This is a genomic window from Pseudomonas sp. GM78 (assembly GCF_000282475.1).
Lineage (GTDB): Bacteria > Pseudomonadota > Gammaproteobacteria > Pseudomonadales > Pseudomonadaceae > Aquipseudomonas.
Window position 1 is genome coordinate 1 of the sequence record NZ_AKJF01000142.1, and the last position, 43,804, is coordinate 43,804.

At 60.9% G+C, this 43,804-nt stretch carries 38 protein-coding genes and 1 pseudogene; 20 read left to right on the forward strand and 19 right to left on the reverse strand.

Annotated features, from left to right (window positions below; genetic code table 11):
* Positions 1-131, forward strand: a pseudogene (locus tag PMI35_RS34740) (DUF72 domain-containing protein); the annotation flags it as partial.
* Here the strand turns inward: PMI35_RS34740 and PMI35_RS08810 are convergent.
* On the reverse strand, positions 115-1,332 hold the full coding sequence (locus PMI35_RS08810; protein WP_008062933.1) for an MFS transporter: 1,218 nt from the start codon (positions 1,330-1,332) through the stop codon (positions 115-117). The pseudogene PMI35_RS34740 and the gene PMI35_RS08810 overlap by 17 nt on opposite strands.
* Positions 1,333-1,429: 97 nt before the next feature.
* Here PMI35_RS08810 and PMI35_RS08805 point away from each other — a divergent pair, with 97 nt between their 5' ends.
* Positions 1,430-2,251, forward strand: coding sequence for an AraC family transcriptional regulator (locus tag PMI35_RS08805; RefSeq protein ID WP_032831867.1), 822 nt, complete (start codon positions 1,430-1,432; stop codon positions 2,249-2,251).
* 90 nt (positions 2,252-2,341) lie between these two features.
* On the opposite strand, the gene PMI35_RS08800 is transcribed toward PMI35_RS08805, so the two are convergent.
* From PMI35_RS08800 to purU, 6 genes are read right to left on the reverse strand one after another with little or no spacing between them, the layout of a single operon-like run.
* The gene (locus PMI35_RS08800; protein WP_008062935.1) at positions 2,342-2,899 is read right to left on the reverse strand and encodes a sarcosine oxidase subunit gamma; all 558 of its coding nucleotides are present in this window, start codon (positions 2,897-2,899) and stop codon (positions 2,342-2,344) included.
* A 3-nt stretch (positions 2,900-2,902) separates the two neighbouring features.
* Positions 2,903-5,800 (reverse strand): 2Fe-2S iron-sulfur cluster-binding protein, encoded by a 2,898-nt coding sequence (locus PMI35_RS08795; RefSeq protein ID WP_008062936.1) that lies wholly within the window; start codon positions 5,798-5,800, stop codon positions 2,903-2,905.
* Positions 5,797-6,096, reverse strand: a complete 300-nt coding sequence (locus PMI35_RS08790) for a sarcosine oxidase subunit delta (RefSeq protein ID WP_008062937.1) — start codon at positions 6,094-6,096, stop codon at positions 5,797-5,799. Before PMI35_RS08790 ends, PMI35_RS08795 begins: the two co-directional genes overlap by 4 nt.
* Positions 6,097-6,110: 14 nt before the next feature.
* Positions 6,111-7,352 (reverse strand): FAD-dependent oxidoreductase, encoded by a 1,242-nt coding sequence (locus PMI35_RS08785; protein WP_008062938.1) that lies wholly within the window; start codon positions 7,350-7,352, stop codon positions 6,111-6,113.
* Positions 7,334-8,230, reverse strand: a complete 897-nt coding sequence (gene folD / locus PMI35_RS08780) for a bifunctional methylenetetrahydrofolate dehydrogenase/methenyltetrahydrofolate cyclohydrolase FolD (RefSeq protein ID WP_008062939.1) — start codon at positions 8,228-8,230, stop codon at positions 7,334-7,336. Before folD ends, PMI35_RS08785 begins: the two co-directional genes overlap by 19 nt.
* Positions 8,227-9,093 (reverse strand): formyltetrahydrofolate deformylase, encoded by an 867-nt coding sequence (purU, locus tag PMI35_RS08775; protein WP_008062940.1) that lies wholly within the window; start codon positions 9,091-9,093, stop codon positions 8,227-8,229. The genes folD and purU overlap by 4 nt, the downstream gene beginning before the upstream one ends.
* A 432-nt stretch (positions 9,094-9,525) precedes the next feature.
* On the opposite strand from purU, the gene PMI35_RS08770 reads away from it, so the two are divergent.
* The 4 genes from PMI35_RS08770 to PMI35_RS34175 all read left to right on the forward strand — a co-directional run bounded on the left by PMI35_RS08770 (position 9,526) and on the right by PMI35_RS34175 (position 13,739).
* On the forward strand, positions 9,526-10,815 hold the full coding sequence (locus PMI35_RS08770; RefSeq protein ID WP_008062941.1) for an NAD(P)/FAD-dependent oxidoreductase: 1,290 nt from the start codon (positions 9,526-9,528) through the stop codon (positions 10,813-10,815).
* Positions 10,816-10,840: 25 nt separating this feature from the next.
* Entirely contained in the window at positions 10,841-11,395 is a 555-nt protein-coding gene (locus PMI35_RS08765) for a helix-turn-helix domain-containing protein (protein ID WP_008062942.1), read from the forward strand.
* A 21-nt stretch (positions 11,396-11,416) separates the two neighbouring features.
* Positions 11,417-12,763, forward strand: a complete 1,347-nt coding sequence (locus tag PMI35_RS08760) for a glutamine synthetase family protein (protein WP_008062943.1) — start codon at positions 11,417-11,419, stop codon at positions 12,761-12,763.
* A 472-nt stretch (positions 12,764-13,235) separates the two neighbouring features.
* The gene (locus PMI35_RS34175) at positions 13,236-13,739 is read left to right on the forward strand and encodes a hypothetical protein (RefSeq protein WP_008062944.1); all 504 of its coding nucleotides are present in this window, start codon (positions 13,236-13,238) and stop codon (positions 13,737-13,739) included.
* A 204-nt stretch (positions 13,740-13,943) separates the two neighbouring features.
* On the opposite strand, the gene PMI35_RS08755 is transcribed toward PMI35_RS34175, so the two are convergent.
* Together PMI35_RS08755 and PMI35_RS35000 are read right to left on the reverse strand one after the other, a co-directional pair.
* Positions 13,944-14,591: a helix-turn-helix domain-containing protein gene (locus PMI35_RS08755; protein ID WP_032831865.1), complete on the reverse strand. Its 648-nt coding sequence runs from the start codon at positions 14,589-14,591 to the stop codon at positions 13,944-13,946.
* On the reverse strand, positions 14,588-14,749 hold the full coding sequence (locus PMI35_RS35000) for a hypothetical protein (RefSeq protein ID WP_162831852.1): 162 nt from the start codon (positions 14,747-14,749) through the stop codon (positions 14,588-14,590). The genes PMI35_RS08755 and PMI35_RS35000 overlap by 4 nt, the downstream gene beginning before the upstream one ends.
* Before the next feature lie 260 nt (positions 14,750-15,009).
* On the opposite strand from PMI35_RS35000, the gene PMI35_RS08750 reads away from it, so the two are divergent.
* On the forward strand, positions 15,010-15,225 hold the full coding sequence (locus PMI35_RS08750) for a TOBE domain-containing protein (protein ID WP_007904463.1): 216 nt from the start codon (positions 15,010-15,012) through the stop codon (positions 15,223-15,225).
* A 58-nt stretch (positions 15,226-15,283) separates the two neighbouring features.
* On the opposite strand, the gene PMI35_RS08745 is transcribed toward PMI35_RS08750, so the two are convergent.
* The 4 genes from PMI35_RS08745 to PMI35_RS08730 form a co-directional block, all read right to left on the reverse strand.
* Positions 15,284-16,675 carry a delta-60 repeat domain-containing protein gene (locus PMI35_RS08745; protein ID WP_008062946.1) on the reverse strand — a complete coding sequence of 464 codons (1,392 nt, stop codon included), beginning with the start codon at positions 16,673-16,675 and terminating at the stop codon, positions 15,284-15,286.
* A 265-nt stretch (positions 16,676-16,940) separates the two neighbouring features.
* Positions 16,941-17,381 (reverse strand): hypothetical protein, encoded by a 441-nt coding sequence (locus PMI35_RS08740; RefSeq protein WP_008062952.1) that lies wholly within the window; start codon positions 17,379-17,381, stop codon positions 16,941-16,943.
* A 124-nt stretch (positions 17,382-17,505) separates the two neighbouring features.
* On the reverse strand, positions 17,506-18,138 hold the full coding sequence (locus tag PMI35_RS08735) for a response regulator (RefSeq protein ID WP_008062955.1): 633 nt from the start codon (positions 18,136-18,138) through the stop codon (positions 17,506-17,508).
* Positions 18,139-18,166: 28 nt separating this feature from the next.
* A complete protein-coding gene (locus tag PMI35_RS08730) occupies positions 18,167-19,534 on the reverse strand; it encodes a cache domain-containing protein (RefSeq protein ID WP_008062957.1) in 1,368 nt (455 codons plus the stop codon).
* Between the two features lie 299 nt (positions 19,535-19,833).
* Between PMI35_RS08730 and PMI35_RS08725 the strand changes: the two genes are divergently transcribed.
* On the forward strand, positions 19,834-21,903 hold the full coding sequence (locus PMI35_RS08725) for a carbon starvation CstA family protein (protein WP_008062959.1): 2,070 nt from the start codon (positions 19,834-19,836) through the stop codon (positions 21,901-21,903).
* A complete protein-coding gene (locus PMI35_RS08720; RefSeq protein ID WP_008051268.1) occupies positions 21,893-22,090 on the forward strand; it encodes a YbdD/YjiX family protein in 198 nt (65 codons plus the stop codon). Before PMI35_RS08725 ends, PMI35_RS08720 begins: the two co-directional genes overlap by 11 nt.
* A gap of 87 nt (positions 22,091-22,177) precedes the next feature.
* Here PMI35_RS08720 and PMI35_RS08715 read toward each other — a convergent pair whose 3' ends face one another.
* Complete coding sequence (locus PMI35_RS08715) at positions 22,178-22,636, reverse strand: REP-associated tyrosine transposase (RefSeq protein ID WP_008062960.1); 459 nt, start codon at positions 22,634-22,636, stop codon at positions 22,178-22,180.
* 271 nt (positions 22,637-22,907) lie between these two features.
* Between PMI35_RS08715 and PMI35_RS08710 the strand changes: the two genes are divergently transcribed.
* Together PMI35_RS08710 and PMI35_RS08705 are read left to right on the forward strand one after the other, a co-directional pair.
* Positions 22,908-23,978 (forward strand): GGDEF domain-containing protein, encoded by a 1,071-nt coding sequence (locus PMI35_RS08710; RefSeq protein ID WP_032831870.1) that lies wholly within the window; start codon positions 22,908-22,910, stop codon positions 23,976-23,978.
* A gap of 158 nt (positions 23,979-24,136) precedes the next feature.
* Entirely contained in the window at positions 24,137-24,634 is a 498-nt protein-coding gene (locus PMI35_RS08705; protein ID WP_008062963.1) for a hypothetical protein, read from the forward strand.
* 93 nt (positions 24,635-24,727) lie between these two features.
* Here PMI35_RS08705 and PMI35_RS08700 read toward each other — a convergent pair whose 3' ends face one another.
* Together PMI35_RS08700 and PMI35_RS08695 are read right to left on the reverse strand one after the other, a co-directional pair.
* Positions 24,728-26,293 carry an aldehyde dehydrogenase (NADP(+)) gene (locus PMI35_RS08700; RefSeq protein WP_008062964.1) on the reverse strand — a complete coding sequence of 522 codons (1,566 nt, stop codon included), beginning with the start codon at positions 26,291-26,293 and terminating at the stop codon, positions 24,728-24,730.
* 8 nt (positions 26,294-26,301) lie between these two features.
* Positions 26,302-26,925 (reverse strand): isochorismatase family cysteine hydrolase, encoded by a 624-nt coding sequence (locus PMI35_RS08695; protein WP_008062966.1) that lies wholly within the window; start codon positions 26,923-26,925, stop codon positions 26,302-26,304.
* Between the two features lie 99 nt (positions 26,926-27,024).
* On the opposite strand from PMI35_RS08695, the gene PMI35_RS08690 reads away from it, so the two are divergent.
* The 3 genes from PMI35_RS08690 to PMI35_RS08680 all read left to right on the forward strand — a co-directional run bounded on the left by PMI35_RS08690 (position 27,025) and on the right by PMI35_RS08680 (position 30,217).
* Positions 27,025-27,543 (forward strand): winged helix-turn-helix transcriptional regulator, encoded by a 519-nt coding sequence (locus PMI35_RS08690; RefSeq protein ID WP_008062969.1) that lies wholly within the window; start codon positions 27,025-27,027, stop codon positions 27,541-27,543.
* 117 nt (positions 27,544-27,660) lie between these two features.
* Entirely contained in the window at positions 27,661-27,999 is a 339-nt protein-coding gene (locus tag PMI35_RS08685) for a hypothetical protein (RefSeq protein WP_008062971.1), read from the forward strand.
* Positions 28,000-28,234: 235 nt separating this feature from the next.
* Entirely contained in the window at positions 28,235-30,217 is a 1,983-nt protein-coding gene (locus tag PMI35_RS08680) for a methyl-accepting chemotaxis protein (RefSeq protein WP_008062974.1), read from the forward strand.
* A 214-nt stretch (positions 30,218-30,431) separates the two neighbouring features.
* Here the strand turns inward: PMI35_RS08680 and PMI35_RS08675 are convergent, their stop codons facing one another.
* Positions 30,432-31,436, reverse strand: coding sequence for a LacI family DNA-binding transcriptional regulator (locus PMI35_RS08675; protein ID WP_008062976.1), 1,005 nt, complete (start codon positions 31,434-31,436; stop codon positions 30,432-30,434).
* 190 nt (positions 31,437-31,626) lie between these two features.
* On the opposite strand from PMI35_RS08675, the gene PMI35_RS08670 reads away from it, so the two are divergent.
* The 3 genes from PMI35_RS08670 to PMI35_RS08660 are packed head-to-tail and all read left to right on the forward strand — an operon-like array spanning position 31,627 to position 35,161.
* Entirely contained in the window at positions 31,627-32,793 is a 1,167-nt protein-coding gene (locus PMI35_RS08670; protein ID WP_008062978.1) for a Gfo/Idh/MocA family protein, read from the forward strand.
* A gap of 38 nt (positions 32,794-32,831) precedes the next feature.
* A complete protein-coding gene (locus PMI35_RS08665) occupies positions 32,832-33,884 on the forward strand; it encodes a sugar phosphate isomerase/epimerase family protein (RefSeq protein ID WP_050562642.1) in 1,053 nt (350 codons plus the stop codon).
* Between the two features lie 44 nt (positions 33,885-33,928).
* Positions 33,929-35,161 carry a nucleoside permease gene (locus PMI35_RS08660; RefSeq protein ID WP_008062982.1) on the forward strand — a complete coding sequence of 411 codons (1,233 nt, stop codon included), beginning with the start codon at positions 33,929-33,931 and terminating at the stop codon, positions 35,159-35,161.
* A gap of 85 nt (positions 35,162-35,246) precedes the next feature.
* Here PMI35_RS08660 and PMI35_RS08655 read toward each other — a convergent pair whose 3' ends face one another.
* Positions 35,247-35,804, reverse strand: coding sequence for a TetR/AcrR family transcriptional regulator (locus PMI35_RS08655; RefSeq protein WP_008062983.1), 558 nt, complete (start codon positions 35,802-35,804; stop codon positions 35,247-35,249).
* A gap of 240 nt (positions 35,805-36,044) precedes the next feature.
* On the opposite strand from PMI35_RS08655, the gene mexE reads away from it, so the two are divergent.
* From mexE to PMI35_RS08640, 3 genes are read left to right on the forward strand one after another with little or no spacing between them, the layout of a single operon-like run.
* Positions 36,045-37,304: a multidrug efflux RND transporter periplasmic adaptor subunit MexE gene (gene mexE / locus PMI35_RS08650; RefSeq protein WP_008062985.1), complete on the forward strand. Its 1,260-nt coding sequence runs from the start codon at positions 36,045-36,047 to the stop codon at positions 37,302-37,304.
* Positions 37,305-37,316: 12 nt separating this feature from the next.
* The gene (locus PMI35_RS08645) at positions 37,317-40,496 is read left to right on the forward strand and encodes an efflux RND transporter permease subunit (RefSeq protein ID WP_008062988.1); all 3,180 of its coding nucleotides are present in this window, start codon (positions 37,317-37,319) and stop codon (positions 40,494-40,496) included.
* The gene (locus tag PMI35_RS08640) at positions 40,493-41,911 is read left to right on the forward strand and encodes an efflux transporter outer membrane subunit (protein WP_008062989.1); all 1,419 of its coding nucleotides are present in this window, start codon (positions 40,493-40,495) and stop codon (positions 41,909-41,911) included. The genes PMI35_RS08645 and PMI35_RS08640 overlap by 4 nt, the downstream gene beginning before the upstream one ends.
* 49 nt (positions 41,912-41,960) lie before the next feature.
* Here PMI35_RS08640 and PMI35_RS08635 read toward each other — a convergent pair whose 3' ends face one another.
* Positions 41,961-43,541: an arylsulfatase gene (locus tag PMI35_RS08635; protein ID WP_008062991.1), complete on the reverse strand. Its 1,581-nt coding sequence runs from the start codon at positions 43,539-43,541 to the stop codon at positions 41,961-41,963.
* Positions 43,542-43,804: the final 263 nt, after the last annotated feature.

Here is a 43,804-nt window from a genome sequence, read left to right on the forward strand (position 1 = left end):
CGGCCGAGTTGCAGGCCGCCACTGTCGACGGGGCGGTTAGCTGGTGCATCTTCGACAACACCGCCAGCGGCGCGGCATTGGGCAATGCCTTGACGCTGGCGCAATGCCTGGCCGCTAAACCCCTTTGGTAGACGGCAACAGGATCGTCAGGATGCCCAACAGTGGCAGGAACGAGCACAGCGTATACACGTACTCGATGCCGTGGATGTCCGCCAGGTGTCCGAGCAGCGCGGCGCCGATGCCGCCGAAGCCGAACATCAGGCCGAAAAACACCCCGGCGATCATGCCGACGTTGCCGGGCACCAGTTCCTGGGCGAAGACCACGATGGCAGAGAAGGCCGAGGCGAGGATAAAGCCGATGATCATGCTCAACACGCCCGTCCAGAACAGGTCGACATAGGGCAGGGCGAGGGTGAAGGGTGCGGCGCCGAGGATCGAGAACCAGATCACCTGCTTGCGCCCGATCCGGTCACCGATCGGCCCGCCGAAGAAGGTGCCGGCCGCCACGGCGCCGAGAAACAGGAACAGGTACAGCTGCGAGCTGGCCACCGACAGGTCGAATTTTTCGATCAGGTAGAAGGTGAAGTAGCTGGTGAAGCTGGCCATGTAGAAATACTTGGAGAACACCAGCAATGCGAGGACCATCAGGGCAAAACTCACGCGTTTTTTCGACAGACCGTGGGTCGCCTGGGTGCCTTGCTTGAGCTTGAACAGGTTCAGGTGGTTGCGGTACCAGCGGCTCAGGCCGTATTGCACGAGGATGGCGAACACCGCGAACAGGCCGAACCAGGCGACGTTACCCTGGCCGTAGGGAATGACGATGGCCGCGGCCAGCAGCGGACCGAAGGCACTGCCGGCATTCCCCCCTACCTGAAAGGTCGACTGGGCCAGGCCGTAGCGACCGCCCGAGGCCAGGCGCGCGACGCGGGAAGTCTCCGGGTGGAAGGTCGACGAGCCAATGCCCACCAGGGCCGAGGCCACGAGAATCGCCCCGAAGCTGCCGACCATTGCCAGCATCAGGATGCCGACCAGGGTGCAGACCATACCGGCCGGCAACAGCCACGGCTTGGGGTGGCGATCGGTGTAGTAACCGACCCAGGGTTGCAGCAGCGAAGCGGTCAGTTGAAAGGTCAGGGTGATCAGGCCGACCTGGGTGAAGGTCAGGCCGTACGTGGCCTTGAGCATCGGGTAGATCGACGGCAGCACGGCCTGGATCAGGTCGTTGATCAGGTGTGCCAGGGCGCAGGCACCGATGACGCGCATCACCAGCGGGCTGGCCTGTCTGGCCGCCGAAGGGGAGGTTGAGAGGGGAGCAGTGGTACTGATGGACATGGGATCCTTCCAGAGAAAAATGTACGTCGAGGCGCTCGGTGGCAGGCACAAAGCGCTGGCCATTTCAGGGTTCAGCGCTATCCTAAGTGCCGTCCGATTGCCTGTCTCGCGCAATTCGGGAATCGACTATCGCAAAAAGGGCATCATGATCAAGTCGCTGGATGAATTCCTTCGGGAGATCGACGGACGAGCCTGCGCCGTGAGCAGCAGCGCCACCGACTACCCGGAAAACTGGGTGATCGAAGCGCATTCCCATCAAGCCCACCAACTGATCTACGCCATCGAAGGCGTGATGGTGGTGCACTCGGGATTGAGCCAATGGACGGTACCGCCGAGTCGCGGGATATGGATGCCGAGCCGGCACATTCACTCGATTCGCTGCGTCGGTCCGTTGAAGATGCGCAGCCTGTTCGTGCGCCCCGACGCGTTTGCGGACATGCCGAGCGAACCCAGGGCGGTGAGTATTTCGGCGTTGCTCAGTGAGTTGATCAAGGTCTCGGTGGATATCACCGCACCTTATGACGCGGATTCTCGCGAAGGCCGGGTCATGCGCCTGATCCTCGATGAACTGAGGATTTTGCCCACCTTGCCATTGCACCTGCCCCAGCCCTCGGACCCACGGATCAAGGCGGTATGTTCAGCGTTGCAACGCGATCCCGGCGATGGCTCGACCCTGGCGCACTGGAGCGCACGCCTGGACCTCGACGAGAAAACCATCCAGCGCCTGTTCCGCAAGGAAACCGGAATGACCTTCGGCCAGTGGCGTCAGCAGGCGCGTTTGCTGCTGGCCCTGGAGCGCATCGCCGTCGGCGAGAAGATCATCGACATCGCCGGGGAGTTGGGATACGACAGCCCCAGTGCGTTTACCAGTATGTTCAAGAAGCAGTTCGGCAAGACACCCAGTCATTTTTTCCGGTAGGAGCGAGCATGCTCGCGATGGAGGCCAACGATAACGCGGGATACCTGACACCCCGTGGCGCGCTCTGGTTTTTCGCGAGCAGGCTCGCTCCTACAGGGCATCCATCAGCGCCTCATGAAAATAGGCCTTCGATGCCCGGTCGCAGAGGATGAACAGCCTCGGCTGTTGCGCGGTTGTGGCGTTGATCACGATCACGTTGATGCGCGCCGCCGAGGTTTGCGCCACGGCGCCGGGGCTGAAGGCCTGGGGGCTCAAGTCGACGCCGCAGAGTTTGGCCATGACCTCGGGAAAGTGCTGGCCACTGAGCTCGAACCAGGCATGGCTGTCCTGGCGCGGCAGCAGGTAATTGGCCTGCGGGTCCAACGCCCAGCGGGCCTCCTCTTCGGCAATACGTTGGCCCTGGTCCAGCGCACTGCCCAACAGCAGGTATTCGGTCTGGGACAGGCGCACGGCGCAGCTGCCGTCAACCTGGGTGACGGCGCGGTTGGGTGCGTCCGGCAGCACGAAGTCCCGGCTCTGCAAATAGCGCGCACTGTCGGCGCCGCGAAACCCGACCCGGGGCAGATCGGTCAGGTCGGTCAGCGCACAGGTGGGCAGGAGGGCGAGGGCCGGCTGCCCGGCGCTGTGTTGTTGTCTCAGGCTGGTCATGGCTCAAAGCTCCTGGCGCAGGTTGGAGGGGTCGAAAAAGGGTAAGGGCACCACATCGGCGTGCACCACGCGGCCACCTTCGACGCGGATCGCAATCCGTTGCCCGGGTGTGCTCTGGTCGATGCCGGCGTAGGCCAGGCCAATGATCTTGCCCAAAGTCGCCGAGTACTCGCAGGACGTGACGTTGCCGCTGATGTCCGGGCCATTGAGCACCAGATGACCTTCCAGCGGTTGCGCGCTGTCCTTGGGCAAGGTGAAGCCCACCAGCTTGCGTGTTTGCGGCTGGGCTTCGAGGATGTCCACCGAGCGCCGTCCGACGAAGAACGGCTTGTTGCGACTGACGGCCCAGCCCATGTCGATTTCCTGGGGATGGGTCATGCCATCAGTGTCCTGGCTGATGATCACATGGCCTTTTTCCAGGCGCAGCAAACGCTGGGTTTCCACGCCGAACGGGCGGATGTCATGGGCCTTGCCGGCCTCCATCAGCGCGTCCCAGAGCTTGAGGCCATGGCGCGCCGGCACGTGGATTTCATAACCCAGTTCGCCGACAAAACCGACTCGCAACAGCCGGGCCTTGATCCCGGCCACGGTGCCTTGGCGCACGCCCAGGTAGGGGAACGCTGCAGCGCTCAGGTCGAGGTCGCTACAGACCTGCTCCAGCACTTTGCGCGAGTCGGGCCCGGCGACATTGACCGCGCAGATCGCCGCCGTGACGTTGGCGACGTCCACGTCCAGGCGCCATTGCGCGTTCCACTTGAGCATCTGCTGGTAGATGCGATCCACGCCGCTGGTGGTGGCGGTGACGTAGAAGTGGTTGTCGGCGAAACGCGCGCACACGCCGTCGTCGATCACCACCCCGTGCTCATTGGTCATCAGCGCATAACGGGAGCGACCGATCGGCTGCTTGAGGAAGGCGAAGGTGTACATCCGGTTGAGCAGTTCGGCGGCGTCCGGGCCGCGCACATCCAGGCCGCCCAAGGTCGAAACGTCGATGATCCCGACCTTGTTGCGCACATGCAGGGCTTCGGCTTGCATGCACGCGTCGCGGTTGCTGGCGTCGCCGTAGTAGGCCGGACGCTGCCAGATGCCCGCCGGCATCATCTTCGCGCCGGCTTGCAGGTGCCGGGCGTGCATGGGTGTTTGCCGATAGGGATCGAACGCTCTACCTGCGACGTGGGCCAGTTTTTCCGCGACAAAAGGCGGGCGCGCGGTGGTCACGCCGGTTTCGCTGATGTTGCGTTGGGTCGCCCAGGCCACCAGGCGCGCGGTCGGCAGCGCCGAGTGACGACCTTGCGAAGGGCCCATGCCCACCGTGGAATAGCGCTTGACCAGTTGCACGTCGCGATAGCCGATGCGCGTGGCATTGACGATGTCCGCCACTTGCAGGTCCTCGTCGAAATCGACGAAATCCTTGCCCTTGGGATGGGGGAAGATCGGCCAGTTGAAGTTGACCCGCACCTCGCTGCCCAGCGGCGCCCGGTGCACACCGACCTCCAGCCCCAGTGCAGAGGCGGCATCGGCACCGGCATTGACGCCGTCGGCGATCACGTTGTCGAGGCGGTGACGGCCATTGACCGAACCTGCGACCGTGAGGTTCCGGGGCAGCCCGCTGAGGGTGAATTCGGCGCGCTGATCATCGTAGGCCAGCTTGCCGCCGGCCTGGCACAGCAGTTGATAGACCGGCATGTAGCCGGCGGACATGCACAGCAGGTCGCAGTCCAGGCGTTGCCCGCTCTCGGCGACCTGGCCCTGGGCGGTGATTTTGCGCACGTCGACACCGTTGACATGGCGCATACCTTTTTCGTGCAGGGCTTCATATACGGTGCTGTTGCGCTGGCAGGGAATCTTGCGTTGCGCCAGCGCGCCCAGCAGGGCCTCATCGCCAGGACCATGGCGCAGGTCCACCACCGCAGCGACTTCCACGCCCTGATCAAACAAGTCCAGGGCGGCGAGGTAACCGTCATCGTTGCCCGTCAGCACCACCGCGCGCTTGCCCGGCTTGACCGCGTACAGCTTCATCAGGCGCTGCGCGGCGCTGGTCAGCATCACGCCGGGCAGGTCGTTGTTGCGAAACACCACCGGCTGGTCGAACGCACCGCTGCACACCAGGCACTGTCGCGCGCGTACCTTGTACATGCGTTTACCCTGGATCACCGGCAGGTAATTGTCGGTGAACCAGGCGTTGCAGGTCGCCTCGGTGAGGATGCGGATGTTGGCGTGCTGCTGCACTGCCGCGAGCAGTTCGCTGCGCAAGGCGTCGGCGCGTTTGCCCGGGATATCAAAGCGGGCATAGGTCAGTGAACCACCGAGGACCGGCTGTTGTTCGATGAGCAACACCTTGGCCCCGGCATTGGCCGCAGTCAGTGCCGCGTGCAGCCCGGCGGGACCGGCGCCGATCACGGCCAGGTCGGTGAACAGGTAGGCCTTGTCGTAATACTCGGGCTTGAACGTCAGGTCGAGTACGCCCAGGCCGGCCTTCTTGCGAATGATCGGTTCCCAGACTTTCCACATGCCCTTGGGTTTGTAGAACGAGCGGTAGTAGAAACCCACCGGCATGAATTTGGAAAACTTGCCCAGATAAGCGTCGCGGTCGTTGTCCAGCGAGCCGTTGACGTTCTGCGCCGTCACCTGCAAACCGGCCGCCAGCGCGTGTGCATCGGCCAGTACGTTGGGCTCCTGGGGCAATTGCACCAGGCTGTTGGCATCCTGCCCGGCCATGGTCAACGGGCCACGGGGACGGTGGTATTTGAACGAGCGGGAAATCAGGAAACGTCCGTTGGCGAGCAGGGCACTGGCGATGCTGTCGCCTTGCAGGCCCTGGTAGGGAAGGCCTTCGAAACTGAAATCGAGCGGCTGGTCACGGTCGATCAGCAGGCCCATGGGGGCGGGTAGGCGATTCATCCGGCGATCTCCTGTGCGGCGTTGAAGTCGACGCGGGCAGTGAAAAGTTCTTTGGGGTCGAAGGTGCGCAGGATCTCATCGGTCACGGTGTGACGTTCGGCGAGAAACCAGTAGCTCGATGGCGTGTGCATCCACCATTCGCGCACTACACCGGCGAGGTTGTCGGTGTTGAATACGTAGTCGGCCCACTCGGCATCGCTGCAGCGCAGCGCGTCGGGCATGGGCTTGAACTCGCCGCCGTAGGTGAATTCGCTGATATTGCGCGGCCCGTTGAGCGGGCAAATGATGATTTTCATGGGTCCCCTCTGCCTCAGTGACTGGCCGCCGTAGCGCCCATTTCGTTGACTTGCCGGAAGGTCGAGAAGCGTTCCAGGCCAAAGGGCTTGATCAGCTCCGGCACCTTGCCGCCGCTGGCCACGAGTTCCGCCATGGTCTTGCCGCAGATCGGCGTCGCCTTGAAGCCCCAGGTGCCCCAGCCGGCGTCCAGGTAGTAATTTTTGACTGGTGACAGGCCCATGATCGGGCTGTAGTCCGGAGTCATGTCGGTGATCCCGGCCCATTGGCGCATCAGCTTGGCGTTGGCCAGGAACGGGAACATCTCGATGGCGTGGGCCAGCAGGCTTTCCTTGAGGTCCAGGGTCGATCGGGTGTTGAACAGCGGGTACGGATCGGAGCCACCACCGAACACCACTTCACCGCGGCTGGTCTGTTGCACGTAGCAATGCAGCGCCGACGAGCTCACCAGCGGATCGAGGAAGGGTTTGAAGGGCTGGGTGACCATGGCTTGCAGCGGGAAGGTCTGGATCGGCGAACGAATCCCGGCCTTGGCCATCAGCAGCGAACTGTGCCCGGCAATCGCCTGCACCGCGCAACCGCACTGGATGGTGCCGCGGTTGGTCTTCACGGCGGTGATTGCGCCGTTCTTGATGATCAGGTCCTGCACCTCGGTGAGCTGGTGGATTTCCACGCCGCGCTTGGCCGCCTGCTTGGCGTAGCCCCAGGCAACGGCGTCGTGGCGTGCGGTGGCGCCATCGATGTGCCAGAGGCCGGCGATCACCGGAAGATGGCCGGGGTCGAGGTTGAGGCTGGGCACCAGTTCGCGGATCTGCTGGCGGTCGATCATTTCGGTGCGGCCGCCAAAGTGCTTGTTGACCTCGGCCCGCTGGCGGAACGAACGCACGGTGGCATCGGTGTGGGCCAGGGTCAGTTGGCCACGCTCGGAGTACATGATGTTGAAGTCGAATTCGTTGGACAGGCCCTGGAACATCCGCACCGATTCGGCATAGAAACGTACGCCTTCGCTGGTGAGGTAGTTGGAGCGGATCACCGCGGTGTTGCGCGCGGTATTGCCGCCGCCCAGGTAGGACTTCTCCAGCACCGCGATGTTGCTGATGCCGTGGTATTTGGCGAGGTAATAGGCGGTGGCCAGGCCATGGCCACCGGCACCGATGATCACCACGTCATAGCTCGATTTCAGTTCACGCGGTGGTGGTAGATCCACTTCGACCGGGTACTCGGAACTCAGCCCGTACTTCAAGAGATTGAATGGCATACGGCCTCCGATGGGCTGTGGTGTTGCATAAGGGCCGCGGTCACGGTGTTTTTCATCAGGAAGGCAATGGTCATCGGCCCGACGCCACCGGGCACCGGGGTGATCGCCGCGACCTGGGGCAGGGCGCTGTCGAAGTCGACATCGCCGACCAGGCGGCTGCGACCGGCGTCGTCGATGCGATTGATGCCGACGTCGATCACCACCGCACCGGGCTTGAGCCAACTGGCGTCGATCAAGCGGGGGCGGCCCACGGCGGCAATCACGATGTCTGCCTGGCGGCAGAGGGCCTGGGGATCGGGGCTACGCGAATGCAACACCGTCACCGAGCAGTCGGCCTTGAGCAGCAGCGCCACCATGGGTTTGCCGACGATGTTGGAGCGGCCGATCACCACCGCGTGCTTGCCGCGCAGATCGCCGCAGGTTTGCTCCAGCAGGTACAGGCAGCCGCTGGGTGTGCAGGGCGCGAGTACCGTGCGGCCCTGGCTAAGGCCCCCGACGTTTTCACTGTGGAAACCGTCGACGTCCTTGCCCGGATCGATGGCTTGCAGCGCCCGCAGTTCATCGACATGAGCGGGTAACGGCAGTTGCAGGAGAATGCCGTGGATCGAGGGATCGGCATTGAGCCTGTCGATCAGGTCGAGCAGCTGTTCAGTGCTGGTGTCTGCAGGCAACCGATGTTCCAGGGAGCGGATGCCGACCTCGTCTGCGCGCAGGATCTTGTTGCGCACGTAGACCTGGCTGGCCGGGTCGCTGCCGACCAGGATCACCGCCAGGGCGGGCTGGATGTCTTGCGCGCGCAGGCGGTCGACGTCCTTGCGGACCTCGAGCAGCACCCGGGCGGCGGCGGCTTTGCCGTCAATCAGTCGGGGGGCGTTCACCGGAAGATCACCGTTCTGTCCTGGTTGAGGAAAACCCGGTGCTCCAGGTGGTACTTGACCGCCTTGGACAGGGCCACGGTCTCGGTGTCGCGGCCGGTGGCCACGAGGTCGTCCGGCAAGTAGACGTGATCGACCCGCTGCACCTCCTGCTCGATGATCGGACCCTCATCGAGGTCGCTGGTGACGTAGTGGGCGGTGGCGCCGATCAGCTTCACGCCGCGCTGGTACGCCTGGTGATACGGCTTGGCGCCCTTGAAACCGGGCAGGAACGAATGGTGAATGTTGATCGCCCGGCCGGAGAGTTGCTTGCACAGGTCGTCGGAGAGAATTTGCATGTAGCGCGCCAGCACCACCAGTTCGGTGCCGGTGTCGTCGACCACCTTCATCAGCTCGGCTTCCTGGCGGGCCTTGGTGTCCTTGGTGACCGGCAAGTAGATGAAGCGGATGCCCTCGCGCTCGGCCATGGGCCGCAGGTCGAGGTGGTTGGAGACAATGGCGGTGATGGTCATGTCCATCTCGCCCTTGTGGTAGCGGTAGAGCAGGTCGGTGAGGCAGTGGTCGAACTTGCTCACCATGAGCAGCACGCGCATCGGTTCGCGGGTGTCATGCAGTTCCCAGTGCATGTCGAAGGCCTGGGCAACGTCGCTGAAACCGTCCTTGATCTGCTGGATATCCCCCGCGTGGCCATCGTTGAAACGGAACACCGCGCGCATGAAAAAACGGCCGCTGAAATCGTCGTCGAATTGCGCCATCTCCCCGATGTAGCAACCGTTGTCCGCCAGGTAGGTAGTGACGGCCGCGACAATGCCGGACACCGCGGGACAGGTGATCTTGATGATGAAATGGTTTTTTTCGTGTTGCATGACACGTCCTCGGGATGATGGCGGCAGCTCATCGCATAGCGAAAAAATGTCAGCGGACAGCGAGGCTCATTCCTTGAGCGCATTTTCTTGTTAGGAATAAAATATTCCTGTAGGTGGCTTTATAAGGGGAATGACGGCAGTGCGTCCAGAGGTTTTGTGAAAGTTTTTTAACTGGTGGGAATTTTTTGTGGTTGACCTACGAGGTTGATCGTTCCCACGCGCCGCAAAGGAATGCCGCCAGGGACGCTCCGCGTTCCGCTGACGACGCATGACGAGAGCTTTGCGCAACGGTGACGCGGAGCGTCACAGGATGCATTCCCACGCAGGGCGTGGGAACGATCAACCCACCACCTTCACCACACCTCTTGCACGCATGAAATTAAACATGTATTTTTTCATGAAATTAAAACTATAAAATTTCATGGAGCGGGTATGTTTCAGCAATCCACCCAGCATGTCGCCAGCTACTACGCCCACACGTGCGCCGATCGCCTGGTCAATCGGGCGGCGTTGGAGGGCGAACAGGACACCGAGGTGCTGATCATCGGCGCCGGCTTCAGTGGTTTGCACACGGCGCTGCGCCTGGCCCTGGCCGGCAAGCGCGTGACCTTGCTGGAGGCCAGCCGGGTCGCCTGGGCCGCGTCGGGACGTAATGGTGGCCAGGCCATTCTCGGTTGGTCCTGTGACATGCCGCCACTGGAAGCCGCGCTGGGTCATGAGCGCGCGCGGCGGTTGTGGGACGGCATGCGCTGGGCGGCCAGGGAGTTGCGCGAATTGCCGGTGCGCCATGGTTTCGATTGCGACTACCGGCCCGGCCACCTCTGGACGTCGGTGATGCCACGGCGGGTCGGCCTGTTGACCGAATGGCAGCACGAGGCCAGCCACAAATGGGGGCATGACGGTTTGCGCTTCATCGAGCGCGCCGAGTTGCCCGAGTGGGTGGCCAGCGAGCGGTATCAGGCCGGTTTGTACGATCCCGAAGGCGGGCATTTGAACCCGCTGAAACTGGCGCTGGGACTGGCCGCCGCGATTGAGCGGGCCGGTGGTGTGATTCATGAACAAAGCAAGGCGTTGAATTATCGCGAGGACGACAATGGCTACGTAGTGACGACTGAACGCGGGCGCATCCGTGCCGAGGTCCTGGTACTGGCCTGCAATGCCTACCTTGACCGGCTCGACCCGCAGCTATCGAGTTGCGTATTGCCCGTTGGCACTTATCAGGTGGCCACGGCGCCGATGTCCGAGGCCCAGGCGACCGCGCTGCTACCCGGCAACGTCTGCGTCACGGACAACCAGTTTGTGCTCGATTATTTCCGCCGCACCCCGGACAACCGGCTTCTGTTTGGCGGCGGCTGCACCTATCTGGGGGGCATGCCCAAAGACATCGCCGGCGCCACCCGGCCGTGCCTGGAAAGGGTGTTTCCGCAATTGAAAGGCATCGAATTGGAGTTCGCCTGGGGCGGTCATATCGACCTGACGCTCAAGCGCACGCCCGACATCGGTCGGCGCCGCGACCTGTACTGGTTGCAGGGCTACTCCGGGCACGGCGTGCTCCCAACCTTGGCCGGGGCACGGGCGGTGTCCGACGCCATTCTCGGCCAGCCGGACGAGCTGGCGTTGTATCAGGGGTTGAGCAACGGCAGCTTCCCCGGCGGCAAATACATGGCAGCGCCGCTGGAAGCCATCGGCAAAGCCTGGTACCGGCTGCGCGACAGCATTTGAATCGGCCATTTCTGGAAGCCTTTAGATGGACATGCAAGAAGAGATTTCGGCGCTGGCGATCCTGATCCAGGACCTGCGCAAGCACAAGAAGTACACCTTGAAGGATCTGGCCGACAAGATCGGCCGCTCCGTGGGTTTTCTTTCCCAGGTCGAGCGCGGCTTGTCCCGCCCCACGGTGGCGGACTTGACCGCCATCAGCGAGACCCTCGGCGTGCCCACCACCTATTTCTACAGCCTGCCCAAACCCATGGCCCTGCCCTGGGTGACCCGGCCGGATGAGCGCCGCACGTTGTATTACGCCGATGGCATCACCGACATTCTGGTTTCGCCAAAAATGCGCGCCTCCTTTTCCATGCTCGAAAGCCAGCTGGAGCCCGGCGCCAGCAGCGGCGACCGGCACATGAAGGACAGCTCGGAGCAGGGCGGCTATGTGCTGGAAGGGGAACTGACCCTGTGGCTCGACCAGGACGAACCGGTGACCCTGCGCGCCGGCGACAGCTTTCAGCTGGCCAGCCATGCCCACTGCCGCTACGGCAACCTCTCGGACCAACTGACCCGCGTACTTTGGGTCTACACCTGATAAAAACAAAGGAACAAAACGATGGATGCTGTGTGCTCTGATCTGTTGGCCGAAGTGCGTGGGTTTCGTCAGCGCTACCCCGATGTGCGCCATGTCGACCTGATTTCCCTGGACATACCGGGGCATTTCTACGGCAAACGCTACCCGATCGAAATGCTCGAGAAAGTGGCCGCTGGCAGCGCCCTCAAGTTGCCGCAAAACTGCGTGTTGCTCGGCACCCAGGGCGGGCTGTTCAAGATCGGCGACTACTGCTTCAACGATGGCGATCCGGACGCGCTGCGTCGCCTGGTACCGGGCACGCTGAAGTTGGTGAGCTGGGAGAAGCAGGCGCTGGGGCAGATGTTGATCACCTCCGATGGCACGGAGAAACCGATCGTCTTCGAACCCCGTGAAGTCCTCGCGCAGGTGCTGGCGCGGCTTGGCCGCAAAGGCATTTTCCCGGTGGTGGCATTCGAGCTGGAGTTCTATCTGTTCGATAGCCGCTTGCGCGATGGATTACCGCAGTTTGCCCGCGACCCGCTGACCGGCGATGCGGACGACCAGCCAAACATGCACATCGAACGACTCTCGCGATTCGCCCCGGTGCTCGACGAAATGGTCGAGACCGCGCGTGCCCAAGGCGTCGATGCCACGGTGATCACCGCCGAATTGGGCCCCGGCCAGTTCGAGATCAATTTCGGTCATCTGGACGACGGCCTGCGCGCCGCCGACTGGGCAGCGCTGTTCTGCCGCAGCACGCGAGGCGTGGCACTCAAGCACGACTACCGCGCCAGTTTCATGGCCAAGCCTTACTTGCAGCACCCCGGCAGTGGCATGCATGTGCACGTCAGCCTGTACGACGAGGCGGGCAACAACCTGCTGGCGGCGCACGGGCAACGAGCGTTGCGCCATGCGGTGGCCGGTTGCCTGGATGTGTTGCCGCACTGCATGCCGATCTTCGCGCCGAACCACAACGCGATGCGTCGCCTGAGCGCTACGGTGAACGTCGCCTCGCGCGCCAGTTGGGGCTTCGAGGATCGAGACGCGTGCCTGCGGGTGCCGGAGTCGGACGCCAGGAACCTGCGCATCGAACATCGTCTCGCTGGCGCCGATGCCAACCCGTACCTGGTGCTCGCCGCGATCCTGGTGGGGATGGAACAGGGCCTTGAACAGGGTCATGACCCCATCGCCCCGCTCAACGAAGACCGCAACAGTGGCATCGACTTCCCACTGGAAATGCTCGAGGCCGTGCGAGCCATGCAAGGCAATCAAAAACTGCGTGAGGGTCTGGGGGCGGAATTCGTCGATGTGTACTGCGAAAACAAGCGCCAGGACCACTTGGCATTCCTGAATGACATCAGTGCGCGGGAGTACCGCTGGTTCCTGTAGTTAAGATGATTTCGAGGTTAACCGTAAAAAATGTCTGGATATATAACAGCTTAGAGATTTTAGTAACTGAACGGTTAATCAAAATATCTTGTTACAGGGCGAAACATTGCGTAATATCCGCCCCGCGTTCACCACCACGGTTTATGCATTTTTAAGTCCCGGGCGTCCATCAGCTGCCCGGGATTTTTTTTGCCTGAAATTCGGTGTCATTTAGATCGATTATTTCCTTGGGCTATTTAGATAGGCCCAAACTGCATATCCATGACCGAAGAACCCACGCAGTGGCGTTGACCTTGTCCGCTATCGAGGACGCTTGTTCGTCATGGCAGAAAAATCTGTCCCGCCTGCTTCATTGAGGCTGCCCCAACGTCGACTTTGACTGTTCGACCGACAGCTTGATGCGCCTGGCTGAATCCATAGAATCCGCCCCATCAGCTTCGTCCAACTATCCAGTCCTTCAGGGAGCAACACCATGATGAATGCCATGCAGATGCCAATGAACACCAACATGCCGATGATGCCGATGATGGGCATGCCGATGATGATGGCGACCATGACCTGCGACATGATGGACGACGGCATGATGTGCAAGATGATGCCGGCCGCTGGCATGGACATGGCGATGTTCAAGAACAGCGCTGAAATGATGCAGATGATGATGAACTGCGGCATGCCGATGATGATGCACTGCGGCAACATGAGCATGATGTGCATGTCCCAGGCGAGCATGAGCATGCCGATGGCGAATATGATGATGCCCATGCCGATGATGGGCATGCCGATGCCATCGATGAAGTGCGTGATGGAATGCACCATGATGGCCGACGGCATGATGTGCAAAATCATGCCGATGGCCGGCATGAACATGGACATGATGAAAAACTGCTGCGCCCTGATGATGAAGATGATGAACGACTGCAGCATGCCGATGATGATGAGCTGCAACGGCATGCCGCTGATGTGCTGCACCTGCTGATTGCTGATTGCTGATTGCTGATTGCTGATTGCTGATTGCTGATTGCTGTACCTGTAGGAGCTGCCGCAGGCTGCGATCTTTTGATCTTGATTTTGGCGGCTTCAAGACCGCTGGAGATCAAGATCAAAAGATCGCAGCCTGCGGCAGCTCCTACAGTTCGTCCGTTTCAGTCCGTTCAGTCCGTTCAGTTCGGTTCAGTTCGGTTCAGTCCAGGCGTTCGGGGTAGGTCACTACCAGATAAGCCACCGCTTCGCTGTCAGCCGGGTTGCGATAGCGGTGAGGCTGGTCGGCATAAAACAGGATCGAGTCGCCTGTTGAAAGCAGGTAGCGTTCATCATTGACGCTGATTTCCAGCACGCCCTGGGACACCACCAGGTTTTCCTGGACTCCGGGGCCATGGCCTTCGCTCTGGTCCTCACCCAAGGGGCTCAGGCGCAATTCATAAAATTCCGATTGGCGCGCCACGTCGAACGGGAACAGCGCACGGCTGACAAACGCACCATTGGCACTGACCAGGCGCTTGCTCTGGCTTGCCGACAACAGCGCTACGCCTTCGAAGGCCCGATGCTCGAGAAACGCAGCCACCGAAACCTTCAAGCCTTTGGCGATTTTGCACAGCACCTTGATCGACGGCACGCTGCGCCCGGATTCGATCTGCGCCAGCATCGCCCGGCTCACGCCACACTGGCGGGCCAGCGCATCGAGAGACAGGTGACGCTTGCTGCGCAGGCGTTGAAGATTCTGTGCCACCCGTTCGCAGTTGGCGTCCTCCTCCTGATGCTCCAGTTGATTGAAGTCCAGCGCAGGTTCATCGGCGCTGACCAGATAGCGCGAGGGAGGGTGCACGTTCACGCGTGACGAGTCTCGGTCGCCTTGGCCACTTGCGCCCATGGGAAGGCCTGGAGAGCGGCGTTTCGTGCGTACATTTCCCACATGGCCCGTGCCCGTTGCTGAGCCTGTTTGCGCTTGCGGTAGCTGGCGAAGTCGATGAGGTTGTCAGTCGGATTCATGGGGCACTTCACTGTGGTCGATGACGGGTGAGTGGAGGATACCTGCGTTTAGTTATAACCATAAATACTTATTAACTATTTATTAATTCGTTTTAGTTCTTATTGGTTGCGGCGCATCCGCGCATTGGCAGATAAGATTTATATTCCTAAAAGGTCTAAATAGATAATTATATATTCCTTTTAATATCATCAAGGGCAGTGCACCTTGGAGGCCTGCCCCTTCATTCGTAAGGGCAAGCCACCAGACAGGAAGCCTCAACATGACCATCAAAGCGATCAACGTCCGTAACCAGTTCAAGGGCGTCATCAAGGAAATACTGGAAGGCGAAGTGGTCTCGGAAATCGACGTGCAAACGGCGTCGGGCATCGTCACCTCGGTGATCACCACCCGTTCGGTTCGCGACCTTGAACTGAAGGTGGGGAGCGAGGTGATTGCCTTCGTGAAATCTACCGAAGTCTCGATCGCCAAGCTGTGAGCCCAGGGTATGAAATAAAAAAAGTCCTCGCCATTTACATGGCGGGGCTTTTGTCAGGTCAGGGCATCAATCCTCTTACTATGCAGCGATTGCGTGCTTCGCCTTCTTTGACGATTACGGTAAAAACGACCTTGTTGTTTTTGATGGCGGATGAATAAAAACCAACACTCGTCGCTTCCTTATAGTCAAGCCAACCGACCCCATTATTATAGTCCTTGTCATGAACGCCATTGTAAAGAAAGCGCGTGATCGCGTAATGAGTTTTATCTCGATTTTCAATGTCGATAATTCCGGTACTCAAAAAACTTCCGTCAGGCAGGAAGTCGGTGTTGAACCAAATTGTGCTGGATGAATTTATGTTCGTGAATACCGGATCCCCACCGTTGAATTGAATGTTTTTTGAGCCGTCTGCTTCCCTGCTGGTTAAAAGCCCGGAAATAGAGGTGTCGTGTCTTGAATGCCTTGTGCCTGTGCACAGGATGCGATTGTTGGGTTGCTTTACGGCACCGAAAAGTTCCCAATAATAGAGTGGGTCTTCATCGTATATCAGCAGAGAACCGTTCTGCTGAAAGGTGGTATCCAGTCTGCCATCTTGGCTGTGTTTTACGAGAACAATGGCATCAGGGTGATGCAAAAAATCCAACTTGACTTCGCCTGCAGTGATGTAGTTGCCCGCATCGTCAACGGTCAGGCTTTTCAGTTTGATGTGGGTAAATCTGTCATGCCGGACACGGACAAATCCGGAGCCATTGAATGAAACATCAAGCTCCCCACTTTGGGTCAGGCGGATGATCCAAGCATCAGTTGACAACCAGTTGCCTGAATCGTGAAGCAATATGATGTGGTCGCCGTGTATTGGTGATGCTCCGAGCACATAGGGTGTAAGCTCGTTTGGAGAGTTGGATGCAGCGCATCTGGAGTTGGCGATTTCCAGACATTTTTCGTTGTACTCAGATACAGCGCGTAAATCAGTATTCGTATCAGGAGCGTGGAAAATGAATTTTCCTTCTACGGCAAATGTTTTATCAATGGTGCCATCGAGAAGAAAACGAACGGCAGCCTTGTCCTTCTGCAAAACACCGTTTACATAGTGAAAGAGCTCTCCTGTCAGCAGAATTCTGTTATTCACAAAGGCAATCTGTTCGGCGATGAATTTTGAACTATCTGATCCGTAAAAAATACCGCCGAAGAAACCTTGGTAACCAAAACTGGTGTCAACAGAGCCGTCTTCATTCAGGCATGCCAGCATGTAGAGGCTTTTGCTGATGATGACTGGATCACTCAGCAAGCCCGCGACGTAAATCTTATTGTCAGGGCCTACAGAGACAACATGTAATGACAATTGCGTGTAAGTGTTGGATGGAGAATGAAGATAGGCAAAGCCGTTTTCACCAAAAAGTGGATCATATTCAGTTGATAGGGGAGAGGAGTGTATGTGTTCTGTGGTCATTGTACTTTCCCTTGATGTAGTGGGCGAATACGTTTGCATTCGCATCCTCAACTCGTTAAGCCAAAGGCAGGATGGTGCTACTGCTCTCTATGAGACAAGGGGGTGGGGAAATGAACAACTGTCAGAATTAACAGGTTTGCCGATTAAATTGAAATAAAAAAGCTTTCTGGCGGTGATTTTCCGATAGGCCTCCAAAAAGCAGCAGTCATAAAAAAGCCCGGCTGATCAGGCCGGGCTTTTTGTTCGTACGGTGCAGCGATGGGGGTCAGGCGACGGTGTTGCCTTGCAGGCGGTCGGAACCATCGGCAGCAATGGTCTTGCCTTGCAGGCGATCGGAGCCATCGGCAGCAATGGTGTTGCCTTGCAGGCGATCGGAACCATCGGCAGCGACGGTATTACCTTGCAGACGATCCGAGCCATCCGCAGCGACAGTGTTGCCTTGCAGGCGATCCGAGCCATCAGCCGCGACGGTGTTGCCTTGCAGACGATCCGAACCATCGGCAGCCACACGATTTTCGATCAGGCGATCCGAACCGCCTTCAGCCACACGATTCTCGATCAAACGATCCGAACCACCTTCAGCCACCCGGCTTTCAATCAGACGATCCGAGCTACCTTCAGCCACGACAGGCTGAACAGAGGTAGCGGCAAAAGCGTTAACTGCAAAAACCGAGAAAGCGATGCTGAGGAGGATTTGGCGTTTCATGATCGTGTGCTCCGGGGTGTTGTTGGTTGGTATGGAGCTGATGTTACGCCCTGGAGTTTTTAAGAGAACTTCATTGAGTTAATGGTGACTATTGACGCAGTCAATGGTTGGATAGGAGCGGGCGTTAGCGCGAAATCAGCCCGTGATCGATCGCGTACTTGACCAGCGCCGCCGGCTTGTCGATGTTGAGCTTGCGCCGAATGCTCAAGCGGTGTGTCTCCACCGTGCGCACGCTGATATCCAGTTCCCGCGCCATTTCCTTGTTGTTCAGCCCTTGCGCCATCTTCGACAGCACCTGGCTTTCACGGGGGGTCAGCTCGTTGTCGGTGTTTTTGTCGGCGATCAGCCGCTGGGCGATTTCGGCGCTGTAGAAGGTCCCGCCGCTGGAGATGGCTTCGATGGCGGCGATGATTTCCCGTGACGGGGCATTCTTCAGCACATAGCCGCTGGCGCCCGAGCGCAGCGACTCGCTCACGTACTCATAGTTATCGTACATGCTCAACACCAGCACCTTGAGTGCCGGGTACTGGCTGCGCAACACGCGGGTCAGTTCCAGGCCGTTCATGTCCGGCAGGCTGATGTCGACCAGCAGCAGGTCCGGCTGGCAGCGCCCGACCATCTCGATTGCCTGGGCGCCACTTTCGGCTTCGCCCACCACTTCCAGGGGGGCCATGACCGACAGCAGCGCCTTGATGCCGTCGCGGACCAGGGCGTGATCGTCGACCAGGGCGACGCGGATCGGGGAGGGCAGGTTCATTGAAGGCTTCACTCTTGTTGTTGGGGCATCAGCGTTTGCTGGTGGGCAATTTCATCGGCAGCAGAACATCCAGCTCACTGCGCCCGGGTGTCGAGATCAGTTCGAAGCGGCCACCAAAGTGTTCGACGCGTTCACGAATATTACGCAAGCCAATGCCGAGTTGACGACGTTCGACCTGGGCGACGTTGAATCCGACACCGTCGTCGACCACCGTCAACCGCACCGACTGTTCACAGCCGCGCAGGGTAATGGAGACATGCCTGGCCTGGGCGTGGCGTTCGATGTTGGTTAGGCCTTCCTGGACGATGCGAAACAACGAGACCGCTGCACCGTCGACCAATTGGCAGTCGAACTCATTGTCGTCATAGGTCACAGTAAGGCCGCTGCGCTGTTCGAACTCGGCCGCCAGTTGACCGATTGCCGCCGACAGGCCGAGGGTGTCGAGCAACGATGAGCGCAAGTCGTGGGAGAGGCTGCGCACTTCACCGATGGCATCACCGAGGCGCGCGGTGGCATCTTTCAACGTGCCCAGGCCCTTGTCGTGGTGTTGTCCGCTTTCCAGCAAGTGGCTGGCCAGTTCGAACTGGAACTTGATCGACACCAGCACCTGACTGATGCCGTCGTGCAGCTCGCGGGACACCCGCGAGCGTTCTTCCTCCTGCAGGCTGACGATACGCTGGGTCAGGCGCTGCAGTTTCTTGTCCGCCAGGCGATGCTCGCTGACATTGAGGGTCATGCCGGTGGCAAAGACAAACAGCACCGCCACCAATGCAACCACCGCAATCGCCATCATGGTCTTGCGGATGCCCTGGGCCACTTCGGCACGGGCTTGCTGGGTGGCGCGCTCGACGTCCTCAAGGTAGATGCCGGTGCCGAGCATCCAGCCCCAGCGATCGAGCATCACCACATAGGCCAGTTTGTCGGTCACCTGGCCGGAGGAAGGTTTGTTCCAGGCGTAGCGTTGAAACCCTTCGCCCGACTGCGCGCTTTTGAGCAGCGCCTGGATCACCGGCAGGCCGTGCGGGTCTTTCATGTCCCACAGGTATTTGCCCACCAGTTCCGACTGGCGCGCATGCATCAGGCTGCGGCCTTCATGGTCGTAGACGAAGAAATAGCCGTTGATGCCAAAGCTGAGTTTGCGCAGCTCCTCCAGCACTTGTTGCTGGGCGCGTGCGTCACCCTGGCCGTTGTCGTAAAGCGGCTCGATCAGGCTCTTCGCCATTTCGACGTAGTTTTTCAACTCCGCGCGCTTGCTCATCAGGATGCTGTCTTCGATCAGCTGCGCCTGTTGATCACCCAGTTGGCGATTGAGGGAAATCACCAGTGCGCAAATGACGGCAATGGCCAACACCAGCGGCAAAATGCCGAGCGCGACAATCTTGTGTTTGAGCTGCATGGTTACTCCTGCCCGCGCGGGGGGCCGGCATCATATGCCAAAGATACGCCCTGTAGGAGCGAGCCTGCTCGCGATGGCGATGTATCAGACGAATCGATGTTGAATGACACACCGCTATCGCGAGCAGGCTCACTCCTACAGGGGATAGGGTTGTCTACGTAGAACTACGTAGACGCCACGTACGTAGTAACGCGGATTTATTTGTGGACGCCATGCGCGGATATTGGGCCAGCTCCGCACAGCGGACACAATTATAAAAATTACCGCCGCAGTCACGAGCTGTCGGCAGGAGACCCTCTATGCCCCGTCTGGCTAAACACCTCGCCTGGTTTGCCGTGGCTGTCCTGGGAGCGATTGCGCTAAGTGTCGTGGCCTTGCGCCGCGGCGAAGCGATCAACGCCCTGTGGATCGTCGTCGCAGCCGTCGCCATCTACCTCGTTGCGTACCGCTACTACAGCCTGTTCATCGCCAACAAAGTGATGCAACTGGACCCCAATCGCGCCACTCCCGCCGTACTGAACAACGATGGCCTGGACTTCGTGCCGACCAACAAGCACGTACTCTTCGGTCACCACTTCGCGGCCATTGCCGGCGCGGGGCCGCTTGTCGGTCCGGTACTGGCGGCGCAGATGGGCTACCTGCCCGGCACGCTGTGGCTGATTGCTGGCGTGGTGCTGGCCGGTGCCGTGCAGGACTTCATGGTCCTGTTCATGTCCACCCGCCGCAACGGTCGTTCGCTGGGCGACATGGTCCGCGAAGAAATGGGCCGCATCCCCGGCACCATCGCGCTGTTCGGCTGCTTCCTGATCATGATCATCATCCTCGCGGTGCTGGCGCTGATCGTGGTCAAGGCCCTGGCCGAGAGCCCGTGGGGCATGTTCACGGTCATGGCGACCATCCCGATCGCGATGTTCATGGGCATCTACATGCGCTACATCCGTCCGGGCCGCATCGGTGAAATCTCGATCATCGGCGTGTTCCTGCTGTTGGGCTCGATCTGGCTGGGCGGGCAGATTGCCGCTGACCCGGTGTGGGCCAAGGCCTTTACCTTTACCGGTATCCAGATCACCTGGATGCTGATCGGCTACGGTTTCGTGGCTGCCGTCCTGCCGGTTTGGCTGATCCTGGCACCCCGTGATTACCTCTCCACCTTCCTGAAAATCGGTACCATCGTCGCCTTGGCCATCGGCATCCTGGTGACCATGCCCGAGCTGAGAATGCCGGCACTGACCCAGTTCGTCGACGGCACGGGCCCGGTGTGGAAGGGCGGTATGTTCCCGTTCCTGTTCATCACCATCGCCTGTGGCGCGGTATCGGGTTTCCACTCGCTGATCGCTTCCGGCACCACGCCGAAATTGCTGGCCAGCGAAGGTCATGCCCGTTACATCGGTTACGGCGGCATGCTGATGGAATCGTTCGTGGCGATCATGGCCATGGTCGCGGCCTCGGTGATCGATCCGGGCGTGTACTTCGCCATGAACAGCCCTGCGGCCATTGTGGGCTCTGATGCTGTTTCGGTTGCCCAGACGGTCAGCAGCTGGGGCTTTGCGATTACCCCGGAAGCGCTGCAAGCCGTGGCCAAGGACATCGGTGAAACCACCATCCTGGCCCGTGCCGGCGGTGCGCCGACCCTGGCCGTGGGTATCGCGCAGATCCTGCACCACGTCTTGCCGGGTGAAAACACCATGGCGTTCTGGTACCACTTCGCGATCCTGTTCGAAGCGTTGTTCATCCTGACCGCGGTGGACGCCGGTACCCGTGCCGGGCGTTTCATGCTGCAGGACCTGCTCGGCTCCTTCGTACCAGCGCTCAAGCGCACCGAATCCTGGACCGCCAACCTGATCGCCACCGCCGGTTGCGTGGCCATGTGGGGTTACCTGCTGTACCAGGGCGTGATCGATCCGCTGGGTGGCATCAACACCCTGTGGCCGCTGTTCGGCATCTCCAACCAGATGTTGGCCGGTATCGCGCTGATGCTCGGCACCGTGGTGCTGATCAAAATGAAGCGTCAACAGTATGTGTGGGTGACGCTGCTACCAGCGGTATGGCTGCTGATCTGCACCACCACCGCCGGCTTCATCAAGCTGTTCGACGCCAACCCGGCGATCGGCTTCCTGGCCTTGGCGAAAAAATACAGCGACGCCCTGGCCAACGGTCAGGTACTGGCGCCGGCCAAGAGCATCGACCAGATGCAGCACGTGATCTTCAACGCCTACACCAATGCCACGTTGACCGCGCTGTTCCTGTTCGTGGTGTTCAGCATCCTGTTCTTTGCGCTCAAGGTCGGTATCGCCGCCTGGGGCACCAAGGAACGTACGGACAAGGAAGCGCCGTTCCAAGCGCTGCCGATGCCTGATCATGTTCAATGACCTGAGTCGCCTCGGTAAATACCTCGGTCAGGCCGCGCGCCTGATGGTGGGCATGCCCGATTACGACAACTACGTCGAGCACATGCAAAGCAAGCACCCGGACAAACCGGTGATGGACTACGAGGCGTTCTTCCGCGAACGCCAGGAGGCCCGTTACGGTAGCAAGGCCGGACCGAAGTGTTGTTGATGCATCACGCCTGATCAACGCGCCGCTGGCTCCTACAGATCCCTGTGGGAGCCAGCCTGCTGGCGATGGGGACGACGCCATTCTGGATCAAACCCAGATCGCATCCCACAACGGATAGTCGCCAAGACGCTCCACCAACCCGGCCCGCAATGGGTTAGCCACAACATACCGGGCGACTTTTACCAGGTCCTCTTCACGGCGCAGCGCTCGATCATGAAAACCCCGCTGCCAAAGACTGACACCACGACCGGTAGACAAATTCACTGCCTTGGTAGTCAACGATTTAGTCCTTTGTACCAGTCCACCCAACGACCCCTGTCGCAACTCAATCAACCAATGAAAGTGATCAGGCATGACAACCCAGGCCAGCGAATTGGCGAAGCCTTGATCCTGAGCGCAGCGAAATTGATTGACCACCCCTCTACCCAAGGTGAAGTCTTGGAATATTGGCTCTCGGTCGCGTGTATTGATAGTCAGCAGGTAAATCCGGTTGGATTCGGCATAGCGGCCGATGCGCAAGCGATTTGAAGCGGGTAGATCAGGCATTCCTTTGCCCCTTGCATGATTAATTCATGAGGAAGGCTAGACCTGATGTTGCCCAAGGGCGGGACAGACATTTAGATGGATGTGTCTGGTAGTTCGTCATCGCCAGCAGGCTGGCTCCCACAATTGATCTCTGACACTCGGATGATGAAGTGAAGTGCGCCATCGGCCGCCTACGGTTTTTTTGCGACCCGGTGGGATAGCCGTTTGTCAGGCGTATCGGTATGCTCAGCGCACAGTCCGAATGCCAATGATAAACAACCACAGTGACGCCATGAGCTCATCAGAAACGCGTGCGAATATCCTAGCGCTGTATCCGGAAGACTCCCGCGAGGCGGCGGCCCTGCTCAAGCAAGCCGTGCCCCTGATGGTTCGCCATAACATCCCGCCCAATCCCGTGCACTATGCGCTCTGGTACACCTACAGCAAGGGCCAGGACCCGGAGCTCATTCGCCACCTGGACCGCGTGGTCAGAGACTTCGACGGTTGCCCGCCAGAGGCTGCGACCCGGCTGTTTCGCCAGTACATCATTCGTGACGAGCTGGAAGATGCCCGCGCCGAACAGCATCAGGTCATCAACCTGGTCGATGGAATGGAGCGCGACGTCTCGCGCAGTGTGGAAGGCAGTGTCAATTTCCAGAACCGCCTGGGGCAGTGCCTGGAAATGCTCGACGAACCGGCCACTGATCGCCTGCCGGGCATCTTGAGCGAGCTGCAGCAGAGCACCCGGTTGATGCAGAGCCAGCAGGAGCACTTCCTCGCGCAGCTGCACTCGGCGCAGGACGAAATCAAGACCCTGCGCGACAAACTGCAACGTGCGCAACTGGCCGCGACCCTCGATGGCTTGACCGAACTGCTCAACCGCACGGCGTTCACCCGCCTGCTGGAGCAGGCGCTGGGCAAGGCTTCCCGCGGGGTGGCCCTGGTGATCCTGGATATCGACCACTTCAAGCAATTCAATGACCAGTACGGTCACCCACTGGGCGACCGGGTCCTGCAGCATGTCGCCCAGGTGCTGCGCGGCGCGTTGCCAGACAATGCATTCGCCGCGCGTTACGGCGGCGAAGAGTTCTGCGTGGTCCTGCCCGATTGCGCCGACCTGGGCAGTGCCTGCGCCTTCGCCGAGCACCTGCGCCTGAAAGTCCAGTCCTTGCGCATCAAGGCGCGCGGCACCGACACGGTGCTGGACACCGTGACCGCGTCCTTCGGTGTCGCCCTCGCACAGCCGGGTGAAAACCTGGAAAGCCTGATGACCCGTGCCGATGACGGGCTGTACCAGGCCAAGCGTAATGGGCGTAACCAGGTGTTTGCCTTGCAAATAGGGGCGGCGACCACCTTATCCTGACCGGACCCTGAGTACCTTGGATTCGTTGTACGTCCTCAGGCCAAAATTACAATGTCCTAGTCCATTTCCTACAACTTTGTGGGATCGCGCCGGCTTGTGATAGTTGCCTTCCGTCTGTAATTTGCTAACTCGGCACAGGCAATGCGAAAGGGATTTTGATGCTCGACATTTTGCGTGGTACACCACTGTGGGTTTACGCAGTTTTTTTAATCGTGACGTATTACGGCGTCATGGCCTGCTTCAAGAATCATGAAACGAAAAAATCGTTATTACTGACACCGACGATATTCGTCGCTATTTCCATAGCCTCGCTGAAAATCTCCCAAGGATTCGTGGTTCCGCTTTCGGTTTATGCGCTGGGTTTGCTGGTTGGGTGGTTGCTGGCTTTGCGTTTTTACTCGTTCCACAACGTTAAGCATGAGGGTGAGAGGCTAGTGCTGGATGGCACGATCAGGTTGCTGATTGTTTATTGGTGCTTCTTCGCCTGGCGTTATTACAGCGGTTACCAGGAAGCGGTGCATCCGGAGTTGGCCAACGAAGTTTCGTTAGTGGCCTGGTCGTCACTGGGGTCTGGGCTTATCAATGGTTTGATCGTTGGACGGAGTCTCAGGTTATTGCGTTTTTTCAAGTCCGATAATGTTTCGCGCCTGGCATAAATCCAATATGAGAGCGGAGCTTGCTCCGGGCGGCGTCCCGACGAAGAGGGAATGTCAGTCGACATCAATTAACCTGACACTCCCTTCAATCGCTTATTGACCATCCACGCTACGCGGCACGCCAAACGGGTTGCTGTCGCGCAGTGCCTCAGGCAGCAGCGCATCGGGGAAGCCCTGGTAGCACACCGGCCGCAGGAAACGCTCGATAGAAGTCATGCCCACCGAGGTGAAACGGCTGTCCGACGAGGCCGGAAACGGTCCGCCGTGCACGCTGGCGAAAGACACCTCCTGGGGATGGGCGAAGGCGTTGACGACAATCCGCCCGGTGCGTCGCTCCAGGATCGGCAGCAAACGACGGGCCAGTCCCAGGTCCTCTTCTTCAAGGTGCATGGCGGCGCTGAGCTGACCGCGAAGCGCACGGGCGACCGCGAGCATTTGCGCCTCATCCTCGACTTTCACCAGCAGGGCCGCCGGGCCGAAGACTTCCTGGGCCAGGGCTGTTTCGTCGAGAAAGCGCTGGCCGTCCACCTCAAGCAAGGCAGCCTGGCCGTCAAGCGCTGCCGTGGCGGCCAAGCCTTCGGCTGCTGGCCTGGCACCGGCGCCGTGCAGCTTGTCGAGACCGCTCAAGTAAGACCCATGGATGCCCGGTGTCAGCATCGGACGTGCCGGTGCCGTTGCCACGCGGCTGATCATGGCGGTGCGCAAGGGTTCGAAGCCGGCCCCGGCGATGGCGATCAGGATTGCCGGTTTCAGGCAGGCTTGCCCGACGTTGACCAGCATGCGCTCAATGAAACCGTCGCCGATCTGCGCGCCACGCTCAGCCAGGGCCTGGGGCAGGATGAACGTGGGGTTGACGCTGGCCATCTCGGTGAACACCGGGATCGGCTCAGGGCGTTGCTGCGCCCGGCGATACAACGCCATGCCACCCTGTTCGGAGCCGGTGAAGGTCACCGCCTTGATCAACGGATGATCGACCAGGGCTTCGCCGATCGCGTTGCCGGCGCCGCGCACCATCGAGAACACGCCTTCGGGCAAGCGGCTGTCCTGCACCGCCTGGCGGATGGCCCGTGCCTGGATTTCCGAGGCCCCCGGGTGAGCGTTGTGGGCCTTGACGATCACCGTCGCGCCCGCCGCCAGTGCCGACGCGGTGTCGCCTCCGGCCACCGAGTAGCTGATGGGGAAATTGCTCGCACCAAACACTGCCACCGGGCCGACGGCGATACTTTGCAGGCGGTGATCCATGCGCGGGCGCGGCTGGCGTTCAGGCTGGGCCGGATCGATCGCCACCTGGAGGAAGCGTCCCCGGCGTACGACCTCGGCGAATTGCCGGAACTGGGTGGCCGCCCTGGCCGCTTCGCCCTGCAACTGTGCTTCGGGCAGTCCCGTTTCCAGTGCGGCCCGTGCGGCGAGCGGCTGGGCGACGGCATCAAGATTGTCGGCGATGCGCTCCAGCAATGCCGCACGCTCGGCGAGCGAGGTATGGCTGTAGTGGTCGAACGCGGCGTCGGCGAGCTTCGCCGCGATGTCCACTTCGGCGGCGCCACCGAAGGCGAAATCCGGCTCGATCAGCTGATGGGTGGCGGGGTTGAGCGCTTTCATTGTCCCGGCGCTGGCGGGGACTTCGTTGGCGCCAAGTAACAGGTTTCCAGTCAATTTCATGGGTGTGCTCATGACTTGAGGGTGGCGATGAGTTGCTCGGTCGTCACGATCGAATGGGCGAAGGTCGGGCCGTTCAGTTCATGGGCGGCGTGCATCATTTCGGGCTTGAACGCAGCGGTGGCGTCGCGCACCAGGGTGACGTGGTAGCCCAGTTCCTGGGCGTAACGGGCGGTGGCCTCGATGCAGGTGTTGGCCAGCAGGCCGACGATGATCACGTGGGTGATGCCTTTCTGCTTCAGGCGAAAATCCAGGTCGGTGTTGGCAAAGCCGCTCGATCCCCAATGCTCCTGGACGACGATGTCGCCTGGCTGGGGTGCGAAATCGGGGTGCCATTCACCGCCCCATTCGCCGCGCGCGAAGTGGTGCATGTGCTGGATCTTGCATTGGGTGGGGCTGGGGTGATCCCAGTTCTCGTAGTCGCCTTGCTCCCAGCGCCGGTGCGGTACGATGAACACCGGCAGGTCGAGGTCGCGGACCGTACGGTCGAGGGTGCGCAGGTTGTCGAGCAGGCCGACCTGCTGTGCGATCGGCTCGATCAGTGGGAAGATCTTGCCGCCTTCGGACAGAAAGTCATTGTAGGGATCGACCAGCAGGTAGGCGGTTCGAGCCAGAGGGTAGGGGGTGTTCGACATGATCGATGCTCCAGGAAAATGGGCCGGGCGCTGCCATGGCCTTGCCTTGGCAGTGTGTAGATATGATAATCATAGTTACTTGGAAAGAGACAAGCCCCTATGGCGATAAAAAAGACTAGCCCTGAAACCTTGTGTCCGATTGCCCGGGCCGAAGACGTCGTCGGCGATCGCTGGACCGTGCTGGTGTTGCGCGAGTTGTTCATGCGCAATCATCGTTACGATGAGATCCAGGCGCAGACGGGCGGTACCCCACAGATGGTCGCGGCACGCCTGAAAAGCCTGGAGGTTGACGGGATGGTCGAGCGCCGCGCCTACAGCGAGCGGCCACCACGCTACGAGTACCACCTCACGGCCAAGGGGCAGGCGTTCTATTCCGTGGTCCTGGCCTTGCGTGCCTGGGGTGAAACCTGGTGCAAGTCGCCGCAGGAGGGCCTGGCCGTGCGCTATACCCACCAGCGGTGCGGGCAGCCTGCCGGGCTGGGGCCGCTGTGCGAGCATTGCGGCGAACTGTTGCGCCGGAATGAACTGGCCGCCGAGCCGAGCGCGGCCTATGCCCTGGAGCGCCAGGAACGGCGCGAGGCCTTCAAGCGCGGGCCGGTCGCCAAATCCACGCCGTGAAGGCGGCGTTTTTACTATTCGTTGCACTGATAGTGATCATCATCCATCACAAGTTCTGTTGTGGCCGGCAAACAAGGAACATGGCGTGCATTGAAAACGCTTATCCGGGACCCTGTGATGAAGATGTTGACTCGACTGGCGCTGTTCGCGCCCTTGCTGCTGTCGGGGTGTGCCTCCGCCCCCAATGACCCGACGCTGACGCTACAGACGAAAAAGGCACCGGCGGACTACGCCCACTGTGTCTTGCCGAAACTGCAGGAAGACGCGCTGAGCGCAACGATCTCGCAAACCCAGCGCAGCTATCGAATCGTTGTTTCGAGCAAAGTCGCCGCCGACGATGTGCTCGAGGCCTACAAGGCCTCGAACGGCGGCAAGGTGTTCCTGTACGAACGCACGTTGCTGGCCTCGACGTTCGGGCCATCGAGCCTTGAACGTGCGGCCCAGGCGTGCCTTTAAACAACCCCCCGCATCTGGCCTCTTCCCCCCGCATCGGTGCGCTGCAATCGCGCGCCGAGGCTGTCTGGCATCGGCTTTTCCCCGTTTATTCTTCCCAGCTGATCGAACGTTCAATTGTGTTGCGTCGGGCCCGTTCGTCTCGATATAGTGGCTAAATAATATCAATTTTAAACAAGCCGCCAGCAGAGCCGTGGCACGCTGTGCTGGCAGACGTATCGCTCATTCGAGAATGCTCATGCCTAATCGCTCCCTGCACTTCAAGCTATTCTGGACCGCGTTGATCGGCACCGTCGTCGTCATGGCGCTGCTCCTGGGTTCCATCGCCTATATCGCCTATGGCTCCTCCGTCAAGGAAACCGCCGCCCTGGTCGATACCATCGTCAAGGCCAACGCCAAGGAAGTTGAAGTCGAACTCGGTGCCGGTTTTACCGTGGCCGAGTCGCTGGCCAGCGTCGCCACGGCGATGCAGCAGCAACAGGTCGATCGCAAAACCGCCGATGCCCTGACCCGGCAACTGTTCGAAGCCAACCCCAGGTTGGCGGGGCTTGGCCAGTATTGGGAAGCCAATGCTTTCGATGGCAAGGACAGTGAGTTTGCCAACCAGCCGCACCACGACGCCACGGGCCGTTACCTGACCTACTGGAACCGTGCCGGTGGCACGATCAAAGCCGAGGCGTTGAGCGGCTACATTCCGGAAAATGCCGACAACCAGTATTACTACCGACCGCTGCACACGCGTCAGCCCTGGGCTTCCGAACCCTTTGCCTACAGCAGCGGCAGCGGTCAATCGGTGATGATGGTGTCGATCATGGTGCCGCTGTTGCAGGGCGGCAGGGCGTTGGGTGTGGCCGGGGTGGATATTCCACTGGAAAGCATCAACCGCCAGCTCTCGACCATCGATGCCTTCAAGGGTTATGGCGCCCTGGTTTCCAGCGACGGCCTGTATGCCAGCCATCCCGACGCCAAGCGCCTGAGCCAGCCGGCCGACGAATTGCCGAGTGCCGCCAGGGACGCGATCAAGGCAGGCCGCTCCTACAGTTTCCAGCGCGATGGCTGGGGTTATGTGCTGCAACCGGTGCGCATCGGCAAGGCGCCGAACAATTGGGCGTTGATGGTTGCCTATCCGCTGGCCGAAGCCATGGCCGGCATCAATCACTTCCTCTACACCGCGGTGGTCATCGGTCTGGTGGCGTTGCTGGTGCTGGCCATTGTGCTGTGGCATCTATTGGCGTGGCAGATTCGGCCGTTATCGGGCCTGACGGTCGGCATCCAGGCCTGGGGCGGCGAGCTGGGCTTGCGTTTCCAGCAGCGCAGCGGCGATGAAACCGGCAAGCTGGCGGGGGCGTTCAACCAGTTCATCCAGCGCCTGGGGGACCTGGTGGGATCGATCCGCCAGAGCAGCACCACCTTGATGCAGATCTCCAATCACCTGGGCGACACGACCCAGGCCGTTGCCGAACGGGCAACCTCGCAACACACCGCCACCGAGGAGATGGCCAGCGGCGTCACGGCGTTGGCGCACTCGGTGACCGAGATGTCCCAGCAAGCCGAAGACGTGGAGCAACTGGCGCGTAACACCGAAGTACTGACCACCAACATTTCCGGGGAGATGAGCCAGACCCTGGCCGGCATTACCCACATCGACCAGACCATGGACGTGGTGGCCGGCGCGGTGGGCGACCTGGAAAAACGCTCGCAACAGATTGCCGGGATCATCGCAGTGATTCGCAGCATCGCCGACCAGACCAACCTGTTGGCCCTGAACGCGGCGATTGAAGCGGCGCGGGCCGGGGAGCAGGGGCGCGGGTTCGCCGTGGTGGCGGACGAGGTGCGGCAACTGGCTGAACGTACCAGTCGCTCGACCGGTGAAATCGGCGAGATGATCGGCGCCATCGGTTCGGACGTGCGCAACACCGTGGCCAATGTGCAACAGGTTGGCGAAGCGGTGCGCCAGGGCGTGGTGCAACTGACCACCTCGGCCCAGGGCGTCGACCAGATCCGCCAGCATGCCCAGGACATTCTCACGCGCATCAGCGAAGTGGCGCGCCAGACCCAAAGCCAGGCGGCGACGGGCGAGCAGCTGTCGGTGGCGATCCAGGGCGTCAGCCGGATCTCCGAGCAGAACGACCACGCGATCCGCAGCCTGCTCGAACAGTCGGTGCAATTGCGCGATCAGGCCGGGTCGCTGAGCCAGCAATTGACGCAGTTCAGGGACTGAAGCAGGGGGCCGGAGCCTGAGCCGATAATGGCTCGGGTCACTCCTCTTCAGTGAATACAAAAACAAGCCACAAAGCAGACCCACTGTGGGAGCGAGCCTGCTCGCGAAGAGGGCGGCACATTCAGTATGGATGTTGACTGACCCACCGCCATCGCGAGCAGGCTCGCTCCCACAGTTTTATCTTCAGTGAGCACGAAATATGTGGCCGGCACATTCAGCATGACCGTCGGGGCGCCGTGCTGCTGCGCAGCGTCAGCTCGAACGGCAACACCACATGCCGCTGCGGCAGCGGTTTCTTTTCGATCAGCGCAATCAACATCTCGACGGCTTTCTGGCCGAAGACTTCGGCGGGTTGCGCGATGGTCGTCAGCGGCGGGTCGCAGTACGCTGCGAAGGGAATGTCGTCAAAACCCACCAGGGAAATGTCCTCGGGCACCCGCAAACCCTGTTCTTTGATGCGTTTCAACGCGCCAATGGCCATTTCATCGTTTTCGCAGAACAGTGCAGTGGCACGGTCGGGCAGGGCCAGCATGGCGGCTGCGCCGTCGTCACCGGCCTTCAGACTGAAATCACCGTGACATATCAGCGCCGGGTCGCAATCAATCCCGGCCGCAAGCAAGGCATCCTGATAACCGGCCACGCGATCACGGGTCAGCGGGCTGCTTTTCGGGCCTTTGATCAAGCCGATGCGGCGATGGCCCAGTTCGATCAGGTGTTCGGTCATGGCCTTGGCGGCCGCGCGATTGTCCAGGCTGATGGTTGGATGACGGCCGCCTTGAATCACCTCGCACGCGTTGACGATGGGCGGCAACTCGACATTGGGGAAAGGCGCTTCGAAGGGGTCGTAGGCGCGCAATTGAATCACGCCGTCGGCCTGATGGTTGTACACCAGTTCGGCGAATTCCCGTTCGATCTCCTCGCGGCCCTGGGTGTCGCACAGCAGCAGGCGATAGTTGGCCGCCTGGGCCGCCTGTTGCGCGCCGCTGATCACCCGAGCGAAGAACGTGTTGGCGATGGCCGGCACCAGAATCACCAGGTTGCCGGTGCGCCGGGAGCGAAACTGCACCGCCATCAGGTTCGGCCTGTAGCCGGCCTGTTCCACGGCTGCGTTGACCTTGTCCCGCGTCTCGGGCAGCACTCGCTCAGGCGATTTCAGGGTTCTGGACACCGTTGCCACAGAGACGCCGGCCAGCCTGGCTACTTCACGGATATTGGACAAAATCACCTCGTTATCGAACCGCGCGGCCGGCGAGCTTAACGCAGTTGGCCATGGGCCGGAATGTTCATCGATTTTAATTCCGGGTTTGACAGGCCTCAAAACTGAGCCTAAATTTCCGCCACGATGTAACCGGTTACATCATGACCGGGATTCAAGTCTGAAAAGCCCGCTTCAAACAGAGAAAGTAGCGATGAACACTGCAGTGCCAAAAACAAGAATGGGATTTGTCGGGGGCGGCGAGGGTGCATTCATCGCTCAAGCCCACCGTCAGGCCGCCGGGCTCGATGGCCGGTTTGAACTGGTGTGCGGCGCTTTCAGCCGTGACGCCCAGAACAATCGGAACACCGGCGCGGCACTGGGTTTACCGGCCTCGCGCTGCTACAGCGACTGGCAGCAGATGATCGAGGCCGAGCGTGCGTTACCTGCCGAGGAGCGCATGGAATTGCTCGTTATCGTCACGCCTAACCACTTGCATGCCCCGGTTGCCAGCCAGGCGCTGAGCGCGGGCTTTCATGTGTTCAGTGAAAAACCGGCGGCATTGAACCTGGCCGAATTGCTCGCGCTCAAGGACGTGGTCGAGCGCAGCAACCGCCTGTACGGCCTGGCCCACACCTACCTGGGTTATCCGATGGTCTGGCAGGCGCGCGACATGGTGCGCAACGGCGTGATCGGTGCGGTGCGCAAGGTCATTGTCGAGTACCCCCAAGGCTGGCTCAGCCAGGATGTGGCCGGGCAGGGCAACAGGCAGGCGCAATGGCGGGACCGACCTGAGCAGTCCGGTTTGGGCGGCTGCATTGGAGACATCGGCACCCATGCCTTTTCCCTGGCCGAGTTTGTCGCCGATCAACCGATCCAGCAGCTGTGCGCGATGTTGGGTGTGCACATCGCGGGCCGTCAGCTGGACGATGACGCCTCGATGCTGTTCAAGATGGCTGGCGGCGCCAGCGGCGTGCTGATCGCCAGCCAGGTCTGTGCAGGCGAGGAAAACCCGCTGAAGATCCGCGTCTATGGCGACAAGGGGGGGCTGGAATGGCGGCAGGAAGAACCCGCGAGCCTGATCCACCGCGCCCTCGATCAACCCATGCGCGTCTTGCGTTCCGGCGTCGGCCAGCCCTGGCTGTGCCAGGCCGCCAGCCAGCGCATGCGCTTGCCGGCCGGGCATCCCGAAGGCTACCTCGAGGCCATGGCCAATCTCTACGGCGATCTTGCCTGCGCCATCCGCGGTGAGGTTGCGGGGCACGATGCTCCCGGGGTACCCGGGATCGACATCGGCCTGCGCGGCATGGCGTTCATCGAAACCGTGATCGCCAACCACCGTGGCGATGCCAAGTGGACCGAACTGGTCTGCACCCCATGACTCTGGAGACTGCCGTGACTGACACTGCCCCAATCGGCATGCGTGGCCCGGGGATTTTCCTCGCGCAATTCATGTCCACCGAAGCGCCCTTCGATACCTTGGCCAACATCGCCCGGTGGGCGGCATCCCAGGGTTACAAGGCCATTCAATTGCCGACGCTGGGCACACAATTCATTGACCTTGCGCGCGCCGCCGAAGACCAGGGCTACTGCGACGAATTGCAGGCGGTGTGCGCCCAGGCAGGCGTCGAAATCAGCGAGCTATCGACGCACCTGCAAGGCCAGCTGGTAGCGGTGCATCCGACGTTCGACGCGCTGTTCGATGACTTCGCACCGGCACATTTGCGCGGCCAGCCCCAGGCGCGTACCGATTGGGCCATCGAGCAATTGAAGCTGGCGGCACGTGCCAGCCAGCGCCTGGGCCTGAAAGCCCACGCGACCTTTTCCGGCGCGCTGCTCTGGCCCTACATCTACCCATGGCCGCAGCGGCCGAGTGGCCTGGTCGAGCAAGGTTTTGCCGAATTGGCCAAGCGCTGGTTGCCGATCCTGGACTGTTTCGAAGAGGCCGGCGTCGACCTTTGCTACGAGATTCACCCCGGCGAAGACCTGCACGACGGCGCCTCATTCGAGCGCTTCCTGGAGGCGGTCGATCACCATCCCCGCGCGACGATCCTCTATGACCCGAGCCACCTGCTGCTGCAGCAAATGGATTACCTGGGCTTCATCGATCGCTACCACGAGCGCATCCGCATGTTCCACGTCAAGGACGCCGAATTCCGGCCGGATGCCCGTTCCGGTGTCTACGGCGGTTACCAGGGCTGGGTCGAGCGGCCGGGGCGTTTCCGCTCACTGGGCGATGGCCAGATCGACTTCAAGTCGATCTTCAGCAAGCTGACCCAATACGATTTTGCCGGGTGGGCCGTGCTGGAGTGGGAATGTTGCCTGAAGGACTCCGCGCAAGGCGCCGCAGAAGGGGCGGCGTTCATCGAGCGACACATGATCAGCAAGACCCGCAAGGCCTTCGACGATTTCGCCAGTGTGTCCTCCGACGCGGCGTTCAATCGACGACTGTTGGGGCTGCCTGACGCCTGAACATTTTTCTCTCGCACAAAAACAACAATAAGACGGTGACAGTCATGACCACGATGAATGCGCGGCTAAGCGCAATGATGTTCCTGCAGTTCTTTATCTGGGGTGGCTGGTTCGTCACCCTCGGGACCTTTCTCGCCAGTAACCTGGGCGCCACTGGCGGGCAGATCGGCATGGCGTTCTCGACCCAGTCATGGGGGGCGATCATTGCGCCGTTCGTGATCGGTTTGATCGCCGACCGCTTCTTCAACGCCGAGCGCATTCTTGCAGTGTTGCACCTGGTGGGCGCGGTGTTGCTGTATCAACTGTATCGAGCGCCGGATTTCAGCACCTTTTATCCGTTCGTGCTGGCCTACATGATGATCTACATGCCGACCCTGGCCCTGGTCAATTCCGTCGCATTCCGCCAGATGAGCGACCCGGCGCTGGAGTTTTCGCGCATTCGCGTGTGGGGCACCGTCGGCTGGATCGTCGCCGGCGTGGTGATCAGCTTCGTGTTTGCCTGGGACTCACAGGCGGCGATATCGTCAGGCGGGTTGCGCAACACCTTCCTGATGTCGGCGACTGCGTCACTGCTGCTGGGCCTCTACAGCTTCACCCTGCCGCGCACCGCACCGCTCAAAGGCGAATCGGGCGGCGGTCTCAAGCAGATGCTCGGGCTCGACGCCCTGGGTTTGCTCAAGGATCGCAGTTATCTGGTGTTCTTCATCGCCTCCATCCTGATTTGCATTCCGCTGGCGTTCTACTACCAGAACGCCAACCCGTTCCTGGCGGAAATCGGCGTGACCAACCCTACGGCGAAAATGGCCATCGGGCAGGTTTCCGAAGTCCTGTTCATGCTGCTTCTGCCGCTGTTCATCCAGCGCTTCGGGATCAAGATTGCGCTGCTGGTGGGGATGCTGGCGTGGGCCTTGCGCTACCTGTTGTTCGCCTACGGCAACAACGGCGACCTGGCTTTCATGCTGTTCACCGGTATCGCCTTGCACGGCATCTGCTATGACTTCTTCTTCGTCAGCGGCCAGATCTACACCGACGCCAAGGCTTCGCAACGCTTCAGGAGTTCCGCCCAGGGCTTGATTACCCTAGCGACCTACGGCCTGGGCATGCTGATCGGTTTCTGGGTGGCGGGGCAGGTGACCGACCACTACGCCGCGACGGCGGGTAGCCATGACTGGAAAAACATCTGGCTGTTCCCGGCCGGGTTTGCCCTGGCGATCTTTTTCTGTTTTTCCCTGGCGTTCAAGGGACGACAGGCGGTGGCGGTGCAAACCACGGTCTGAACCTTGCCTGCGATGGTGGTCCGGACAACGCGTCCAGTCAGGCAGCACGCGTTATCGTTAACGACCATCGCGAGCAGGCCCGCTCCTACAAGGGGGGCTGCCAGGTATTGATCACCGACGTCAGGAACTGCTGGGACAACGCCGGTTTATCCAGCGCCCGGGCGATCAGCATGGCGCCGGCGATCGATGCAATGACCTGCAACGCCTGCTGATGTTTTTCCTCCTGGCTTTCGCCTTCCACCAGTGGCATCAGTATTTCGATCAAGCGCTCGATGCCCTGGGTGAAGGACTGGCTGACCGTGCCGCCAGTGCGCGCGACATCGGTCGCCAGCGCGGGGATCGGGCAGCCTTCGGTCCAGTTGTCCAGGTGTTGTTGGGTCAGGTAACCCTTGACCAGCTCAGGAATCGATTTGGCGGTTTGCCAGGTTTGTATGTTGGTTTCGAACGTCCTGCTGACGGCCTCGCAGGCCAGCTGTTCCTTGCCGCCCGGAAACTGCCCGTAAAACCCGCCGTGGGTCAGCCCGACCGAGCGGGACAGTTCGCCGATGCCGATGCCGTCGAGACCTTTCTCGCGGTACAGCCGCGAGGCGGCCGCAAGGATCGCTTCTTTGTTGGCCGCAGCCTTGTCTTTCGTCACTTTCATGAGGGGCTCCTGTGGCCAGTGCGCAAAGCCCGTGGCAGATCGTCGCCGCGAGGGTAGTAATTATGATAGTCATCATATATTGTTTGCGCAAATGGCTGGGCAGGGTAATTCCCTTTTTTTTGCCCTTATATATGACAGCCATCATCAATAGTGATACCCAAGTTCATTGCGTTCGATTCGTCGCGGCCCCGCGCTAAGCCGAGACTGCGCAAAAAACCATAACCGTCAGGCGGACCCCCCATGGAACAGTCACTCAAACCTCTGCGTTATCCACTTGCCGCCCTGGCACTGACGATGCTTGCCGCTTGCGATCGTGCGCCGGTCGCCGCCAATGCCCCGGGGGCGCCGCGCGTCACTGTCGCCAAGGTCATCGAGCAGCCCATCACCGAATGGGATGAAGTGACCGCACGGCTGGAGGCACCGGAAACCGTCGAGGTCCGTCCACGGGTATCAGGGCAGATCGAACGGGTGGCCTTTACCGACGGTGCGCTGGTGAAGAAGGGGGATCTGTTGTTCCAGATCGATCCGCGGCCGTTCGAACATGAAGTGCATCGCCTCGAAGCGCAGTTGCAACAGGCCCGCGCCACCCTGGTTCGTACCGGCAATGAAGCGCAGCGCGGTCAGCGTCTGCTCGGCAGCAACGCGATTTCCGCGGAATTGGCCGACACCCGCAACACCACCGCCCAGGAAGCCAGGGCCGGTGTCGACGCAGTGCAGGCGCAGCTGGATCTCGCCCGGCTGAACCTGAGTTTCACCCGCGTCACCGCGCCGATCAGCGGCCGTGTCAGCCGCGCGGAAATCACCGCCGGCAACCTCGTCACCGCCGAAACCAGCGCAATGACCCGCGTGGTGTCCACCGACAGGGTGTACGCCTACTTCGACGCCGACGAACGCCTGTTCCTCAAGTACGCTCAGCTCTCCCGCCAGGGCCAGCGCGGCCAGGCCACGCCGGTGTACATGGGGCTGTCGGACGAGGAGGGCAACAGTCACCTGGGGCAGATGGATTTCGTCGATAACCAGGTCAATCCCAAGACGGGCACCATCCGCGGTCGCGCGGTGTTCGACAACGCCGCCGGCCAATACACCCCGGGTTTGTACGCGCGGCTGAAACTGGTGGGTAGCGCCGCCTATGCCGGCCTGCTGATCAAGGACGAGGCGGTGGGTACCGACCTGGGCAAGAAGTTCGTGCTGGTGATCGATCAGGACAACAAGGCCGTGTACCGCAATGTCGACCTGGGGCCCAAGCTTGAAGGCCTGCGCATCGTGCGCAGCGGCTTGCACAAAGACGATCGCATCGTCATCAACGGCCTGCAGCGGGTCCGTCCCGGCGCCGTGGTCGCCCCGCAGGACGCACCCATGGCCGACCCGGAAACGGTCGCGACCCTGACCCGCCAACGCCAGGCCATCGAGGCGGGTAATCAGCCTGCAAGCCCATCCTCCACCTCCGTCAAATCACCGGCCCTGGTGAAGACGGATGCGGCGCCCAGCCCTCGCGGATAAGGAAGCACTGACATGAAATTCTCCCAGTTCTTCATCATTCGGCCGATCTTCGCCGCCGTGCTGTCGCTGTTGATCCTGATTGCCGGCGCCATCTCGCTGTTCCAGCTGCCGATCAGCGAATACCCCGAAGTGGTACCGCCGACCGTGGTGGTTCACGCCAACTACCCGGGGGCCAACCCCAAGGTCATCGGCGAAACCGTGGCGGCCCCGTTGGAGCAGGCGATCACCGGCGTCGAGAACATGCTGTACATGTCCTCGCAATCCACGGCGGACGGGCGCTTGACCCTCACCGTGACTTTCGCCTTGGGTACCGACCTGGATAACGCCCAGGTCCAGGTGCAGAACCGCGTGACCCGCACCGAGCCGAAATTGCCCGAAGAAGTGACGCGCATCGGCATCACCGTGGACAAGGCCTCACCGGAATTGACCCTGCTGGTGCACCTGGTGTCGCCGGACAAACGCTACGACATGCTGTACCTGTCCAACTACGCGATCCTCAACGTCAAGGACGAGCTGTCGCGTCTGAACGGCATCGGTGATGTGAAGATGTTTGGTATCGGCGACTACTCGCTGCGCATCTGGCTCGATCCGGATAAAACCGCCTCGCGCAATTTCACCGCCACCGATGTGGTCAACGCAGTGCGCGAACAGAACCGTCAGGTCGCCGCCGGGCAACTGGGTTCGCCACCTGCACCGAATGCCACCAGCTTCCAGATGTCGATCAACTCCCAGGGGCGGCTGGTCACTGAAGAAGAGTTCGAGAACGTGATCATCCGCAGTGGCCCGGATGGCGAAATCACTCGCTTGAAGGACATCGCCCGCATCGAGCTGGGTTCCAACCAATACGCCTTGCGCGCCTTGCTCAACAACCAGGAAGCGGTGGCCATGCCGATCTTCCAGCGCCCCGGTTCCAACGCGATCGACGTCTCCGACCAGGTGCGGGCGAAGATGGCCGAACTGAAGAAGAGTTTTCCTGAGGGCATGGACTACGAGATCGTCTACGACCCGACCATTTTCGTGCGCAGCTCGATTGAAGCGGTGGTGCACACGCTGTTCGAAGCACTGATCCTGGTGGTGCTGGTGGTGATCCTGTTCCTGCAAACCTGGCGCGCCTCGATCATTCCGCTGGTGGCGGTGCCGGTGTCGCTGATCGGTACGTTTGCGGTGATGCACCTGCTCGGGTTTTCACTCAATGCGCTATCGCTGTTCGGCCTGGTGTTGGCCATCGGCATCGTGGTCGATGATGCGATCGTGGTGGTGGAGAACGTCGAACGGAACATTGAATCCGGGCTGGAACCGGTTGAAGCCACCAAGAAAGCCATGGGCGAAGTGACAGGGCCCATCATCGCCACCGCGCTGGTGTTGTGCGCGGTGTTCGTGCCGGCCGCTTTCATCTCCGGCCTGACAGGCCAGTTCTATAAACAGTTCGCCCTGACCATCGCCATCTCGACGGTGATCTCGGCGTTCAACTCCCTGACCCTGTCGCCAGCGCTGGCCGCTGTGCTGCTCAAGGCTCACGGCGCACCGAAAGACCGCTTCTCCAAAGTGCTGGATCGATTGCTGGGCGGTTGGCTGTTCAAACCCTTCAACCGCTTTTTCGACAAGGCCAGCCATGGCTACGTGATTGCCGTGGCCAAGATCATTCGTGGCAGCAGCGTGGCCTTGCTGGTCTACGCCGGCCTGATCGCCATGACCTACATGGGCTTCAGCACCACGCCGACCGGTTTCGTGCCGACCCAGGACAAGAAGTACCTGGTGACCTTCGCGCAACTGCCGGATGCCGCGAGCCTGGATCGCACCGAATCGGTGATCCGGCGCATGAGCACCATCGCCATGAACGAGCCGGGCTTCGACAGCGCCGTGGCGTTCCCGGGCCTGTCGATCAACGGCTTCACCAACAGCCCCAACGCCGGCATCGCCTTCATCGGCCTGAGCCCGTTCGACGAGCGCAAGGACCCAAGCCTGTCGGCCAAGGCGATTTCCGCCTCGCTCAACGGCAAGTTCGGTGAGATCCAGGACGCCTACATCGCCGTGTTCCCGCCACCCCCGGTGCAAGGCCTGGGCACCATCGGCGGCTTCCGCCTGCAGATCGAAGACCGCGGCAACCTGGGGTACGACGAGCTGTACAAAGAAACCATGAACATCATCGCCAAGAGCCACAGCGTTCCGCAGCTGGCTAACCTGTTCACCAGCTATACGGTCAACGTGCCGCAAGTCGAAGCCGCCATCGATCGGGAAAAGGCCAAGACCCACGGCGTGAAGATCAACGACATCTTCGACACCTTGCAGGTGTACCTGGGCTCACTGTACGCCAACGACTTCAACCGTTTTGGTCGCACCTACCAGGTCAACGTGCAGGCCGAGCAACAGTTCCGCCAGGAGCCGGAGCAGATCGGCCAGTTGAAGGTGCGCAATGATCGCGGCGAGATGATCCCGCTGGCGACCTTCGTCAAGGTCAGCCCGACCTCGGGCCCTGACCGGGTCTCGCACTACAACGGTTTCCTCACCGCGGAAATCAACGGCAGCGCAGCCCCCGGCTACAGCTCCGGCCAGGCCCAGGCCGCGATTGAAAAACTGCTCAGGGAGGAACTGCCCAATGGCATGACCTACGAGTGGACCGACCTGACCTACCAACAGATCCTGTCCGGCAACACCGCGTTGCTGGTGTTCCCGCTCTGTGTGCTGCTGGCGTTCCTGGTGCTGGCGGCGTTGTACGAAAGCTGGAGCCTGCCGTTGGCGGTGATCCTGATCGTGCCGATGACCCTGTTGTCGGCGATCGCCGGGGTGATCATCTCCAGGGGTGACAACAACATCTTCACCCAGATCGGCCTGATCGTGCTGGTGGGCCTGGCGTGCAAGAACGCGATCCTGATCGTCGAGTTCGCCAAGGACAAACAGGAGCAGGGCCTGTCGCCGCTGGACGCCGTGCTCGACGCTTGCCGCATGCGTCTGCGGCCGATCCTGATGACCTCGTTCGCGTTCATCATGGGCGTGGTGCCGCTGGTGACGTCCAGCGGTGCCGGTTCGGAAATGCGCCGGGCCATGGGGGTGGCGGTGTTCTCCGGGATGCTCGGGGTGACCTTCTTCGGCCTGCTGCTGACACCGGTGTTCTTTGTGCTGATTCGCCGTTACATCGAACGCAAGCATGTGCGCAAGCAAGCCCATGCGCTGAACCTGGAGGTGCAACCATGAAAGCCTTGAAGTTCTTTTTACCCAGCCTCCTGGTCACGGCACTGGCGGCGTGCACGGTCGGGCCGGACTACAAGACCCCGGATACGCCGCCGGCTAACAGCGTGCATGCCCGGGCGGCCAACTACGATCAGTCGCGTTTTGAACGCCAGTGGTGGCAGCAGTTCGACGATCCCACGCTGAACCAGCTGGTGGGCAAGTCGCTGGAAGGCAACCGCGACCTGCGCGTGGCGTTCGCGCGCTGGAAAGCGGCCCGGGCGATCCGTGACGACATCAGCAACGACAACCTGCCGGTGGTCACCAGTCGCATCAGCAGCGTGCAAGGCAAATCACAAGTACCGGGCCTGACTGAAAGCCGGGTCAATACTGAGCGCTACGACCTGGGCCTGGACATGGCCTGGGAAATCGATTTGTTCGGGCGCATTCAGCGTGCGCTGGAGTCGAGTGATGCCCGGGAAGACGCGGCTGCGGCAGACCTGTATCAACTGCGGGTAACGATGATCGCTGAACTGGTCGACGCCTACGGGCAATTGCGTGGCGCGCAATTGCGGGAAAAAATCGCCCTGGCCAACCTGAAGAACCAGAACGATTCGCGCAGCGTCACCGTCAGCCTGCGCGATGCCGGCGTCGGCAACGAACTCGATGTAGTGCGTGCCGACGCGCGTCTGGCGGCGGTGGAGGCGAGTGTGCCGCAACTGCAGGCGGAACAGGTCCGGCAGAAAAATCGCATCGCCACTTTGCTCGGTGAACGCCCGGACCAGCTGAGCGTGTCATTGAACCCGGCAAACCTGCCAGCCATCGCCAAGGCGCTGCCGATCGGCGATCCCGGCGAGTTGTTGCAGCGTCGTCCCGATGTGCTGGCGGCCGAGCGCAGGCTGGCTTCGGCGACCGCGGATGTCGGCGTGGCGACTGCCGACCTGTTTCCTCGGGTCAGCCTCAGCGGTTTCCTTGGCTTCACCGCCGGGCGCGGTTCGCAAATCGGTTCCAGCGCCGCCCGCGCCTGGAGCCTGGGTCCGAGCATCACCTGGGCCGCCTTTGACCTGGGCAGCGTGCGTGCCCGCATCCGCGGCGCCAACGCCGACGCCGAAGGCGCCCTGGCCACCTACGAACAGCAAGTGTTGCTGGCGCTGGAAGAATCGGAGAACGCCTTCAGCGACTATGGCAAACGCCAACAGCGGCTGCTGTCGTTGATCAAGCAGAGCGAGTCGAGCCGCGCGGCAGCCAGCCTGGCGGCAATCCAGTACAAGGAAGGCTCTGTCGATTACCTGGTGTTGCTCGATGCCGAGCGCGAACGCTTGAATGCAGAGGATGCACAGGCACAGGGTGAGGTCGACCAGTACCGGGGGATCGTCGCCATCTACAAGGCGCTGGGAGGCGGGTGGGACAGTGGCGGCGGCAAGGTAGCCTCGATCAACTGATGCCAATACCGGCCCCGCCAACCACCCAAGGGTGATTGGCGGGCGCAGCTCAGGGAAGGGGCTGGGTTTTCATTTCTTCGATTTTCGCGTCCACCGCCGTGCGGATCTGATCGATGCTGAAACTCGCGGGTTTCTGGCTGGGGGGGTATTCGACGAAGGTTTGCAGGAAGCGGGCGGCCTTGCCCACACCCTGGGCCAGCAGGTAGGAGTTCTTCACTGTCCAGTCGTAATACTGGTTCGAGACGCTGTCTGCCCGCTCATACGGATCCATGCGCAGATTGAACAGCTTGGGTACGCGCAGCGGAACGAACGGGCTGCTCCAGACCGCGAAACCGCCGGGCTCGCGTTGTTCGGCGAAGACCACTTTCCAGTTGCCGAAACGCATCGACACCAGCACGCCGTCGTCGTTGAAGTAATAGAACTCCTTGCGCTCACCTTTAGGCTGCTGGCCGGTCAGGTAGGGCAATTGGTTGTAGCCGTCCAGGTGCACCTTGAAGCTGGCGCCCGACGTGGGCGCCCAGCCCTTGAGCAGTTTGTTTTTTACGTCCGTTTCACCCGCCGCCGCGAGCAGGGTCGGGAACCAGTCCATGCCCGAGAACATTTCGTTGGACACCTCGCCGGGCTTGATCTTGCCCGGCCAACGGACGATCGCCGGTACGCGGTAAGCGCCTTCCCAGTTGGAGTTCTTTTCGTTGCGGAACGGCGTGGTCGCCGCGTCCGGCCAGGAGAACTGGTTCGGGCCGTTGTCGGTGGTGTAGACGACGATGGTGTTGTCGGTGATTTTCAGGTCATCGAGGGTTTTCAGCAGTTTGCCGACGTCGCCGTCATGTTCGAGCATGCCGTCTGCATAATCGTTGCCGGGCATGCCGCTCTGGCCCTTCATCGACTCGCGCACGTGGGTGAACAGGTGCATGCGGGTGGTGTTCATCCAGACGAAGAATGGTTTGTCCGCCTTGGCCTGTTTTTCCATGAACACCTGCGCCGCCGCCGTGGTTTCGTCGTCGATGGTTTCCATGCGCCTGGCGGTCAGCGCGCCGGTGTCTTCGATCTTGCCATCGGCGTAGCTGTGGATCACGCCACGGGGCGTGCGGGATTTGACGAACTCCGGGTCTTCCTTGGGCCAGTAGGGGCGCTCTGGCTCCTCTTCGGCGTTGAGGTGGTAAAGGTTGCCGAAGAACTCGTCGAAACCGTGGTTGGTCGGCAGGTATTCGTCGCGGTCGCCCAAGTGGTTCTTGCCGAACTGGCCGGTGGCGTAACCCTGGGACTTGAGCGCCTGGGCGAGGGTGATGTCACGCTTTTGAATGCCGATCGGCGCCCCCGGCACGCCGACCTTGGTCAGGCCGGTGCGCAGTGGTGACTGGCCGGTGATGAACGACGAGCGTCCGGCGGTGCAGCTGTTCTCGGCGTAATAGTCGGTGAACAGCATGCCTTCGTGGGCAATGCGGTCGATGTTGGGTGTCTTGTAGCCGACCACACCCATGGAGTAGGCGCTGATGTTGGTCTGGCCGATGTCGTCGCCGAAGATCACCAGGATGTTGGGTTTTTCGGCGGCCCCGGCGGTTGCCGATAGCGCCATGTACGTAGCCGCCGTCAGGACGAGTTTCGGCAGCCACTTTGTTATGCGAGTCATTTGACTGGCTCCTTGTTGACGGGTGTCGCGAAGAGCGACCAGGGGGCATGTTCAAACCTCGTCAATAAGACTGCGCCACCCATATCAGGTGGCTGTGACCGGTAGAGATCGTCTTGATCCTTAAGGTGGGTGAAAACCCTATGTCTTGTCGGAACGCCGCATCGCAGCGATGGCGGCCTGACAGCCGACCTGGATTTTGTTGACTGAGTACATATCCATTCCTGCGGTAACGGCCGCCTATGGTTTCGCTCTTATGTATGGAC

Bases quoted from the DNA above. Each gene is read 5' to 3' on its own strand.
- PMI35_RS08810 (WP_008062933.1), bottom strand. From the start codon at position 1,332: ATGTCCATCAGTACCACTGCTCCCCTCTCAACCTCCCCTTCGGCGGCC.
- PMI35_RS08800 (WP_008062935.1), bottom strand. From the start codon at position 2,899: ATGACCAGCCTGAGACAACAACACAGCGCCGGGCAGCCGGCCCTCGCC.
- PMI35_RS08795 (WP_008062936.1), bottom strand. From the start codon at position 5,800: ATGAATCGCCTACCCGCCCCCATGGGCCTGCTGATCGACCGTGACCAG.
- PMI35_RS08790 (WP_008062937.1), bottom strand. From the start codon at position 6,096: ATGAAAATCATCATTTGCCCGCTCAACGGGCCGCGCAATATCAGCGAA.
- PMI35_RS08785 (WP_008062938.1), bottom strand. From the start codon at position 7,352: ATGCCATTCAATCTCTTGAAGTACGGGCTGAGTTCCGAGTACCCGGTC.
- purU (WP_008062940.1), bottom strand. From the start codon at position 9,093: ATGCAACACGAAAAAAACCATTTCATCATCAAGATCACCTGTCCCGCG.
- PMI35_RS08770 (WP_008062941.1), top strand. From the start codon at position 9,526: ATGTTTCAGCAATCCACCCAGCATGTCGCCAGCTACTACGCCCACACG.
- PMI35_RS08765 (WP_008062942.1), top strand. From the start codon at position 10,841: ATGGACATGCAAGAAGAGATTTCGGCGCTGGCGATCCTGATCCAGGAC.
- PMI35_RS08760 (WP_008062943.1), top strand. From the start codon at position 11,417: ATGGATGCTGTGTGCTCTGATCTGTTGGCCGAAGTGCGTGGGTTTCGT.
- PMI35_RS34175 (WP_008062944.1), top strand. From the start codon at position 13,236: ATGATGAATGCCATGCAGATGCCAATGAACACCAACATGCCGATGATG.
- PMI35_RS35000 (WP_162831852.1), bottom strand. From the start codon at position 14,749: ATGAATCCGACTGACAACCTCATCGACTTCGCCAGCTACCGCAAGCGC.
- PMI35_RS08750 (WP_007904463.1), top strand. From the start codon at position 15,010: ATGACCATCAAAGCGATCAACGTCCGTAACCAGTTCAAGGGCGTCATC.
- PMI35_RS08745 (WP_008062946.1), bottom strand. From the start codon at position 16,675: ATGACCACAGAACACATACACTCCTCTCCCCTATCAACTGAATATGAT.
- PMI35_RS08740 (WP_008062952.1), bottom strand. From the start codon at position 17,381: ATGAAACGCCAAATCCTCCTCAGCATCGCTTTCTCGGTTTTTGCAGTT.
- PMI35_RS08735 (WP_008062955.1), bottom strand. From the start codon at position 18,138: ATGAACCTGCCCTCCCCGATCCGCGTCGCCCTGGTCGACGATCACGCC.
- PMI35_RS08730 (WP_008062957.1), bottom strand. From the start codon at position 19,534: ATGCAGCTCAAACACAAGATTGTCGCGCTCGGCATTTTGCCGCTGGTG.
- PMI35_RS08725 (WP_008062959.1), top strand. From the start codon at position 19,834: ATGCCCCGTCTGGCTAAACACCTCGCCTGGTTTGCCGTGGCTGTCCTG.
- PMI35_RS08720 (WP_008051268.1), top strand. From the start codon at position 21,893: ATGTTCAATGACCTGAGTCGCCTCGGTAAATACCTCGGTCAGGCCGCG.
- PMI35_RS08715 (WP_008062960.1), bottom strand. From the start codon at position 22,636: ATGCCTGATCTACCCGCTTCAAATCGCTTGCGCATCGGCCGCTATGCC.
- PMI35_RS08710 (WP_032831870.1), top strand. From the start codon at position 22,908: ATGAGCTCATCAGAAACGCGTGCGAATATCCTAGCGCTGTATCCGGAA.
- PMI35_RS08705 (WP_008062963.1), top strand. From the start codon at position 24,137: ATGCTCGACATTTTGCGTGGTACACCACTGTGGGTTTACGCAGTTTTT.
- PMI35_RS08700 (WP_008062964.1), bottom strand. From the start codon at position 26,293: ATGAAATTGACTGGAAACCTGTTACTTGGCGCCAACGAAGTCCCCGCC.
- PMI35_RS08695 (WP_008062966.1), bottom strand. From the start codon at position 26,925: ATGTCGAACACCCCCTACCCTCTGGCTCGAACCGCCTACCTGCTGGTC.
- PMI35_RS08690 (WP_008062969.1), top strand. From the start codon at position 27,025: ATGGCGATAAAAAAGACTAGCCCTGAAACCTTGTGTCCGATTGCCCGG.
- PMI35_RS08685 (WP_008062971.1), top strand. From the start codon at position 27,661: ATGAAGATGTTGACTCGACTGGCGCTGTTCGCGCCCTTGCTGCTGTCG.
- PMI35_RS08680 (WP_008062974.1), top strand. From the start codon at position 28,235: ATGCCTAATCGCTCCCTGCACTTCAAGCTATTCTGGACCGCGTTGATC.
- PMI35_RS08670 (WP_008062978.1), top strand. From the start codon at position 31,627: ATGAACACTGCAGTGCCAAAAACAAGAATGGGATTTGTCGGGGGCGGC.
- PMI35_RS08665 (WP_050562642.1), top strand. From the start codon at position 32,832: ATGCGTGGCCCGGGGATTTTCCTCGCGCAATTCATGTCCACCGAAGCG.
- PMI35_RS08660 (WP_008062982.1), top strand. From the start codon at position 33,929: ATGACCACGATGAATGCGCGGCTAAGCGCAATGATGTTCCTGCAGTTC.
- PMI35_RS08655 (WP_008062983.1), bottom strand. From the start codon at position 35,804: ATGAAAGTGACGAAAGACAAGGCTGCGGCCAACAAAGAAGCGATCCTT.
- mexE (WP_008062985.1), top strand. From the start codon at position 36,045: ATGGAACAGTCACTCAAACCTCTGCGTTATCCACTTGCCGCCCTGGCA.
- PMI35_RS08645 (WP_008062988.1), top strand. From the start codon at position 37,317: ATGAAATTCTCCCAGTTCTTCATCATTCGGCCGATCTTCGCCGCCGTG.
- PMI35_RS08640 (WP_008062989.1), top strand. From the start codon at position 40,493: ATGAAAGCCTTGAAGTTCTTTTTACCCAGCCTCCTGGTCACGGCACTG.
- PMI35_RS08635 (WP_008062991.1), bottom strand. From the start codon at position 43,541: ATGACTCGCATAACAAAGTGGCTGCCGAAACTCGTCCTGACGGCGGCT.